Origin of the sequence: Leptospira kobayashii (assembly GCF_003114835.2) — a bacterium.
Taxonomy (GTDB): domain Bacteria; phylum Spirochaetota; class Leptospiria; order Leptospirales; family Leptospiraceae; genus Leptospira_A; species Leptospira_A kobayashii.
The window spans coordinates 1197501-1255171 of record NZ_AP025028.1 but is presented as its reverse complement, the minus strand read 5'-3'; the positions used below and the strand labels follow the sequence as shown (position 1 = coordinate 1255171).

Below are 57671 nucleotides of genomic sequence, written 5' to 3'. Positions count from 1 at the left end.
TTACAATATTATGTACGGTATCAACCACTGCATTTGCCGCGGAAGCCGCGGAAGAAGCACCCCGGGCTGCGATGATGGCCGCACCTCGTTTTTGTACTGTAGAAATAAAATCTCCCTTCAACCAATCATGATCCGAGATCGCATCGGTAGCAGGTTTTCCGTTGATTTTAGCGTTATAAAAATCAGGATACTGAGTAGCCGAGTGATTTCCCCAAATGGCAACATTTGACACTTGTTTTACGGCAACGCCAGCTTTCTGCGCTAACTGTGTTTTTGCGCGATTTTCATCCAAACCTGTCATCGCGAACCAACGATCGGAAGGAATTCCTTTCGCGTTATTCATCGCGATCAGAGCATTCGTATTACAAGGGTTACCTACTACCAAAACTCTTACATCGGAATTCGCATTCTTTTCAATCGCTTTACCTTGAGTTGTGAAGATTCCACCGTTGATTTTGAGTAGATCCCCTCTTTCCATTCCCGCTTTTCTGGGAACGGAACCGACGAGCAAAGCCCAGTTGATATCACGAAAAGCTTCGTCTATATTTGAACTTACGGATACTTTCTGAAGTAAAGGGAAAGCGCAATCATCCAATTCCATGATCACACCTTTTGCCGCAGGAACAGCTTGTTCCAATTCCAATAATTGCAATTCCACCGCAGTGTCGGGACCGAACATTTGTCCTGAAGCGATTCTGAATAGTAGTGCGTATCCGATTTGACCTGCAGCTCCAGTGACTGCTACTTTTACTGTATTCCCCATTGTATATATTTCTCCTGATTAGTTTTTTAATTCTTTTTCAATGATCTCTTCGAAGCTTTCATAAGGAAGAGCTCCGGAAACGAAAATGCCGTTGATGAAGAAAGCGGGAGTTCCGCTTACACCTACTTTTTGACCGTCCTGGATATCTTTGTTTATCTCGGCTTGAAGTTTGTCTTTATCATTCATACAAGCTTGGTATTTCGATTTGTCAACACCCGCTTTGGTTACCAAAAAATCCACGTTAGACGCAGAAAGATTTCCCGAGTTTTCAAAAAGGATAGGGAATACTTCCCAATATTTTCCTTGAGAGAGGGAACAGTTTGCCGCCATATGAGCATACATCGCATCTTGGTGAAAAGGAAGAGGAAAGTCGCGGAATACCCAACGAATCTGATCTTTGTATTTTTCACGAAGCCTTCTGTTTACATCTTGGCTGCGTTTGCAATAAGGACATTCAAAATCGGAAAATTCAACAATAGTGATTTTTGCTTTTTCAGCACCGATCGAAGGATTGTTTTCCGTATCAACCGTCACACGAACTACGTCCGGTTCTTTGATCAAAAAATCCACCGGATATTTTTGAACGATTTCTTTGTATACATTACGACTATGTTCTTGCTCTTGTTGGTTTTTTAAGAGACCTACGATTTGATCTTTTGCCTGAGCAAGAGATTTTCCGCCCAACTGCGCCTTATACGTGTTATATATATCGGCTATTTCCTGGTCGGTAGGTTCTTTCGGGACAAACCCTTGTTTCAAAACATCTGCCGCCGGAATGTTTTTTTCCGCCCCAACGATTTCAAAAAGTTTGTCTTGAGCAAACTCAGCAAGAGTGTTTTTGATTAGATTTGCGTAATCGGTTTGGTATTTTGAATATGCAATCGGAGACGTTTTTTTAACATCTGTTATATCATATTTTTTGCCACCAATCGAGACGGCATCTTGGTTGAATTTTGCCTGGATGAACGAAGGGATTGAAACCCCTGCGAGCACGGCCAATACTACGATCGCACCCACTGCCAATTTGGAGAAGGGTTGTTCGATCCATTTTTGAATACTATTTTCCATCAAAACCAGCTTCTTAGCGCCAAATTCCGAGAGCAAACCGAAAAATTTTTAAATCACGCACCCGGGAATCCGTAAAAAAATGCGATTTTTCTCAATTCATTTTGGGGTTTACCGATGATCTAATTGGGAGAAAAGGAATTCTCTCCTGCGAAGACTATCAAACGGAGGTTTGGGCATATGAATATTACACCCGTTCCAGCGGCTGTCCCCCAAATTCTACCCTCCCATCTGGGAAAACAGAGTGGAGAGGAAGGTCCCCCGGTTCCCCAAGAACAAAGTTTACCTTTGGTCGCGGAAACCAAAAAAGACAAAAAAGAGGAAAAGGTTCCCGAAGTCAAATTGGATGATTTGCTTATGAAACCGACCCCCCTTCCTTTGGAAGAGAGATTGAGTCAAATCATCTCTGCGGAAGAAGTAAAGGATTTGCTTTCTCTTGTTACGAGAAGCCCTGCACTGAACAAAGACGATGAACACAAAGTTGATGTAAAAAGGTAATCCGACCTGGTTCCTCTTCTCATTGCGATCCAGGATAGTTTTTTAGTTATCCTAGGTTGTGTTTTGATTCTTTCTATTTTAGGCTTCCTGGCCGTACTATATACTCAATTTATTTTACCCATTATTTCCAGACAGGATTCGGATCGTTTTAATCCCGCTCACACAGGAGACCATTACGATTTGGTTGTGGATGAGTCCACAAGATTCGCTCAATTTACAATCGGCTGTAAGTCGGGAAATATCGCAACCAGGTGTAATGCGATTTCCGAAGATCAGCTGATCTTTCAATTTAAAAAAGCAAAAGATAGCGAAGATTATTCGATTACCGTTCTCAGAAACGGCCCTACTTTCTACAAACCTCCCCGCATGGAGATTTATCATAAGATGGAATCGAAGGAAACATTCGATTCTTATGAGATCATCGGACATCCCGTAGAATTCAGAATTTCGGACAAGATTGTAAAGGAAAGGATGGCGAATTTTATTGAGATAGCGCTGACTTCTTCGTTTTACTTCAATAAACTGGGAAAAGAAAGGATGAGATTCACTTTTACCATAGGCAAAATACAGCCGGGTATCAACCGTAAGGTGAGACTCAGAGGGGATATTTATGCGTTCGGGAAAGAGGAAGACGAGGATTCGGAATAAACGGGTTTCTAAAAGCTGGAGATCTTCGTTCCTAAATGATCCGCTTGGATTTTTTGAAACGAATAGGAAATCGATAATTCCTTCATCTTTGTTTCTATTTGTTTTTGCAACTTGGGAAAAATATTCGAAGTATGTTTTCTTTCCGTAAATAAAAGCAAACTAGGTCCTGAGCCGGACAGACAATACCCGATTCTTTCCTGTTCCAATACTTCCGTGATGGGCTTCAGGGGAGAATTTTCATAGATCCTGTAAGGAGTATGCATCTTATCTTCCAAAGCAACCAAAAGATCACTAAACTTTCGTTTGTCGAGAAAATGCATCCAAGCTCCGATTCTGGATAGATTGAAAATCACATCAGCAGTCGGATACTGCGCCGGTAAAGTTTTGCGGGACTCTTCCGTAGAAATATGCAAATGGGGAGTCAGTATGAATAAGGAAACCGAGGACGGGAATTTTTTTCTGAAGTAACGAAGTGGTTCTTTGTTTATGGAATAGGCAAATACAAGCCCTCCCAAATAAGCAGGCAATGTATTGTCCGGGTGTCCTTCCCATTCCGCTAAAAACTGCAAAAATTCTTTTTCCGTAGGAATCGAGATTTTGGTTTCTTTTCTTTTATGGACTTCCCGCGCCACACACAAACCGGCAACAATGGCGGAAGCGCTGGAACCCAAGCCCCCTTTCAAGGGAAGAGAGAGTGCCATCTTACAATGATATGTTGGAATCTCTACGTTCGGGAGAAAATGTTGGAAGTAATCTTCGTAGGCTTCCCGAACCAGGTCTTCTTTGGAGGAAAAAGGAAGCGGTTCTCCGTTTTTTTGAACGATTGAGTATCCTTTTTCCTTCGGAAAGGTGAATTCAAAATCATTATAGATCTTCAAAGCCATTCCCATCAAATCGAAACCCGGTCCAAGATTGGCGCTAGTTCCGGGAACCCGAATTTTAATTTTTGGGATGTGAGTCATTGCTTCCGCCCAGGGTTTTATTTCTAAGAGTAAAATCAACCTCTCTTTGCTTAAAGAAAAAGAAGACCCTTAAATAGAGGAGAATTTGCAGAAAGGAAAATAAGGGCAAAGTGGTTTGCAATTTATATTCCCCGCCCGAATCAGGGTGGGGAACTAGACCCGCCACCCAATGCGTTCTCCTTACCATACCCCCTTTTGGTTGTAAACTGAAGCTGTGGATTTGATAAATTTTATTCGAAAAAGTTCGCCTTTTTGACCTCTCTCCTCCCGCACTGAACCGATTGTAGTTATGTTCCATAACTTTTGCCTTTCCCGGCACGGCTGGCACGAGTTATGCAAAATGTATGGGAAAAGGACAGAAATGGAAAATGTCCCGAAAAACATAGAGGCGATGCTCATAAAAAAAGCAAATTGCCATTTAGGAACACAGATATGGTTTCAGAATCTCTCAAACAAATAGATCCGGCCACTTTATTATGGAAAGCAATCTCGAGACAAAATGAATTTCAGGCGGGCAATCTCAGGCTAAATCCGGAAATTACCATCAGAACTTTCAAAAACCAGGCAAAACGATACCTTCAGTCCGAAAGATATGAATTCACAGTTGCAATGAAGGAATTACTCAAACCGATCGCAACTCTAGACAACGAAAAAGTGGAATATTTGATTTTTAGAATTTATGAATCTTTTTACAGAGAACTGCATTACTGGGAAGATCCCAGATCCAGATTTTCCATCGATATCGTATTTCAATTTATCGAGTTTCTATGTACGGAAGGACCGAAAGAAGACCTGGCAACCGTTTTACAAAGAGAAACCAGTTTGAATAAAAAGGAAGTTGAGTCCATCATCACTCACATAAAAGTCTTTAATAAGTTAGGTGCTTATTTTACAAAGTCCCCTTCTCTGAAAAAAACAATTGAAAACGGAGAACCCATCCTCACAACCATTGCCGCCGCACATACGGAAGTGACCTGGCTTGCTTTGGAATCCATGTTTTATCTTTTGGTTGCACAACATGCTTTGGCGAGCAAATATTCCTGCGAATCCTTGTTACGCGGTTGGATGACGGAATACGGATTTGATGAAAACCAATACGCGGTCGTTGCGAACTACTTTCCACCGGGAACATCCCTTCATGACTTCAGAGGAAATTACACGAGTGCTCTCAGGACTCTACACGGCCTCGCGAATAAGGAAAAACCGGATTACGATTTGTTATTATTGAGATCAATCGGAAACTATTTCAGTTCTTGGATTGTAAGGGTAGCCCACCAGATGGAGGCAGGCTACCAGGCGGCTTAAAAAATCAGCCGCCCCACATTTTTTTCAAATCGGAAGCTATGTTTTTTTGCATGGCTTCGTTGGTTCCACCGCCGATAGAAAGTAAAATCGCATCCCTGTGAAGTCTTTCCACGGGATACTCGCGGCAATAACCATATCCACCTAATACTTGTATTGCGTTTCTGGAGACCCGTTCCGCCATTTGGGTTGCTACTAGTTTTGCAGATGCTGCTCCGAGTGAATTTCTCACTTCGGGAGAAAGTCCCGATGCCACTTGATAGACAAGTGCCCGCGCCGCAGAATAATCCGCATACGACTCGGAAATCAATCTTTGAATCTGTCCGAATTCGATCAATTTTTTGCCAAATGCTTCTCTGTGGCGAACCGAATAATCACACATGATATCGATGCATCTGCGTGCGATCCCGATGGATTGGGCGGCAAGAGTCACTCTTTCGATTTCCAAGTTACGCATCATATGAGTAATGGCGGAATTTTCATCTCCTAGAAGATTTTCCACAGGAACTTCCATGTCTTCAAACACAAGCTGGGTCGTCGGAGAAGAACGCATCCCCATCTTCTCTTCTTTTTTTCCTACCGAAAAACCTTTGTAAGACGACTCGATAACAAAGCTGGTCATCTTCTTCGCATTTTTATCAAGTTTGGTATAAAGTAAAAAAACCTGTCCGATGGAACCGTTCGTAATGTACTGTTTCACACCATTGATCACATAACGATCCCCTTTTTTAACGGCGTGAGTGGTCATGCCCAGAACATCCGTCCCTGCACCTGGCTCCGTCATACCCATACCACCGATCCACTCCGCAGAAATCACCTTATCCAAATATCTCTTTCTTTGATCCGCATTGGAGCTGTGGTAAAAATTATTAACGAATAATACTTCGTGAGCTAAATAGGAAAGAGTAAAACCCGGATCAAAACGGGACATCTCTTCGTGAATGATAACGGCAGCAACGGCATCCAGTCCGTGTCCTCCGTCCTTTTCCGGGACAGTGATTCCGAAAATTCCAAGCTCGGCACCCAGTTTTTTAAACAAACCGGTGTTAAATGTTTCGTGCTCATCGTGTTCTTTTGCCTGTTCGTCCATTTCTTTTTCCGCGAAACCGGAAACAGATTCGCGTAAAGATAAATGGGCATCTGTGGGATTGAAAAGGTCAATCTGGTGGGAAGTAGAATTCGAAGCGATCATATTCAGAAAGTCTTAAACCAATTCCTTACTCTGTAAAGGAAAAAAGTGACAAAAGGTCCTTTATTTAATTCTTTAAACCGACAAAATAATGATAAAACTCATTATCTTTTTCGAACCCGTTTCTTTCATAAACACTTTGTGCTTGTTTGTTATCTGCGGCGGTAGACAACCCCAACCCTTTTGCTTTGATCTGTTTTCCGTATCTTTTTGCAGCATTGATGAGAAGCTGGGCGATCCCTTTTTTTCTATATGCTTCCAGAACATAAAGATCGTTGAGAATCAAAGAACGTTCTATGGAGAGAGAAGAGAAAACAGGATAAAGCTGCGTAAAACCCACGATTTTATCTTTTTCTGAATCTATTACAATGAGTATCACGGATTCTCTATGTTCGAATCGTTCGAATAAAAAAGCTTTAGCGGCGGGTAAATCCGACTTTTGTTTGTAAAAAATCCTGTAGAGATCGAATATCTCCGTCAACTGGTCCAAGTCTTCTATGGTTGCGTGTCTTGTATCGTATGTCATATGTTAAATCATTTTCTCTTTTCGTTCGCTATATCTGTCTACCAAATAACCGGAAATATCGCGAGTCATATAAGTGAACTTAATTAATTCCTCCATCACGTCGACGAGGCGGTCTCTATAACTTGACTCTTTCATCGTTCCGTTTTCATGAAACTCATTGAAGGCCTTTGCCACCGAAGATTGATTCGGTATGGTAATCATCCGCATCCATCTTCCTAAAATTCTCATATTATTCACAGCATTGAAACTTTGTGAACCGCCTGATACCTGCAATACTGCCAACGTCTTACCTTGCGTCGGACGAACTGCTCCCATGCTAAGAGGAATCCAATCGATCATCGTCTTCATAAGTCCCGTCATATTTCCATGCATCTCCGGAGAAGACCAAACCTGGCCTTCCGACCATTGGCTTAAATTTCTAAGTTCGATCACTTTCGGATGTTTCGCAGATCTATCACCATCATAAACCGGAATTCCATCCGGATCGAATATTTGAATTTCCGCACCGAAGTATTCCAAAATCCGTTTCGATTCCTCGGCTAACAGACGTGAATAGGATCTGGAACGAAGAGATCCGTAAAGAATTAAAATCCTCGGCTTATGTAAAGAATGATTGATTTGTTTTGGAAATTCTCCGAATGTATGATTTTCCAAATACTGTGTTAATGATTGATTCAATTTAAAATTTCCAACCTATTCCATTTTTATATTTTCTTTTACAAACTTTTCGCAATATTTTCGGATTTCTTCGCGAACAGCACGAAATTCATTTAGTATTTCTTTATCGTTCCCTGTTGCTTTCGCAGGATCGGAAAAGTTTTGATGGAATCGGATTGCATTGGAAGGGAAATAAGGACAATTTTCCTTTGCATGATCACAAACAGTGATGACGTAATCAAACTCGATTTCCTTGTATTCATTGATATGATTCGAAGTATGATGCGAGATATCTATACCTGCTTCTTTCATAATCAAAACCGCCTTCGGATTCACACCGTGGGTTTCAATCCCCGCGCTATAAATATTCGCATTCTCACCGGAATAATACTTAAGCCAACCTTCGGCTATCTGACTTCTGCAACTATTTCCGGTACAAAGTACAAGTATATTTTTGATTTTCATCAACAACAGTTCCTCTTCGTTCTTGGTTTGTGTTTCTTTAAGCCCGCAAAAAAATCTTTCGCATTCTCTTGAAATTCTTCCAAAACGGGCCAATTGATACAATAACAGGATTTTTTACCTTCGACTTCACCGGTAATCAATCCGATCTCTTTTAATTCCTTCAGATGTTGGGAGACGGTAGCTTGTGCAAGCGGCAGAACGTCTACAATTTCACCGCAGATACATGCTTCCCTTTGGGCGATCGTTTGCAAAATCGCAATCCTTGCTGGATGTGAAATCGCTTTGGCAAAAAGAGAAAGCGTTTGGAAGGTTTCATCGAACTCTTCCTTTTTGTTAACAGACATATTGTATATCGTAATTATACGATAATAAAAAGCAAATAAAAAATCCTCAAAGTAATTTCTTGACAAAGAAAAGAATAGAAATATCTAATTTCCACCCACAGGAAACGAGTATGAAATTCAAATTACCTCCCCGTTCTTATCTCAAAATAATATTCATTTTTATACTAATGATCACTGTACCGAATTCGGCGCGTGATTCTTTAAAATCCGCACTTTTACTGAACGAAGGCATCGAATTATCCAAAGGCGGAAACCTAAAAGAAGGGATTTCGAAAATGACGGAATCATTGAAAGAAGACGATACCAATGCGGCCGCTTATTCCTGGAGAGGAGTCACCTACTATCAAAATAAAGAATACGAGAAAGCTTTAAAAGATTATTTAAAAGCTAACGAGCTGGATCCCGGAAAAGAATCCCATCTAGGCTGGATAGCGAGCATTTACGATGCATTAGGTGACAAAGACAATGCAAAAAAATACAGAGAACAAAGTGCCAATCCGCCTAAGACTCCTCCTGTAAAATTACTTCCTTTGGAAAAAATAGAAGGAGACTATCTAAAATCAGGACTCGCCTATTTCAACGAATTTCAAAAATCCATCGGAGGTAAACCTACAAAGCTTGATACTGCATTGAATAATGCAGCAAAAAAACATGCCGAATACCTTTATCAAAATCATTTCGGGGAAATGATCACCACACAATGGCATAACGAAGAAAAAGGAAAGCCGGGCTACATAGGAAAAGCACCGGAAGATCAGGCAAAAGTTTTCGGGTTCAAATCTTCACCAGGTTATTTTACGGGGAACACAATGGGAGGTTTTAATAATTACGATCTGTTTTCCACACCGGAATATTTGTTTCGCCACCTTGCCAATACATTGTATCACAGGGGTCTTGTGGTGGCGCCTAACTTCGAATCCATAGGACTTTATAGATGGAAAAAGGGAGAGACTAGCATGCTCGTATACTTTATGTCATACGAGTTCTCTCCGGAAAAAGACAAATTGATGCACTATCCGGGAAGCGGACAAACGGACATTCCTCCTATGATGTTTCCTGAAATCCCTCACCCGGTTCCGGGAGACGATTCTTTGGGTTTTCCCGTAACAGTACAACTTTTTTCAAAAGATTACGAAAATCATCTGAGCATTACCGAAGCAAATATCAAAGATGAAAATGGAGAGGACATTCCCAGTTATCTGTTGGATCCATCCAGCCCGGACCAAGTAGGTTCCATGATGAAGACATTCAAAATGGCGGGACTCATCCCCAAAGATCCGTTAGATACAAATAAAAAATATACGGTTTATATGAAACTTGCGGATCGCAAAAAACAGATTGTTTTTGAAAAGGAATGGAGTTTCACAACTGCCAAAGATACGAACTTCTTTTGAAATAAATTTACCAAACTGTTTTTCAACACTAGTTAAAGCCACTAGTATATATACTAGCTTTCGTAGATTGAATGTACAATCGAGGAGCTTGATTTCTTCGATTGACAACAAATACTTTTCAAAATTGTAAATTTATTTTACACGGCTATCGTTATAATTTCCATAGCAAGGGAAGCAATTCCATTCGCTTTATGTTTACGATCTTACAAGAAAACATATTTAGGGATTTGCCTTAAGGGCAATATTGCCAACAAACGGAGATTATATCTTGAACGGCCCAAACCAAGTCTCTAAAGACAAGCTCGCCAAATTCGAGTTAACCGAAGAATCTTTAAACAGTTTCCGTAAAAACAACAGCATACCTCTCGATCTATACAATAAAGACGGCCAGATACTTATTCATAAAAAAAGAAATCCAACCGTGGACGATTTCGGCAAATTACTTAAGTTCGAATTGCAGGGAGTTTACTTTTTAGTTTCAGAATTAAACAAAGGAAGATCTGCAAGTAAACTTGCGGAATTAAGCAAGTCACAAACGGTCAAATTATTCGATCAGGAAAAAACAGCGAAGTTTGCAAAACAATCCGCGGCACTGATCGAAGACCTTCGAAAAACATCCTTCTCATCCGATCAGGCCATTATGGTTGATCGTTCCATTAACGAAATACTTACCGACTTCACAAGCAATCCCGATTTCGAATCGGGCATATTCAACATTCTGGAAATTTTAAGCGTTGCTGGTGTTCCTTTGGAATCGGAACTGATGACAAAAAGAACGATCGTTGCAATGGGTATGAAGGTAAGAACGAAAAAAATAGTTGAAGATAGCAATAAAAAACCGGACAAGAAAGATCACCTAACATTAATGATGGCAAGTTATTTGGCCGATGTGGGTTATACTAAACTGGACGTGAAGGAACATCCCAAATTGTCCAAGGAAGATTACGCAATCGTCCAACAACATCCTATCATCAGTTATCTGATGACATTGAGTGCTCCCGAAATTTCCACAGACGTAAGAACCCTTATTTTGAACCATCACAGACCTTATCGTAGCAACGGAGTGAACAATAATTTTCCCGATACAAGAACCATTTTCACCAAACTGATGTCAGTTCGTGACAAGTACAATAAGGAAATTGGAAAGGAAAGAATTGTAAACGATATCGAAAGACAACTCCATCTGCAGGAAAATAACGTATCCTCAAGCAGCAGGGAAGAGGATATCGCGATTCTTTCTTTGGCAAGCGAATATGCCTCTTTGACTTCCGACCAAGCTTGGAGACCCGCATTCAAATCCTCCACAGCATTAAAAATGATTTTGAACGACTCGTTTTTTTCCTACAGCAATAAAAATATCCGTCATTTACTCGATTATGTGGGTTCCAGTCTGACCAATAACCAAAATATCATCAATGTGGGCGACTTTATCATCACTGCAGCGATGGATTCGGAAAAACATGTCCATTTTGATATTTGCGAAGTATTGGAAGTGGATCGGTTTCAAACCAGACCGAAATTGCAGAGAATTTGTACGATCAAACCCATATTCAAAAAATCAAATAAGTATAAGATTGCAGACTTTGATTTGAATCAGATCAGAATCGATAAGAGGAAAGCGATCATTGATCTTTCCCACACAGCAGGTTCCACAAGAGTGATTTATATCATAGACAAGGAACTCAACGAACCGCTGTTTAATGCGGTCTATAAGATGAACAAAGCGAGCTAAACCTCTTCCGACCACTTATAAAGATTTACCTGTTTTTCTTTTCCGGCAAGTAAGATCGATTCCGTTTGTCGGAAATCATCCGGTCTCCCTATTTCCTCCCAAACCTCTTCCGAAATCAGCAAATGAGCGGAAACTCTTTTGCATGCGGACTCGATTCGCGAAGCGGTATTGACAGTATCACCGATCACAGTATACTCCATTCTTTCTTCGGTTCCTATATTTCCTGCAAACACTTCTCCTGTATGAATTCCGATTCCTATCTCAATTCCCGGTTTTCCTTCCGACTCCCTTTCTAAATTGAATTTTTTTAGCTCAGCTAACATTCCCTTGGCGGCAAGCACTGCGTTTTTGGAATCCAATCCGGGAACTCCCGCAGGCAAAGGAGTTCCGAACGTAGCCATCACAGCATCTCCTATGAATTTATCCAGAGTTCCTCCGAAATGAAACACAGCCTTTGTCATTCCCGACCTGTATCCCGTTAGGAACGTGGATAAATCCTGCGGGTCCATAGATTCGGACATCTTTGTAAAATTTCTGATATCTGAAAAAAGTACGGTCACCTTTTGTCTTCTTCCGCTTTGAATCACATCCGGCTGTGAAGTGATTTCTTCCACAAGGTCGGGAGAAAAATAACGGGCAAGGGATGTTTTTTGCGCTTCTGCATTTGCCAAACGTTTGAGCATCAAAATCGTTCTGTAAATTCCGTAGGAAAGACAAATTGCCAAAGAAAAGTATATGATCGGACGAGTCACAATCGCATCGGTAACAATCAACTCATCTCCTAAAACGTATTTGTACCAATCGTTTCCGATAGGAGATCCGATATGAAAGGTGTAAGCCAGAAAAATACAATGTGCGAAGAAAAAACAAAGAAAGGAAAACAATACCAATCGAATCCTAAATTGAAACATGGACAAAGCAAGAGGCAAAAGATAAAAAGAATAAACGGGATTTTTTAAAATAAAATTAGGGTTCCCTTCTCCTTTTAAAAGATGCCAATTCAAGATTGTGATGGACACCAGAAAATTATCAAAGAATATACTAATATACTCATACTTTTTCACCCAATACTCGTATTGACATCTCAAAATATAAGCATGAATGTAAGTGTTTACAAAATAGAAAAACAAAGCTCCGAAATTGACCGCATAACCCCAAACCGTATCTATGTTCGGAAGATTTGCGATAATACTCACTGTCATGGCCGCACCGATCAAATAACGGAACTGGTTTGCAACCTTGGCACCGTTTCTTTCTTCTTCCTCCAAAAGCACAATCATGGTAGGACTGAGTTTATTTTTAAAACTAAGCTTAAGGTCGATTTTTTTCCAAAACGATGTCATATTCCCCATTCATAAGATGAACTTTTCAAAAAGGAAAGATTTTTTTTAGTGATTTATAAGACAAAGAGGGGTGAATGAGATAGGCGAACCAAAAATGGAGTCACGGGTCCTTGGTTAAAAAATTATTATTTCCTTTTTTCTATCTAAGCGCGGACGTTCTATTATCCGTATTCGGCAATGTCGCCTTACTTAGCTTTTCCCTCTCCGTAAAACCGAAGGTTCCGATCCTAGTCTGTTTGGGACTCGCCGTTTTTTCCATTTATATTTTGGACCGGTCCTTCGATTCCATCAGGGAAAAAGGAGGAGTCAAAACGGAAAGAGGGATCTTTTACCAAAACAAAATCGGTTTGACAGTTTTTTTCGGCTTACTCTCGTTAGTGATCTGCCTTACATTGAGTTTCTTATTTTTGCCTTTCTCGTTTTTTCTGGCAGGAATCATTCTCGGTTTTTTGGTATTTTTGTATTTTATATCCACTCAGTTCTTTCGTATTTCGTTTTTACCCAAAGAAGTGGTTCTTTCCCTACTCTATACTTTGGGAATTTCCTTCCCCGTACTACTCGAAAGATTTCCTGTCTATGAAGAATATCCTATTTTTTTCACGTTATTTCTTTCCGTCCTTTGCAATGTACTTCTCACTTATCGAAATGATTCGGACTGGGACAAACAGTTTCATTTCAAAACGATCACTCTCTATTTGGGGAAAGAATATACCACAATGTTATTCTATACTCTCTCAGGAATCGGAATCGGACTTTGTATTTATTTCGGATTGCAAGAACCGAATCATCATTTGCCTGCGCTCGGTTTGTCGTTTACTTTCTGTTACTTGATCTTTCTCGAACCTTGGGGAAGAAAAAATTCCCCCGTTTGGTTTAAAACATTTTGCGAACTTGCCTATACTCCGTTTTTGTTTCTTTGGATGATTTAATTTTTTCTATTCTTCAAAGTCCGAATGGGATTTCTTTGCCATATGATCTTAGTGTTGATTCATATTTTTCTGTTGATCGGCCTTTCTTTTTATATTTTTTTCGTGGCGAAAAAAAAAGAACCTTTGGTATCCCAAGGTTTTTTCCCCACACTTTCCGAAAGTCCGAAACATCTCAAGGCGCCCGTCCATTTTATCGTATTTTTCTCCTTCTTACTCTTTTTACTCCTCCCCTTAACGCTCGGACTGAGTCTCTATCTCAAAACGGACGGAAATGTGCTTGTGGTCATTTTCTTTATCATTTGGGCGTACAACTGGTCCAAATACGTTTTTCTACGAGAATAAAAGACTTCCCTTCTCCCTTCGCTCTCATTTTCTGGTTGTAAGGTAATCCAGGAAAACGGGGTTAAGGAATGAAAATTGTTGTTCTTGTAAAGCAGGTTCCAGATACGGAAACCTCCATTAAGGTGGGAGATAAGGCTATTAACGAAGCCGGTGTCAAATGGATCATCTCCCCATATGATGAATTCGCTATTGAAGAAGGGATTCGTATTCGTGAAAAAACGGGCGGCGAGGTAATCGCGGTTTCCCTTGGGCCAGACAGAGTTGTAGAAGCGCTTAGAACCGCTTATGCAATGGGTGTTGATCGTGCAGTTCACGTAAAAGTGGACGATTATGTTACTTTCGACTCTACTTATACTTCTGAACTGCTCGCAAATTTAATCAAGGCTGAAAATGCGGATCTAGTGATTGGTGGTCGCCAATCCATCGATACTGACAGCTCTCAAGTAGTTATTCAAATCGCAGAAAGATTGAACATCCCTCACATTGCAATGGCTCTCAAACTTGAATTTGACGGCAAAAAAGTAACTGCAACACGTGAAGTGGAAGGTGGAACTGAAACCGTAGAAACACAAGCACCAGTGGCTGTGACTGCTCAAAAAGGTCTCAACGAGCCAAGATACCCTAGCTTAAAGGGAATCATGTCTGCTAAGAAAAAACCAGTGGACGTTAAAAAACCTGACGAGTTAGGAGCTACTGCTTCTAAAATCGAAGTGGTTGGTTTGGAACCACCTCCTCCACGTATTTCCGGCAGAAAATTAGAAGCAGCCGATGCACAAGGTTTTGCTTCCCAACTCGTAAAAGCTCTTCGCGAAGAAGCGAAAGTTATCTAAGGAGAAGATCATGGCAGACGTATTAATAGTAGGCGAACTCAAAGACGGCGAACTTAAAAAAATTTCCAAAGAACTTACTTCCGCAGGTAGAAAGATTGCTGATGCAATCGGCGGAAAAGTTCATGCAGTCATCATCACTGACAACGTAGACAAATTTGCAGGAGACTTGAAAGCAGCCGGTGCTGATACCATCGTAGGTGCAAACCTTGGTGACTTCAATCCCGAAGCTTATGCAAACGGAATCTACTCAATCATCCAAGAGAAAAAGCCTTCGGTAGTTCTTATACCTCACTCTTCTCAAGGAAAAGAATATTCCGCTCGCGTTGCGATCAAAGCCAATGCGGGAATCGTAGCGGATGCAGTTGGTCTTTCCGTTGACGGCGGCAAAGTCGTTGCGAAAAAACCAATCTACTCCGGAAAAGCTTACGCAAATTTCAAAGTAACTTCTGACATTCAAATTTTCACAGTTCGTGCCAACTCCCAAGAAGTAACTCCGAAAGACGGAGCAGGTGCTGTAGAAAAATCCGGTGCTACGGCTGGCGAAGTGAGAACAAAATCTCTTTCCAAAGACCTAAGCGGCGGAAACAAAGTGCAGCTCGCAGATGCATCCATCATCGTATCGGGTGGTCGTGGAATCAAAGGACCGGAAAACTGGCCTCTTCTCCAAGACTTAGCGGATACTTTAGGGGCAGCCCTAGGAGCATCTCGTGCGACAGTTGATGCGGGTTGGATTTCCCACTCTCACCAAGTAGGTCAAACCGGTAAGACGGTTTCCCCTAACTGTTATATCGCATGCGGAATTTCCGGAGCCATCCAACATTTAGCTGGTATGGGATCTTCCAAATACATCGTTGCTATCAATAAAGACGGAGATGCTCCGATCTTTAAAGTTGCAACTTACGGTGTAGTTGCGGATTTATTTGAAGTAGTTCCGGCTCTCACTTCAGAATTCAAAAAAGTGCTGGGGTAATCCCATGCGTTCTTTTAGATGGAAGCCGTGCTTCTTTCTCTAAGATTAATTTTCTCGTTTTCCCTCTTGTGCCTTTTTTCCTCCGGGATTTTGGCACAGGATGGAAGAGACAAACTCAATTCAGTCATCGGTCGTTTGAATTCCCTGGAAAGTTTCCGCGCCACAGTCACTGTGAACGGAGGACTCACCGGAATCATCTCCTACAAAAACCCCTACCAACTCCATGTTCGCCTGAATGACGGAAGAATTATTTCGTCCAATGGTAAGACATTATGGTTTTATAATCCGGATTCTTCCATTTCGGGGAAACAGGATCTGAAAGGTGTGTCTGGCGGACTCGGTGGATTTTTATCCGGTTATGAAAATGTAACCGTAAGCGGCAAAACATTTCGCCTGACTTCGCCAAACAAAAGATATACAGAAGTCATTTTAGTTGTGTCGGATAACGATATGCCAAGGGTTTTAAAAATGAAAAGGGACGATGAAGAAGTTACGGAAATCGCTTTTTCCGGAATTGCTACCAATATAGGTCTTGGAACTTCTCTTTTCAATTTCCAACCCCCGACCAGTTCTCAAATCGTTGAGAACCCATTAAACCAGAAGGAATAACGAGTGACACCCGTTTCACGCACAGAAGCTCACCGAGTCTTTGCCGATTTGTATCGCAAGACAAGAACACCGGAACACCAACAACTGATTGATGAAGCTATATTAAAATCCAACGATGTATTCATTCGAATCGATTTGATCCGAAAAGTGGATGAAGACATACTGAATAAAAAAAGAGGGATAGAAGAGAAAAAAAAGCCGGCCTCCGAAGAAAGACAAAGTTCCAATTCTTCCTATTCCCGGGACAACGGATCTTCTTCCCAAGACAATAAACAAAGATCCGAAAAAAGATTAAGATCTCCCAGCGAACTGGTAACAGTCGATAGCATCAAACAAAAACAAGGCGCAATAAAGAAAAAACCTAACGAAACGAAATCGGGGGGACTACTTGCAGGACTTTTCGGAGGCGGTGGCGGTGGCGCTTCTTCGATAGGAAAATTTGCGAAAGATACCGGTGCCATCGATATAGGACTTTTCGGAAGAAATCCAACTATCTCCAGCGGAGTGGAAAAATTATTCCGCACCTTGAAAGAAGACACAATCATCCCGACAATTCAAGCGCTTCGTATGGCGGAACAACAAGGATGGAGATTATGGACCCCTCTTGTTTACAACGTAATCAATAATTATAATAAATTTTTTAACGCATTCGTATCGCTTGATTCCTTATTTTTGGATAAAATTTCTCCCGAGATATTTTTAGATCGTTCCATCAAAATGCAAATGTTCTATGTGCGATTTTTGCAGAGAGAAGATGCGCGCCAAATCATTCTGGATCATTTGCCGGAAGTGGTAAAACAAGATGACAAACTCGTTTCCAGACTTTCCACAGTGATGGACGGAATCAGTTTCGGGCTTTCTCTGGAATCCACCAGACCCAAACTCTCGGATGCCATCACTGCATTTTATATTGTTTCCAAAAAGAAAATGTTTTCCTGGCAAGAGATTGTCGCGGACTTAAAAGTACCTGCGATCCAGGAGCATAAATTCCAAGCGGCACGCGAGATTCAAAAAGAAGTGGAGATCACTGTTGCAAAAATTTCAGACGATATCAACACGAGGGTTTTCAAAAAAGAAGAATTGCAAAACCTTCGTTCCCGATATTTTACCATTGATGATAAAGGCAAAATCAGTTTCGATTTTTTGAATGGAGTTGTGGACGATTACATGTCGCACCATATGCCTGATAGCGCCCGCAGTCAAACCATCAAAAACTCATACAAATCCCAACCGCATCGTTTGGTATATCTGCTCCTAAGAGACATCCAAACTGTTTATATCAACCTGCTGGAAGGTTATGTAAGACTAGGTGATAAAAATCAAAACCAGGATTTGTTACTGGTTCAACCCGGTCTTTTCAAGGAAGAAATCGAAATCATGAACAACCTGGTGAGAACGATTGACAATTTCAATCGCAAGTTTCCCAGCTTTCAATACACTTTCCAACAATATAACGGGGATTATAACAAAGGCACTGTCGACCAGATTGCCAATACGATTTTAACCGCGCTTACGGAAGCCTCCGAGTTTTTCGGAAATTTTGCAAACAAACTCAATATCATCATAGAAAATCATCTGATGGCAAAAGAAACGGAGACCAGAGGAAAAATATCCGACAAAATTTCCACAACGAAGGAAAAGGTAATCGAAGAAATCAAAATCATGCAAAGATTTATTCCTCATTACGAAAAAGCGGTCGTAGCCAAAGAAAGAATCAACGGAATGTATGTGGAAGATGTTTTAACTCAGTTCACAAAGTATTTGTACAATTATGCGGTGATCTTCAAGGACCAACAGACAACAGCCAAATTGACTGCACATAGAAAAATAGAACAGGAACTCATCAAATTGCACAAGGAATACGAAAGACTTACCTATTCGTCTTTTAATTCGGAATCTTATAAAAAATCTTCCGATGACTCCGAATCCGGTTTTATAGAAGATTCGGAAGAAGTGTCTTCGGAATCGACGTAAATACAAACTTAACTATTTCATGAAAATTTTAACAGGCGTACAACCCTCAGGCAAACTTCATTTAGGAAACTATTTTTCTGCCATTCGGAAAATTCTACATTACCAAAACAAAGCTGAGTTGATGCTGTTTATTGCCAACTTACATGCATTAACGACTTTCACATCGAAAGAAAATCTGAAGGAAAATACGATCTCTGCCGCACTCGACTTATTAGCGCTGGGAGTCGACCCGGACAAAACCGTCTTTTGGATTCAAAGTGATGTTCCGGAAGTTACAGAACTCACTTGGTATCTATCCCAGTCCATTACCGTTTCCCAATTGCAGTTGGCCCATTCCTTTAAGGACAAAGTAGCGAAAGGATTTGTTCCGGGTGCGGGACTATTCACCTACCCTATCCTTATGGCTTCCGATATTTTACTCTATTCTGCGGATAAAGTTCCGGTAGGAAAAGACCAAAAACAACATCTTGAATTTGCGAGAGACATCGCAGAAAGATTCAATTCAAGTTATGGAAACACACTCACTGTTCCCGAACCGGATATTGACGAAAACACCGCCACCATACCCGGCGTAGACGGTGCCAAGATGTCAAAATCCTATAAAAACACGATCGATTTGTTCGGAACCGAAAAAGAAATCAAAAAAGCGGTCATGTCGATCGTGAGCGATTCCAAAGAAGTTTCCGAACCGAAAGATCCCGATACTTCCATCATCTTCCAGATTCATTCTTTATTCTTAAATGATGAAGAAAAACAAACTCTTAAAACCAGATACGTATCCGGTGGCGTAGGATACGGTGATTTGAAAAAATCCCTTTTGGATCAAGTGATGAATCATTTCGAACCGTTCCGAAAAAAAAGAGAAGAACTTTCGAATGATCTAAGTTATGTGAATGAAACTCTGGCAAAAGGAAAAACCAAAGCAAGTTCGATTGCACGTAAAAAAATCGAAGATGTCAGAAAAGCTTTGGGGATTTATCCTTTTTAGTCAAAACCACGAACCTTTCTTTTTTATTTTTGAAAGAACCTCTCCAAACTATTTAGTTTTTTACCTATTGAGGCATGAAGTCCTCACCACTTCCTCGCATTCTTCCCGCTTCCGAAGGGGGAATGATTTCCTTGGGGATTTGTTCGATAGCGTCATTGTACCGGATTTTTCCGAATGTCCCCGGCTTTTCCATTCTTATTTGTACCGGCTCCATTCTACTTTTGTTACTTCCTCCTTTCTTTTTCCGATTTATAAAATTACATCTTAGAAAAAAATTCCTCTATCTGGTAATAGGATTTTTGGTTTTCGGATGTTTTCAAATTTACTTTCCCAAAGGTATCTCAAAGGAAAAAATTCCAAACCGAAACTCAAATTCTTATAAATTTCAAGAAGAAGTAAGAGGTTTGCTTAAAGAAAGCAAACTCCCCAAAGAACTGACATTAGTCGCTGAAGGATTGGTTCTCGGTTCGGGCAAATCTTTACCGAAATCGGTCAAACAGGATGCAAAACAAGGAGGTGTATTGCATTTGTTTGCCGCCTCAGGACTACATCTGGGAATCTATCTGGGCTTTTGTCTGTTATTTTTAAAGAGAGTCTTCTGGTTTTCCAGAATCCTTCCCGTTCTTATTTCCCTCTTATTCGGATATTTTTATCTCTATCTTTTGAATTTTCCTGTCTCCTTCGTGAGAGCTTATTCATTCGCGCTCTACAGTATGTTAGGTGTTATTTTTTACAAAAAGGCGCAAGCCTCTGACACGTTATTTTATTCTGCAGCCACCGTGGCGCTCTTCTTTCCTTCCGATTATCTAAGCGTAGGATTTTTATTGTCTTTCGGAGCGGTCTTCGGAATTTTTTTTCTAAAACCCGCCATAGACAAAGTTCTATTCCCGAATCTCTCCCACTTCTTAAAAGACAATTTAACCTTGTCTCTTTCCTGTTCTTTCGGGACTTTCCCTTGTCTCGCTTATGTATTTCACTCTTTTTCTTTCGGGAGCATTCTGATCAATTTGATCGTGATCCCTCTTGCAGGAATCATCCTACCCTTACTTTATCTTTCTATTATCATTCAGAAATTTTTATCTCAAAATACGGCAGACCTTTTTTGGGTCATCATCGATTTATTACTTAGGATTTTACTGAAACTAGTAACTGCATTGCCCGGAAAAATAGGATTCTATTACGAATGGAATGACAGACAAATAGTAATTTGGTTGTATTTCATTTTCACGATCTTCCTTTTTCTCATTATCTATAAAATCTTCAAATCGGAAAGTATCGTTCAAGATCGGAAAATCAATTATTCGTTTCTTCATTTTCTAATCCTATCGGGTATTATTCTATTTTTTCCTTTCGGAGGATTGGTTCTTTCTGCGAAAAACGGCTCGGACGGTCTGCCTGCCCATAAAATCCAAAAGGGAAATGCATTCTTTTTCGGAGAGGGAAAGATTTCAATCCTGGGAAATTGTTATTCCCAAAACCAATTTGAAACATTTGCAAAATCATTAAAATTAAAGGATGCGAACTCTATCTTTTTTGAAAAAGAGTCTTGTCTTCGTTATGTGCTGGATTTAAAAAAGGAAATCTTAAAAACAAATGTCTCGGCCAGGATCTCCATTATTACCAGTGAAGAGAAACTGAAATCCTGGATGGAACAGATAAATGTCTGGAATGAAAACTTCCAAATCGACAGAACGGCAATTCTTCCTATCGTTTTTTCGGGGAAGGAAAATACGATTCCCATACTTCGTTACACAGGAGACAAAAAGAAATTTTCCAAACTGCTGGAGATAACGTCTCTCTATGAAAAAAATTGGGAAAAGTCGGGTTTGGATGCAAAGACCCAACAGGCGGGAGTATTGTTACTTGATTTTCCCAAATGGGTGAAAGAAAACCCGGAAGATTGGAAAAAATACCAAAAACTTCTTGGGATTTCTTCTTACTGGAAAATTATAAGCGTAGAGGAACTACTTGTACGCTCCCATAACCAAACTCTCCGAGATCAAAAATTTTCTTTCCTCTAACTCTTTGGTTGCGCAAAAGAAATTCGGACAAAACTTTCTCATCGATCAGAATATAGTTCGTTATATTGCGGAATGCAGCAGGGATTTTTTCGAAAAGGAAAATGTGGAACTGGCTGAGATAGGAATCGGACTAGGAACACTTACCTATCCCATTTTGGAATTCGAAAGACCTACTTATCTTTTTGAAATTGATCGTGCTTATATCGAACTCGCAAAAACAACCTATCTCAATCTTTTTCCGAAAGCAGTTCTCTATGAAGGCGACGCTTTGGAAAATCTGCATCATATCTTTTCCAAAGAAGTATTCATTTTCGGAAACCTCCCCTATCATTTAACAAGTGAAATACTGACAATCATCGCTACCGAGTTTGAAAATTGGAAAGGAGGGGTTTTTATGGTGCAAAAGGAATTCGCCGAACGAGTCACAGGTGAAGTATCCTCCCTATCCATATTTTTAGAAGGTATGGGTAAAATAGAATTTCTGAAAAAAGTAAATAAAAAATGTTTTTACCCAGTTCCCAAAATCGACTCCGCGTTGATTCGGATTCTTCCCCGGCCGAAGGAAGAACGCCTATTCCATTCCAAAGAAGACATAGCAGTTTGGTCCAGACTACTTCGCACTTTTTTTTGGGGAAAAAGAAAACAAATCCAAGTTAGTTTAAGAGATTCTCCTTTTTCACAAGATCCGAAATTTCAGGAAGCAGTGAGAAAGGCCTGGGAAAAAACAAATATTTCCCCCACTTCACGCCCGGAAGAGTTGAACAGAAAACAATTTCTGACTCTTGGTCAAGAATTACTTGACCTTTTGTCATAAAACGGGCAAAACTATTTCGTTATGTTCGAAAATTTCACACCTCCGCCATTTGTAACATTCGCTATCCCGGTTTTCTTTTTACTGATCGGGATTGAGGTACTCATCGGTATCAAAAGACAAAGAGAACTTTACCGATTGAACGATTCCATAGCCGATCTGAGCACGGGGATTATTTCCCAGCTCTGGGGGTTATTTCAAAAAGGGGTCGGGCTGTTTGCCTACTTTTACGTTTATGAACATTTTAGAATTTTCGAATTCGCACTCACAAACCCTCTCGCCTGGGTCATCTGCCTTGTTTTACAGGATTTCTGTTACTATTGGTTCCATAGAGTTTCTCATGAAGTGAATTTTTTCTGGGCAGGACACGTCATTCACCACCACAGTGAAGAATACAATTTGGTAGTGGCACTCCGCCAAACCGGACTCGGTGGACTTTCTTCCTGGGTTTTTTACGTTCCAATCGCACTACTAGGATTTCACCCTTGGATGTTCTTAGGAGTAGGCCAAATCAATCTCATCTACCAATTCTGGGTACATACAAAGGCTGTGGATAAGATCGGAAAAGTAGGAGAATATCTTTTGTCCACTCCTTCCCATCACAGAGTTCACCACGCGATCAATCCGAAATACATCGATCGCAATCATGGAGGAATTTTCATCATCTGGGATCGCATGTTTGGAACCTTCCAAGTGGAAGAAGAAGAATGCGTTTACGGCACGGTGAAACCTCTCAAAAGTTTCAATCCGGTATACGCCAATTACCATTATTACGCGGAACTTTGCAAACAAGCATTTCATGCCAAAGGAATCCTAAACAAAATCAAAGTTTTTCTAATGCCTCCCGGTTGGTTTCCCCCGGAAGGAAATAAAGCAGGCGGCTTTCTTCCTATTCCGGAAGTGAGCGCGAGAAGCTTTGTAAAATACGATCCGAAACCGAATGCGGAAGTCCGCTCTTATACGACTGCATGGTTTGTGGGAATTCTTTTGGGATCTTTTGCGTTCCTACTTTTCGTAACCAAATTTACAATGCTTTCCCAAGCGCTTTTTGCCATCTGGGTGACCCTTTCTCTCGTTTCCATCAACGCAATGATCGAAGGAAAATCCTGGGGAGGCACCTTGGAGATCATTCGTTTGATTTTAGGATTCGGACTTTTGGGCTATTTCGGTCTTGGTTGGGTGTCTTATGCCATAGGAACGGTGTTCCTAGTAATGGCTGGGTTCTATCTCTACCGAAACCAAGCCCATTCTCACCGTTCTTTACAGTTGCAGAGCCAATAAATAATTTATTTACGAAAGAATACCTTCCTTACAATAAAATCCTGTAGGAAGGTTTTTCATTTCTCACTCAAACAAGTGAGTCCCTCTTCCTTTCCCTTCCCAAACCGCAAATTTTGAGATTGTCTTTCTACTGAACATGGTTAATTATGTGACATAATTCTACATTTGAGTGCCAAAAGAGAGAGTCCTTTTCCTTGACCAGAAAGCTTTCTATGAGAATTTGGCAGTGCACAATAAAATGTGAGGCTGAAAACGATGAAACGAAAAAGATATTTGTTCACTATTCTGGCGGCGATGGTATTTGTAGTTACCTTCTCTGCATTTGCTTCTTACCAGAAGCGAAAAAACGAACCTGCCTTTTTAGATAACCATGATTTCCAAAGATACCAAGAAAGATGGGGCCTTTGGGTCGATTTTCGAGCAGAAAAAAAGTCCTTATTGGAAAAGACAGTCGAATTCGGAGCGGATTACGATGATGTGATCAGCCTCAATGCAATTACAGAGAAAGAAAAAAAGAAATTGAACCGACTTGTTTTCATTCCCTACAGTCGCGAATATTCTAATTCCCTACAGGAAGCAGGTAGTTACAGAGAAGCGATCGACACTCAAATCGATCAGTTCATCTGGCCCGTATTACCAAATAGCAAAACCAGAATCTCTTCCCGAATCGGAAGAAGATGGAACACACTTCATACCGGAGTGGACATAGCAATTCCCAAAAACTCAATCGTTCTGGCTGCCGCAGACGGCCTTGTCGAAGTTTCCGGAAGAAGCGGTGACTACGGAAACGCAGTTAAGATCTATCATAATGATCTCAATCACTTCCATACAGTTTACGGTCATAATAATGTGGTGCTTGTAAAATCGGGTGATTTTGTGAAAAAAGGACAGATCATTGCACTTTCCGGAAACACTGGAAAGTCAACAGGTCCTCATGTTCACTTCGAAGTGAGATACCATAATGTTTATTTGAATCCTGAGAACTTCCTAACTCCTTTCGAAGAAGGTGTTGCCACAAGTATGGTGAGTTTCGCAAATTGATTTAGTGACTTCTTTTCCCCTTAAAAGTTGGGCTCCATCCGTGCATGCGAGCCTAACTCAAATCATTTCCTCTTCCCCCGGTATTGCCTGTTTTGATTTTGATAACACTCTGATCCGAAATGATTTCGGTGAAAAGATCATGGATTCGATTATCTCCGAAGGAATGTTATTTCTTCCTGATGACCTTTCCTTTTTTTTTAGGGACAAGGAATATTGGAAAAACCATAGAACCAAACCGATTTCGGAAAAAGAACATTTGGTTTGGGAAGAATATACTTACCAACTGAAAGAATTCGGAATTGAAAACGGATATCGATGGACCTCGTTTATCTTCCAAGGTTATACCAAAGAAAGTTTTTACGATCTTTCCCGAAGGACTTGGGAAAAAGTGGCCCGATTGGAAGAAGGATCCGCAGTACTCCCTCAAAAAGAGATGCTTGATCTCATTGCATTTTTAAATTCCAATCATTGGAAAGTTTATATCATCACCGCTTCTCCGGAAGACGGGATCAGAGCTGTAGCCCATCACTTTCCCGTAAAAGAGGAAAATGTAATCGGGATGGTTCAGAAAAAAAATCCGAATGGAACTTATGCACATGAAATCATCGAACCGTATACTTACGGTGAAGGAAAAGTAAAAGCGATTGCATCCAGAATCGGAGAGGTTCCGGATCTTGTGTTCGGAGACTCTTTCAACGACTATCCCATGTTATGTTATGCAAAGAAACTGGGTGTGGCAATTGATAAGGGAAATCCTGAATTTGTAAAAGCCTGTTCCGAAAAAGGGATCTCCATCCAGCCTTATTTTGCTTTGGAAACTCATACGAGCTAAATAGGTCATGGATCAAAACAAACCTACACTCTATCTGGTTTCCAATTCTCTCGGGGATGATCGTGATCTACCTCCCAGAACAAAGGAATTACTCGAAAAAGCGGATTGGATTTTGGGAGAAGAGCCCAGAACCACTTCCACTCTATTGAAAAAATTAGGAATCAGCAAATCCTTCGATCTATTGAATGAACATACCACAGAAGAAGAATTGCAGGAGATGGCATTTCGTCTCTCCACAACTCAATTAACGTGTGTTATTTCCGATTCAGGAAGTCCGGGGTTGGAAGATCCGGGCAGAAGACTGGTTCCCCGCGCCTGGGAGATGGGGGTCACAGTCAAGTCGGCACCGGGACCTACCGCTGCCATTGCAGGACTCACCTCTTCCGGATTTTCCACTTCTCCTTTTACATTCCTCGGATTTTTCCCGCGCGACCAAAAAGAAAGAGAGAGAGAAATCAAAACCTATCTAAACCTCGGACATACATTGGTTTTTTATGAAACACCTTATCGCACAAAACACCTTTTGGAATCTCTTTCAAAACTAGTTCCTGGTGACAGAAGGGTATTTTTAGCACTGGGAATTTCTACGGAAACAGAACTTAGCTTCCGTGGAACGGCAAAAGAAGTGTTTCAAAAGGCTTCCAAAATCCCCAAATCCCCTCCCGTCTTTGTAATTGAAGAGAAAAAATCAAAACTCTTCCGATAGTGGATTGACTTTTCCTCTGTTATATTGGATTCTTGAGCAATGGCTACCAAACTCGAACCTCCCACTGATGAACAAGAACAAGCTTTCGCAGAATCGGGAGATTACATTACGGATGTGGTCAAAGAAAATCTAAAGCTCATCCGCCATACAAAAGGGTTCTCCCTGGACAAATTAGCAAATCGTTGCGGCGTAAGTCGTGCCATGCTTTCTCAAATCGAACAGGGCAAATCGGTTCCTACGATTTCCGTTTTGTGGAAAATCGCAAACGGATTGAATGTTCCTTTTGCGGAACTACTCAAAGAGAAAAACCAAGAAGGCATTCATGTATTGAAAGCGGAAAACTCAAAAGTGCTTTTTTCAAACTCGAAAGTTTTCGCAAGCAGAGCTTTGTTTCCTTTCCTTGGAAATAGAAAAACAGAATTTTATGAATTACTATTGAAACCGGGCGGACATGAAGTCGCCGAAGCTCATAAAACGGGAACAACCGAAAATATCGTCGTTGTTTCCGGCAAACTACGGTTACGCGTTGGTGAAAAAGTAGTCGAGCTAGAACCGAAAGATTCGGTATTTTTCAAGGCGGATGTTTCTCACGAATATTCAAATCCAACCGACCAGGAAACGTTAATGTATCTGGTTATGGATTATACGGATGAAGTAGGATAGTTCCTACCGAACCTCTCACCTAACTTGGAATATAGAGAACTTAAAGTCAATTTGCCCAAAGAGGGTTCGGATAGTTTGTACGAACTATTGGACACCCTCTCTGTCGCAGGGTATTATGAAATTCTATTTGACGGAGATGCTCCCAAAGAGCCGAACCAAGAAGGAATTTTACGGGAAAATACAAATATCCGAATCTACTTGGACAAAGATGATATTGAGAAAGAACTCAAAATCATCATCTTTCTCAAAATCAATTTTTTAGAATCCGCAAGTTACGAATCCAGGGAAATTGAAACCAGAGATTACGAAGAGGCGTATAAGGAATTTTACAAACCTTTTGCCGTGGGCAAAAAACTTTGGGTCATTCCTACTTGGGAAAAAGATTCTGAAAACACAAAAGCACTTTGGGAACCTATCGGAGGAATTCCTCTATTCATCAATCCGGGTGTGGCATTCGGAACAGGTCATCACGAGACCACCAAACTTATATTAGAAAGACTGGATACAATCAAAGAAACGGAAAAAACATTTTTCAAAACGGCTTGCGATTTGGGAACAGGTTCGGGGATTTTATCGATTGGCCTCGGTAGATTGGGAACGGATAGAATATTTGCACTCGATATCGATCCGAATGCAGTGAAAGCCGCTTGGTCCAATTGGCAGGAAAACGATTTTGGTAGAAAGATTCATTTTACGGTAGAAGAGTCCGGGTTATCCAATCCGAATTTAAACAATTACGAGTATGAACTCGCCATTGCAAATATCACATTCGCGGTTTTATCACAAAATATCCGTTCACTGGCAGAAATCAAAGCGCCTAGATTTATTTTTTCCGGTATCATTACGGAAAAAAAAGACGCATTCGTCGACCTATTACAATCCCATCTTCCCGGCAAAATGTTGTTTGAACAGGAATGGAATGAATGGTGGGTATTGGATTGGGTTCGAAACTAGCTAGGTTTCTTTAAATATTTGATCAAACTCACCTGGTTTCCGGCATCATTGTATTCCACCCTGTCAAATACCGAACGAGTCATCAGGATTCCCCGGCCATGTTGTTCCAACGCGTCGTTCAATTCTTCCATTGTTTTGGAGAAAACTTTCTGATGATCGAATCCTTTTCCTTCATCTAATATCCGATATGCGACGTATTCCTCGTTCAGAACATAGCTGATAAATACTTTTTTGCGGTTGTATCTTGCGTCTTCCTGACGTTTCTGCAAAAACTCCAGATAATTTCCTTCTATAAGTGCATTTGATTTTTCTTCGAACCCGATGTTTAAATTTCCATGTTCTATCGCATTGATAAGTATTTCCCGAACCGCCGTTCTTACCTCCGTTTGTTCCACAGAATCCATATGTTGTGCGAGTTGGGATGTAATCTTTTGAGAAATCAATTCCGCATTTCTCAGATAATTGTTCATGGAAAATTCGATCCTTTCGGAAACAACCAGTTTGGAAAGAGTGTCTTCATACTGAGGAGAAAGTTTAACCAGTATTTCCCTTGTATCCTCCAATTCTACAAACTGAATGCTGCACTTCATATCTTTCGGTTCTTTCACGTATTTTTGAGCAAACTCCGTTTGGAAATGGACGACTTTCTTGGTTTTGTTCAACTCATCGAATTTATCGTTCACGTACAATTCGTTAAAGCCCGCTTTCTTTTTTGTAGAATAAAGTAAGTGGGTTATTTTTTTACCTTTAACGTCATCCAAACGAAATCCCAAATGTCTGGAGAGAGATCTATTGGCATTCAAAATTTCGAAAGACTCGTTTAACATAAAAATCACTTCTTCCGAACCTTGAAAAATTTCCTTAAATCTTTTTTCCGATTCTTCGATTCTAATTTTGTTACCGGATAGTTCCCTGATATTTTCCCTTAAAGTACGGGAAAGATAATTGATACGATCCGCAAGTCCCAAAGAGAGAAGGACCAATTCCAATGCCGTCCCGATTTGAATCATCCAACGGGTGACATGATTGTCAGGAAGAATTCCCAGGCTTTTCAAAGAAAACAAAAGACATCCTAATAAAAAGAAAGTCCAGGCGATCAGATAAAACCTAGCCGTTCTGGATCTTTTTAGAAGCGCAATGATACCGCTTATGATCATAATGATGGCAGCGGGAACGGCGAAACCGATCGAAGTCAAAACCGCAATCCGATAAGGGAGAAAGAAAATAACGATACTCACTGCGACTAAAATTCCGAACCAGTATGTCAGTAATTTCGCAAATAAAGGAGCATGCTTTTTCAAATTCAGAAAATAGGTGGCGAAAGAAATTCCTGTAAAACAGGAACTACAGATAAAGAAAGGAAGACAATAGTTTGCCCACCAAAGAGAATTCGGCCATAAATACTGGAACGCAAAACCGTTGTTAGAAAGATGAAATAAGGAAATGGACGTTATAAATATCACGTAAAAAAGATAACTATAATCTCTGGTAAAAACAAAAATGGAGAAATTATAAATCGCCATGACAGACAGGATTCCGTAGAACAATCCGAAGAGAATCTGTTCCTTTGTCATTTTACTGATCAATTCTTTAGTAGACCAAGCCTCCAAACTGATGGGAATCGTGGACTCCGATTTGATCCGTATGTAATAAACGGATTGAGTCTTCGGTTTTTCCACAAGAGGAAACACCACATTCCGGTAATCCGCATTTCTTTCGGAAAAAGGAAAACTATCACCGGTTATACTACGAATTCCGGAAGGAAGATGATTTCCGTAAATTTCTATCTCATCAATCAATGGAAAATTGTACTCCAACATCCATTCCAATGTATCGGGAGAAGGATTTTGGACAGGCAGCCGGATCCAAAACTGTGAAGAAGAAAACCCTAGATTCGGAGATAAGAGCTTTGAAAATTCGGAATCTCTTTTGCCTGAAACAATTTCATCTTTGGAAAAACTTGCGGAAGTATCTTCCAAAATCAAAGTATTTTGCCAGGCGGTTTTTCCTTCCATATGATGGTCCAAAACCAAAGGAGCTTGGGAAAAAATAGGTACCGTCGGCAGAAAGAGAACTAAAACAAGAGAATAAAATACATTTTTCAAATTAATTTTCAAAGAGTCCTCGGATTTGATGCAAAAAAGCAATGGCTAGTAGAAACGAATTTGGTAATTTTTCTAGCCTTTTTTGTGAATTGCTAGAATTTAGGGGCAAGATTTATGAATCGCAGAGACTTCCTTAAAAAACTAGCAATCACTACTTCCGTTTCCGGTGTTGTATTTTCCCGCAACTCTTGGGCAATTACCCCCGTAGCCGCAGAGACAAAGCCGGCGGGCAAACCCTCTTCCTCTAAAAAAGCAATCGTTATGGGAGCGGGACTTTCCGGTCTCTACTCCGCGTATCTACTTCGCCAAACAGGATATGATGTGACCATCGTAGACCGATCGGAAAGATTGGGCGGACGAATCTTCACCCATAGGGATAAAATAAATAATATCGTTCAAGACTTAGGTGCCGAATGGATCGGGGACGGACAATCCGATATCAAAAGTCTTGTAAAACAACTCGGACTGGAGTTGAAAACTTCCCCTCTAGCAGAAAAATTCCAAATCAAAAAAACGGGAGAGTATTCTTCTTTGATTCAGCTTTCCCAAAGTTCGGTAGAAACCTTGGAAAAGGTGATCGATCTGCATAAATCTCGGAATGAAAGCCAAAAGCAAGGGTTGGATAAGATAAATTTTTCATCTTATGCCCGCTATCAAGGATTAGCCGAAGAAGAAGTTCGAGCATTAAGCGAATGTTATAGGATCTTTTTCGGGGAAGATCTGAATCAAATTTCAAGTGAAGCCGTTTTGAACGATCTCGCTTCTTCCGAGTCCGCACTTCGTCCCGGTTTTTATGTTTCGGGAGGAGCGGACAAAATCATTTCTGCGCTTGCAGCTCAACTAGGAGATACTGAAATTTCACTCGGAGATCCGATCACAAAAGTAAGCCAAATGAAATCCCAAGCACAAGTGGAACTTGCATCTGGAAAAATCATTCGGGGGAACCTGATCATTTGCACACTTCCTCCTGCAGCGGTTCTGGACATCAAATGGTCGCCGGGACTTCCTAAGGAGTTGGTTTATTCCGCACTCAGAATGCAATCGGGTAAAATTTCCAAAAACATCATTCAGTGCGTAAAAAAAGAAAATCTATTCCCCAAATTCTTGTTAACCGATACACCTGCCCAAGCACTCTATGTTGCGAGCGAAGAAGCGATCGGAGAAAAATCATATCTACTCACTTCCCTTGCCACAGGTGACAGGGCATCCCTTTTTGAAAAAGGATCTGATGCGCAAAAAAGGGCGATGCTCAAATTGTCTCTATCGGAAACAAAAACGGATGAGATCTTGGAACTGACCGATCATTCTCAGTTTGTATTCCATTCTTTTCAGAAAGCGACAGGAAGCCAAGGATTTGTATCCTTATTTCCTCCCGGCTCTTTGGGAATCAAGGATGCCTGGGCCGAACCTTACGAAAGAGTGTTTTTTGCGGGAGAACATTTGGCAAAACACAACGGAACCATGGATGCCGCAGTCGCCTCCGCCATACAGGCTGTTAGTCGCACCTGATCAAAAAAATTCGAAAGTAAAAGCAGGCTTTTCGGTGGAAGGAATTCACTTAACACCGAAAAGTTTTTTCAAACCGATTGAATTTCTCACAATCAGGTCGTAAAATAAAAAACTAAGGCTAAGAACAATCAAGAGATGGAATGCAAATTTGCCCGCCACGGGGAAATCCCAATTTCTAAAATAAAAAGCAACCGAAAGTGAAATGGGATGGTGAACCAAATAAACAGGCAAGCTGGAATCGATCAGATACTTGCTGATTTCCCCGGTTTCATTTCCCCATTTTTGGAATGCCAATACGAAAACCTGAAACCAAACGAGAGGAGAAAGGCACCATAATAAAATATGGATCATCCGATTGTAAATCCCTCCGCGAAAATAAGGCATCCACAAAGGATCCTTTGTTTCCCATTCGTAAAACAAAACGTATACGACGATCCCGAATAAAATCCAATTGATCAATCGAAAGGAATCGGGCGCAGGTTCCACTGCAGAGATCAATATTTTCCCCGAATGATAAACGAATACTCCTCCGAGAAAAAAGGTAACTTGATAACAAAACAGAAGTTTATCGATACCGAATTCGTTATCTCCTCTGGGAAAAAAAGAATGAGCCAGAAGAGTCAAAGAAAACGAAAAAAGAAGTAAAACAAAAAATAAAACCGATTCATGTTTCGTTCGAAAACGGGAGAACGTTTTCTTTAACAAATCCTTGGGCAAAAGGACAAATAACAATCCGTATAAAAACAAATTTACCAAAAACCAAATATGAGACTGGCCAAATCCTGTTTTTGAGAAAAAAGACAAATAGTAAGTGAAATAAGAAAGATGAGGATGAGAGATCTTTTGAATTAGAAAATATTGTATCGGTGCCAAAAAGAGAATACCAACTAACATCGGTATAAAGATACGTTCCCATCTGCCTTTCAAAAAATAAAGGCATCCTTTCTTTTCCCAAACAAGTCCGGAGAAAAAGCCGGAGATAATAAAAAACAGAGGCATCCTGAAACTATGAATCCAAAAGCAAAAGTATCCGAACGGTTCGATACGTTCGGGGTTTTGTATCGCATACCCGATTTTAGGCGCATAAACAATTGCAGAATGAAAGACTATCCCGAGCAATAAGGCAAATGAACGTAAATTATCGATATAATACAATCGACCCATTACTTGTAGGAATTTCCCTCTCGGGAATTCGTCGACCCTTTTTCTTTTCTTGACATTTCACTTGAAATTAAGTCAGTTTTAAGTATGGATGAGACTTTGTCAGAAGATAGATTTTTTTCCACCGTATCGGACGAAGAAATCGCCCGGGAAAGAAGAAAGGCAAAAGAACTCAAAAACACTGCCTGGTGGAAAAACAAACGTTCCTCGGGCATTTGTCATTATTGCTCCGGTAAGTTCAAAGTGGACGAATTGACAATGGACCATCTAATTCCTCTTATACGAGGAGGGAAATCGGTCAAAGCGAATCTTGTTCCTTCCTGCAAGGAATGCAATTTCAAAAAGAAACACAGCTTACCCTTCGAGAAGGATTTTTACAAATAATGGAAATGCAAGGAATGGGGCTTGGAGACGATTTTTTTCCTTCCAGAGCTTCGGAAGAAATCGATCTAGTGGATGAAAAGGGAAACCAGTTCTTATGGGAAGTGTTCTACTCTTTTTCTTTGAACGGATTCGAGTATTTGGTTTTTTTACCCAATACCGAATCGGAGTATCATCTCGTCAACGTGGAGTTAGATGATCCTGATTCGGATGTTCCCGGTTATATCGTGCTACGGCTTGGAAACGATGAAAACGGAGAAGAAATCCTGGAAGAGATCATTGATACGGACGAACTTGAAGAAGTAAGGGAATTTGTAGAAGATGAAATAGGACTTCTGGGACAATACCTTAGCCAGGAGGAATGACAAGAGCATCCCCTTTGCTGACCACTTCTCCTTTTTGATTGGTCCAAACTACTTTCAAACGGACCGCTTTCAATTTTTCCAGTTTTTCCGTAACTTCCACCTTACAGGTGATCGTATCTCCAAAATAAACAGGTTTTCTGAACTTGGTAGTCGTTTCCAGGGCCAGAGTTCCAAGTCCCGGTAATTTCATTCCAAGCACAGGAGCAAGTAACGAAGCAGCAAGTCCTCCGTGAGCGATCCTTGTGCCGAACGAAGTGGTTTTGGCGTACTCTTCGTCCACATGTAGAGGATTGAAGTCCCCGCTGATTCCCGCAAACAAATACACATCCGTCTCCGTAATGGTTTTAGTAAACTGAGCAGTATCTTTGATTTGTATTTCGTTATAAGATTTGCCTTTTTCGTGCATCTAGGAAATTCCTTTTTTATCTTTATAGTTCGGAAATTCGAAATGAAATAAAACGCCTTCACCCGGTTTGGAGAGTACTTCGATTTCTCTTCCCATCATCTGACTGGAAAGAGAAAAGATTACAGACAAACCGACAGTATCTATCCTCTTTCGATCAAACGAAGACGGTAGTCCCACCCCATTGTCTTTATAGATCAATTCTATCTTATCATTTTCATTGATTCGAAAATCAACCGATATGACCGCTTCCTGAGGATTGGGAAATGCATGTCGGAACGAATTTGTCAAAAGTTCCGTAAGCATAAGTCCCAAAGGAATGGCGGAAGTCAGATCCAGTTCTCTCGGTTCGATATTCAAATGAATTCGAATATCCATTCTCATATACATAAGCTTGATATTTTCCACCAAACTTTCTATATACATCTTCGAATTGAGGCCGGAAAGATTTTTGGAACTGTATAATTTTTCGTGTACGAGCGCAATCGCTCTGATTCGCGCAATACTTTGGTCCAAAATGGCAGCTGCGTCAGGAGGAGCGGAATAGGATTGAAGCTGCAAAAAAGAAATAATCACTGCTAGGTTGTTCTTTACACGATGATGAACTTCCGTCAGCAAAACCTCGTTTTCTTTTAACGATTTTTCCAGTTTTTCCTGGTTCTGCATATAGTCAGTAATGTCAGTAGTAAGCGCAATCGCCCTGTTTTGCATTTCCGATCCGCTATCGTAAAACAGCCTATTTTCAAGAGCCCATTTCACTCTTCCATCAGGGAATAACAGTCGATAAAGTATGGAGGAGTGATTTTCCCGAAGCCGATTGGTCCACATATCCACCATTCTCTCTTTATCTTCGGGATGAAGTCTTTCGATCAGTAAGTACGGATTGTCTACAATGGCAGCTACTGATGTTTCATAAAAATTGGCAGTCTGCTTGGAGATCAGTTCTATCTTCCAGGTATTTAAGTTGAAAACGATGACGGAATCCTGAATTTGTTCCAGGATGTTTCTGTAAAGATGATCTGAGTCTTCTTTTTCCTTTTGAAATTTGAATTGAACTTTGAATTCACTGAGTAAAAGAAAAAATATAAGTAAAGAAGAAAGAGTTACGAAAAGCCAACCTTTATAACTTTGAGCGATCCGCAAATCCTCAGATTCATTTAAAAAACTGGCGAGTGCATAGTCCGAAAGATAAATCCAGACAAATCCGAGCACGAAATAAATCAAAGATACTCGGATTGCCGGTTTCATTTTATGAAATTTCCTGAAGAGTCAAAAAACGTTCATTTACAAGTGATTCGATTTTTTCACCTAACTTCTGATAATTATTCCAAATCGAGTTTAGTTCTTCTTTTACGAAACCGGACAATCTGGAAAGTGAGGATAAATATTTTCCTACAAGAAAGAAAGTAATCAGACTTCGGTCGATCAGTTTTTCTTCCTTGGAATAATGCTGTAACGGAACCGAAAGATCGGAATGAGATTGGGAAAGGATGACAAAAAGAGAAAGCGCATCTGCAAATGCAAATTCGATCGGCTGTTGTTTTTTGCGTGCGGATTGTCCGTCCATTTGAATCAATATATCGAATAAATGATTTTGAATCTGGTCCGATTCGGAAGAAGCAGTTTCCAGTTTTGTGAAATCAGCCATAAACTTTTGTTTGCCCGGATACAACGAAGAAATGATGGATCTTTGAATTTCACTGGTTCCGCCGCCAATCGTTCCCAGTTTTACGTCTCTGTAAAATCTTTCCACAGAATACTCCTTCATATAACCATATCCGCCAAACAGCTGTACGGAGTCCTTTGCCACATCCTCCGAAATTTCAGAGGAAATCAGTTTTCCAAGCGAGCTTTCCAAAGGAGAAGGAATCCCTTTGTCCTTTCTCTCCGCCACCCAATATATGAGTCTTCTTGCCGCTTGTACATAAACCCAGTTTTTTACCAAAATTTCCTTCATACCGAAAAAGGATGCAATCGGTTTTCCAAATTGTATTCTTTCCCGAGCATATCTCATTCCGGAACGAAAACAAAACTCCATGGCTCCGGCAAGGCCTGCCACGAACACGGTTCTTTCCCATTCCAAATTTTCCTTTCCGATTCTGACAAAACCTGAATTCAAAGGCCCTAATAGATTCTCTTTGGGCAAAATCATGTCCTCAAATACGAGTTCTGCGGTCATGGAAGTATGATGGCCGAGTTTTTTGAGAATCTTACTCACCTTAAACCCCTTTCGGGAATCCTCTACAATAAAAGCGGAAATCCCAAAAGGCCCTCTTCCTTTTTCGGAAGTTCTCGCCATCACAATAAATACCTGACCAACGGGACCGTTCGTAATGAACATTTTGGATCCGTTCATTTTCCAACCGTCCACCGTCTCTTCCGCATGAGTGAGAAGAGAAGCTGCATCCGATCCTGAAGAAGGTTCGGACAATGCAAAGCCTGCAATCCATTCTCCGCTCGCGAGTTTTGGTAAAAACCTGTTCTTCTGTTCTTCCGTTCCCTGGAATACTATGGGCATTGCTCCGATAATCATATGGGCGGCCCAGGACAATCCCATTCCACCATCTAACGAACCAGCGGCGAAGGCATCCGTCGCATGAGAACATTGCAAACAATTCGCACCTTGTCCTCCGTATTCGACAGGCATGGAAAGTCCTGCAAGTCCTGCCTTTCCGAATTCTTTCCAAAGATCATCGGACCATGTTTCCGTTTCGTCCCTTTCCAATGCGGTAGGTAAAACCTTTTCTTCCGCAAATTGAAATACGGTATTATAAAAATTTCTATCTTCTTCGCTGAGATAGGGATTTAATTTCGGATGTATCATTGGTAAATCCTGTTAATTTCTTTTGCAAATACTTCTGCGATTACGTTTCTTTTCATCTTTAAAGTCCGAGTCATTTCACGATCCGGATCAAACGGCCGCGGAACAATATAAAAGTTGTTAGCCGGTATTACCTCGAACGCTTTGAAACCGTTATGTTTTGAAATGATACCGGTGATTTCACTTCGAAACAACTCTCTTATTTTCGGATTGGAATCCCAAGTATCGTAGGAACCGGCAAGTGCTTCCAGCTTTTTTTCCACAGCTTCAAAATTGGGAACGATGAGTGCCCCTAAGGTTTTGCGGTCATGTCCGACTACCATTACCTGATCGATATAAGGGGAAGTGAGCAATTTGTCTTCGATCGGGATAGGCTCGATATTTTCACCGCCGATGAGTGCGATCGTGTCCTTGGATCTTCCCGAAAACACCAATTCATTTCTGTAGGAAATCTGCATCAGGTCTCCAGTATCAAAAAAACCTTCCTTATCAAAAACGACTTCATTCAATTCCGGCCTTTTATAATATCCTTTCAAAACCTGATCCGATTTGATCCAAAGAGTTCCTTTTGCAGCAATTTCCTTTACCTCTCTCCCTTGATCGTCTTTCAATTTGATTTGGTACCCGTCAATGGGAATCCCCACTGTACCTTTGGTCGGTTTGGTATTGGAACGAATGGAAACAACTGCGGATGTTTCGGTCATTCCGTAACCTTCCAATACTTTCAATCCGATAGCGGATAAAAATCCGTCTACTACACTCGGAAGCGCAGAACCCGCCGAAATACAAATCCGAATTCTACCACCCAGTGCTTTGTGAATGGCCGCAAATATCTTCACAGACAATAACTTCAAAGGAGATAAAAGAAGTAGGACGAGAAGTGAATACGTTCTTTGTAAAATATCCGACAAAAAGTTTTTTCGCACGAGTGCGAAATCGTATCCGAAAGCAACTGACTTGTGTTTTGCGAAACTTGCCCCTACTTTCAGAAAGAAATGAAATAATTTTTCTTTGAACCCACCTTCTTTTGCTACTTTCACCATGATTCCGTTATAGACGGATTCCCAAATTCTAGGCACAGAAGGAAAAATAGTAGGACGAAAGTCGCGAAGATCGTCTTTAAGGCTCGCCATATTGGAAACCAAAAAATCAATCCCGTGAGAAATCACTGCATATTCAATCGCCCTTTCGAATGCATGCCAGGGAGGAAGCAAACTCACTGCGTTGTCATTTGCATTCATATCCAAACGAAGGCTTGTGTTGTGAATCGCTGTGATCCAACCCTTTTGAGACAACATAACCCCTTTGGGATTTCCGGTTGTTCCTGAAGTATAAATCAATGTAGCAAGTGCGTCCGGATCAAGAACGGAAACTCTTTCTTTTACTAAAGCAGGTTTAGATTCCAAAGCGGCTTTTCCTTTCGAGGCCAAACTGGAAACACTTCCTTCACCTATCGCCAGTTCACCGGTATCAGTTTCCAAAACGTAAATTTTTTCCAGTTTGGGAAGCTGAGATTGAATCCTCCCGACACGGGCTCTGTCTTTTTCTCTTTGAACCACAAGAAATCTGGCTTCCGAATGGTTCAAAATGTACAGAATCTCGTCTTCTACGATATCAGTCCCTCTCGGAACAACCACTCCCCCCGCAGTCAAAATGGAAAGATCGGTTTTAAGCCAATTGGGAGTGGAGTCGCAAAAATATCCTACCCGATCCCCCAAACTCAAACCTTCCTCAATCCAACCAGCTGTTAGTTGATCTACAAATTTGCGCAAATCGGCAAAAGAAATTCCGGGAAATTCACCTGTGGCTGTTCTCTTTCGAAAGGAAATTTTATCAGGGTAGGTCTCTGATACGAATTCAAGTAAATCATAAAGTACGGAAACTTTCTTTTTCATGGTGAATTTGCCTTCTTTAGGGGAATAAATATTCCTGAGATAAAAAACCACTGTTCGTTTTTTGCAAGTTTTTTCTTATTCTTGCCAAACATTTAGTCTTAATTATGATAATACTATGTTCTTTTGGATTCAGGAAGGGATTTCCACTCCCAGACTACCTTCAATCGCTTCTCAAGCACTTCCCAAGATCGGAGGAGTTGTTTCTTCCAAACCGGTCAAAGCTTTCGATGAATCCGATCCGGACAACTCCCCCCTCCCGAATCTGCAAATGGAAAAAGCGAAAAAAGCTTATGATGAAGCGAACGAAGAACCGCCTCCTTCCCCGATTTTATTTGCTCACCAAGTGATGACTAGTCCCGTAGAAAGTTTGTTTACGGATTCAAATCTATACGAAGCTCGAAAGTATATTTTGGAAAAACGGTTCAGACATATTCCCATCCTCAGCCCGGAAGGAAAATTGGTAGGAATTTTATCCGACAGAGATGTGTGGAAATTCATCAGTGAAGATGAAAATGCACTTACCAAACCTTTGAGTTCTTTTATGATTCGAAAACTTCTGACAGGAACCATTCAAACGGAAATCAGGGAAGCCGCCAAAGTCATGTTAGAAGAAAAAATCGGTTCCCTGCCTATCATAGATGAAGATCAGACTCTGATAGGAATTCTAACAAGAACCGATTTAATTCGGGCCATAGTAAGATTTCCTGGTTTTACACTTCTCGCATAGTTTCAAAATAGTGCAAAACCTATGAATTTCCTCCTAGACTTTTCCGTAATCGTAGTATATTTCATCGCGGTATTTTATTTCGGATTTCATTTTTCGAAAAAACGTTCGAGTGAAGAAGACTTTTATCTGGCCAAAAGAGAGATCCACTGGGTCTGGTTGATGTTCTCTCTTGTCGCAACGGAAACCTCCAGCCTCACCTTTCTATCCATTCCGTCATTATCCATGAAAGGAGATTTTTCCTTTTTACAAATCGCAATCGGATACATTCTGGGAAGAACTGCAGTAGCCTATTTGCTTCTTCCGAAATACTATGCGGGCGAAACGATCTCCATTTACGCTTACTTAGGCGAAAAATTCGGGAAATCCTCTCAAAAATCCATGTCGGGACTTTTTACAATTTCACGAGTATTAGGTGACGGAATCAGACTTTATGTTACTTCCCTACCAATAGCTTTTTTACTTACTAAAATGGGATTCTCCGAATACGGAGAATCCACCCTGGGAATCGCGGCACTCTTTTTACTTACATTCGCAACGATTTTGTATTCGGTCTACGGAGGATTCAGGGCGATCGTATTTACGGACTCGCTCCAACTCATCATATATCTATTGGGTGGGTTTTACGCATTCTATCTGCTTTGGAATCTTTTGAGCGCGGGAGGAAATCCTTTTCCCGATGTGATCGCAACATCTTTTGCCAACGGCAAATTAAACATCTTTCATACCAACTGGCTTAGCACGGGAGATAACGCATATTATTTTATATTCGCCATTTTAGGAGGAGCCTTCATTTCTATCGGCTCACACGGAACGGACCTAATGCTTGTTCAACGGGTTATCGCGAGCAAAAACCTGAAACAAGGTCGAAAAATACTTATAGGAAGCGGAGTATTCGTATTCTTCCAATTTTTATTGTTTTTAGGAATAGGAACTCTGCTCTCCGGATTTTATCAAGGCAAAACGATAACACCGGACAAAGCGTTCAGCCTGTTTATCGTAGAAGAAATCCCTTCTCCTTTTTTAGGTTTACTTCTTTCCGCCATCCTTGCCAGTGCGATGTCTTCTCTTTCTTCCACAATCAATTCACTATCTCTCACTTGGGCCCGCGATTGGGAAATGGATCGTTATCTGACACCCAAAATACTTTCTCTTATCTTCGGAGTGATTTTGTTTTTCTCCTCGCTCTTACCTTTCTTTATGGGGGCTCAATTGGAAAAAGGAATCTTGGAAGTAGGGCTTACGATTTTTTCCTATACTCTGGGACCGACGATCGCTCTCTTCCTATTTGCTGCCCGCGGAATCCAACCCAAATTTCCCAACTGGGTCGTATCGGTTCTATTATTCGGCTCGATCCTGGTTTTGATTTTCTTAACGAGAGAAATCGCACTTCCATTCACACTTCTCATTCCAACCGGGATACTAATTTTCAGCCTAGGTTGGGGAACCTTTCATCTGTTTGCCGGCAGGAAATAAGGGCAAAAAGGCGAACTTTTTCGAAATTTTTTACGAGGAAAACCGATATCACTTTACAAACCGAAGGTGATATGGTAAAGGAAAAGCATTGGGTGGCGGGTGTAGTTCCCCACCCAAATCGGGCGGGGAAAATAGAATGCCGCGACCTCTCCGCAACACAAAAAATTCATTCATTGTTTCAAAGCGAAATGTTAGGGCGCCTCGGATCTCTTAGATAAACAAAACCCTCCGACTTACCCGACCAGGCTCTCCGCTCCAATCTTCGCTTACGCGAAGGATTTCCGCTGCGATCCTTTGCGCGAGGGAGGTCCGATTCTAGCCATCAAAATCATTTCTTTTTGATCGCAATCATTGCAATATCGTCTGACAAAGCGGACATTCCCGGTTTACTCAAGTTTTGTGATGTATGCAATTCCGCCTCAGTAACCATTTGTCCGATCACTTCCGAAACATCTTTACCTCCATGAGTTAACAACAACTTTGCGACCCGCTCTCTTCCGAAGAAACTTCCGTCAGGGCTACGGGCTTCATCGAATCCATCGGTATATTCGAAAAATATATCGCCGGCATCCATAACAAGGGATCTTCTTTCGATCGTTGTTTCGAAAAATGAATTTTCATCCATTCCTAGAGGAAGCCCTCCTGCAGGCAACTCGTGGATTCTATTTTTAGAAGCATCGTAAAACAAGGGTTTAATGTGCCCCGCAGAAACGTATTCCACTTGCGAGCTGGAAGGATCGAATACTCCGAGAAAAAAAGTAACGAATATATGATCGGGAGTGTCTTCATACAGACTGGCATTGACTTCCAAAAGAATTCTTTTTAAATTCCGTTCTCCCCTTCTGAAGATAGATCGAATTTGTGCCCGAAAAAGTGCCATCACAATGGCCGGACCGACTCCGTGATTGGAAACATCTCCAATACAAAAAGCAAGCTTACCATCCGCCAATTCGATAAAGTCGTAGTAATCCCCACCCACGCCGGCCATTGCTTTATAAAATGCGGCCAGCTCGATCTTATCTTCCAATCCGGTGGGCAATCTTTCGGGTAACAGTCGTTTCTGGATCTCTTCTGCGGCGGCAAGTTCTCCCCGCATTTCTTCCCTCTCTTTTAAACCATGAACCATATCATTGAGAGATTCGCTCAAAATTCCGATTTCATCGTAACCGGCAGGAGGAAATTCCACATCCAGATTTCCTCTTTCAATCTCTTCCGTTTTTTTACTGATCGTTTTGATTTTACGGACAAAAAGCCAGGCAAGTAGATAAGCGAGAAGAATTGCCACAACACCTATGATCGCCGCATAACGAACAGACTCCTCCCTGTTGTTTCTAATCTGACGATAACCTTCCGTTCGATCCAAAACTATGATATTAAACCCGAGTAAATCCTTTCGCAAAAGATCATAGACCAATCCCGAACCATCCTGACTTGCAATAAGAAGCGGAGTAGAATCCAGTTCCCACATCATTTCTTCCGCTTCCGTTCTACTTCGAACCAAAATTCCCGAATCTGCGAAAGAAATCTTTCCTCTTGGTTTCGGTAAATCAGTCTCCGAGTTTCCCGACAAAATCCATTCTCTAAATAACTTCGCTTTGGCGGAGTTTATTTTTCTTTCTTCACTGTCTTTATAATAACGAACTAGTCCGGAAGGACCCGTTTTAAACGGAACAAATGCAAAATCTTCCAATGCGGCGTTTCTAATTTCCAAAAAAGAATCGTTTAATATTCGTTCTTTGAACCCGGTCCAATCGTCCTTACCTACTTCCATACGAACGATCGAATCTTTCACTTCCTCCGCAAGTGCTTCCAGGTTTCGAATCTTATCCTGGATTTCCTCCTGGCTGAATTTTTTTTCTCCTTCTTTCGGAGGAGTTTTCAATTTCTGTTCCCAATCCAAAATTTCTTTTGAAGTATTTTTACCCTTCTCCTGCAAAGAAAGATATTCCTCTTTCCACTTTTTTTCCGTTTTTTCGAAGATGGAATTATTAGGTTGTAACTCTTCGAACTTGAATTCTCTTTTTTTAATCAGTTTACGATAACTTTCCGCAAGGTTACGAAATTCCGAGTCCGAGCCGGGCTTAATCTTCCCTGATTTCTTAAGATCCGTTATACGGCTCTTAAGTTTAACAGCGATTTCACGAATATCAGCGGAGATTTTTTTATCTTCCTCCAAATAATTTTTAAAACCATTTTCTTCCGATATAAAAATTTCATAAATTCTTCTAGCCCTTTCTGCAGTATTCGGATTACGAAATACAGGTCGAAACACCACCTCATACTGACGACCGCCCACTTCGTAGTTTTCCGGCTTCGATTTTTCCTGAACGAGTCCGATCGTATCTTTATCATCAAACAAAGATTTTTTGCTTTTTAAGAAATTTTCCTGAGTGAGTAATTTTTTACCCGTACCGGAAGACTGAGGAAAAAGCAATCCGGTATCCAAAGTCTCTTTACCTACTCTGTCATAAGCAAAAATCCGAATCTTATCCGGCATAAGTCCCAAAGAGGAGATTCTGTCTTTATAAGAACCCCGAAAGAAATTCTGCAAAGCCTTTGTCAAAAGGGTTTCAAAATATAACGCTTTCTTTTCTCCTTCAGGAACCGCTTTTTCATTTAACCTTTGTTCTTTGACAAGTTTCTCTTTTTCCGAAACCAACAATTTTCTTTTTTTAGGATCCAAATCATCACGAATCAGTTCAGGTTCGATCGATTGTAATTCTTCTTCTATTTCCTGAATGCGGGAACGGGATTTTTCCGCACTGATCCTACCTGCGGCTGTCTTTTCGGCTAGGATGCGTATTCTTTCATATGTGACCGGATCAATCGGCGCACCGGTTTCTTTTCTAAGTTCGTTTCTTACTTTGGATTCAAAATCTTCGATTTCCTTTTCGGATAAGTATCTGGTGAAATAAGTATCGACCGTACGATATACGTTCCCTCGTTTTACATTCAATCCAATGGATTGACCGAGTGCCTTCAGAGAGCCTAAAAATCCCGTTTCCTTGCTAACAACTGTTAGCTTAAACTTACTTAACTCTTTTTTCTTTTCCCGAACCCGAACCTTAAATTCTTCAATCATTACCAGACTTCGATTCAAATTTTCCAAATCCAAAACCGCTGAATTGATATATTCCAATGGAGTTTTGAGTTCAGCATCCAACTTGTCTTCCAGCGCGTTTTTCTGCTGATTGTAATGGATTGCAGTGGTAACCGCCAAAATCGAAATCACTAGAATTGCCGTGAAAAAACTGAGTTTGGTTCGTATTCCCGGCAAAATGGTACGTAGGATTTTTTTCTTATTCATCGGCTTCCTTAGAATATATAAGTGTTAGTTTATTTCCGGGAGGAGATTTCAACCGTTTGTATTTGATTGTCATGATTTTTTTAACGGAACGAAGCCCAAATCCACCGTCGGCGCCGGATTCGTACAATTCTTTCCAGGTTTCGCTTTTTAATTTCGTGGGGTCAAAAGAAATCCCTTTATCATTAATGATGAACTTCCATTCTTTGGAACGGTTTTGCATCGTAAGAAGGATTTCGGATTCCTTCGGTTCGGGAAATCCATGCTCTATAACATTTGTTATAACTTCATCCAGGCAAAATACAATCCTGCCTTTGGTCAGATCGGGACATTTTTCTCCCAAAAACGATCGAACCTCTTTCCTGACTTCGGATAAAGAATCCAGATCATTCGGAAAGATATAAGTTTTCTCATTATCAGGTTTCACAGGCAAAACCTACAAACTCGCCAAAGCTCCTTCCAGGTTTGCAAATACTTTTACTTTCTTCGTAAAGTACATCAAATCCATCGTGTCCTTTACTTCTTTACTCAAACCGCAAAGAATGATTTCTCCCGATTTGTCTTTTAAAAACTTTTGAATCGAATTCAATACCCCGATCCCTGCGGAAGAAATATAAGTAAGGGAAGAAAAATCCAGCACTATCTTGACCGCTCCGTTCCCGATCGCAAGTTCCAATTTGACCTTTAATTCGGGGGCTGTTTTCGCATCAATCTCACCCGCCACTTGCATAACAGTACGATCACCGTCAGGTTTTTCCGAAATTTTTATATTAGCCATTACGTTCCCTTCCTCAGATCCTTCATCAAATCTTTAGCCTGTATAATACCGTATAACTTTCGTTCCAGTGCATCTATTTCATAATAGAATTTTGCGTTGGGATCACCTTCGAATATATATGCATATTTCCGAATTCCAAGGATCGCCTTTTTGGCATTTCCTTCCATAATCCCACGGGTAACGGAATAATAAATTTCAATCGCAAGGGAATCCCATAGATTTTGACGGAATCCGTTCTCTCTTTTATCCAATGCGATGAGCAAAGTCTCCACTTCCGATTTGTTATAATTTTCAGATTCGTTATAAGTAATGATATAACGGGATAATAATTTTTTACATTTTGCCAAATTGTTCGACTTGGTTGCTACAAGAACTTGCTGATACAAAGTATGTAGTTCCGTTTCCAGATAAACTTTCTTACGCGTTCCGTCCAATCGAACCGGATCGAATGCGGATTTCATCTCATCAACAGAAAGATTCTGAACGGACTCTTCGAATTTTTTCTCGTTTGTGTCGCTAGTGATTTTTGCAAATTCCTTCAAAGGTTTCTCTACGGCTAACACAAACTCGGTGGCTTCGTTCGACGCGGCCAAATTCGGTTCTTCCTGCATTTTATCCAAAAAGAAAATACAAGAATCTCCCAATGCGGAAAATCCTTCCGTCAATCCTTGAGAGATCAGTCTTTTGCAATGAAGTGCGATCGCATGTTGGTAAGCCGGATCTGCGGAATCTTCCTGGATCTTGTCCATCAACTTTCCCGTGGATGCGGCGAGATGTGCTTTATCTCTTTCCCAACCGGCATAAACTAACGGGTCATAAAGATATTGTCGAAAATTCTTTTTGCCGGATAAGGCAAGGAGTCGGATGTTTTTTACAAGTTCGTGAGCTAGCTCGGGAGGAATAAAGGCTCTTTTGTTTGTCATCTTCTACTAAAACAAATAACAATTCCCTAAATGCCGGGAAGGAGCGGAAAGAGTAAAGCTAAAACTCTCGTTTTTAACGTATAAAATCGGAAATGATTTTGCCAAGCCTCTCGATTCCCGTTTCAATCGTTTCTTCATCCACGCATGAAAAATTAAGTCGCATGGTATTCGCATTGGTTCTGTTAATGTAAAAAGGATCTCCCGGAACAAATGCTACCTTTTCCTTGATTGCCAAATCAAATACCGCCCGTGAGGATATTTGTTCGGGCAAAATCGCCCATAAAAACATTCCTCCGTCTGGATTCGAATATTTAATTTCTTTCGGGAAATACTTTTCTATCGCGGAGACCATGGCGTCTTTCTGCTTCAAATATTTTTCTCTAATTTTTGTTATATGAAGATCCAAGTCGTTATCCAATAAATACTGAAACAAAATCCTTTGCCCGAAATAATTCGTGTGCAAGTCAGATGCTTGTTTTGCGATGATCAGTTTTTCCATCAAACGATCCGGTGCCACCATCCATCCGATCCTGAGAGAAGGAGCGAATATTTTGGAAAATGATCCCAGAAGTATCGTTTGGTCGGGGATTCTGGAAAAATAACTACGTCGTTTTTCTCCCTGAAATTGCAATTCTCCGTAAGGATCGTCTTCTACCAGAATGGTTTTTGAATTTGAGACGATCTTTGCCACTTCGTCGCGGTTTTCATCGGAATGAGAAAGTCCGGAAGGGTTTTGAAAATTAGGAACTCCATAGATCAATTTGACCGTATAACTTTGAAATGTCGACCTGAGAGTTTCCAGATCCAATCCGTCAAAATGCAAAGGAATCGCTAAAAACCGGGGACGATAGAGGGAAAAAGCCTGAATGGCGCCCAAATAACCGGGCTCTTCGATGGCAACATGCTCGGATTCGTTGATCAACGTTTTGCCGATCAGATCCAAACCTTGTTGGGAGCCTGTTGTGATGAGAATATTGTCCGGATTTACGGAAAGTCCCATTTTTGATGCATAACGGTTGCTAATCCATTTACGAAGTTCCAGATAACCTTCCGAGGTGCTGTATTGCAAAGCATCTCCGCCAAACTCATCCAAAACTTTGACGGAAGCTTTTTTAATTTCTTCGATCGGAAACAGATCCCTGTTGGGCAATCCTCCCGCAAAGGAAATCACATCTTCATTGACGGTTGTCTTTAAAATTTCCCGAAGAAATGATTTCGGGACATCAGAGATTCTATCGGAAAAGATATGATTCATATTTTACAAATTCCTACTATCGGCTTCTGCCTTGTTTTTTGGAAGGAGGACGTTTTTTATAACTCGCGGAGGAACCGCCTCGGGAAGGAGGAGCGCCACCACCGCCTCTACGTTGTTTGAACTGGCCGGATCCGTGTTCCTTAGGAGCTTTTCCCGTATGGTCTTCCACTTTCTGAGAATGAAAACCATGATCCTTATCTACCGGAATTTTCACTCCGATTACTTTCTCTATATCTTTAATTAACGAGCGTTCATCGGCTTCGCAAATGGAAATCGCAATTCCTTGCGCACCTGCACGAGCGGTTCTACCGATTCGATGTACATAAGTTTCGGGAACATAAGGAATTTCATAATTGATCACATGAGTGATGTCATCAATATCAATTCCTCTGGCGGCAAGATCAGTCGCTACCAAAGCACGGTTTTTCCCAGTACGGAAATCTTCCAATGCGCGTTGGCGCGCTGTTTGGGATTTATTTCCGTGAATCACATCGACGGCGACTCCGCTTTTGCTTAACAATTCGGCAACTTTATTCGCGCCATGTTTTGTTTTCGTAAAAACAATAACACGCTTCAACGCTTTGTCTTTAAAAAGTTTAAGTAATAAATCCTTTTTAGCATCCCGATCCACATACATCACGGATTGTTTGATAAGCTCTACAGTTGATGAAGCGGGAGTTACTTCCACGCGAACCGGATTTACAAGCATGGATGCCGCTAATTTTTCAATATCCGAAGGCATGGTTGCGGAAAAAAACAAATTGTGACGTTTTTTCGGAAGAAGAGTCAAAATTTTGCGGATGGCATGAATAAATCCCATATCCAACATTCTATCAGCTTCATCTAACACGAATACTTCGATTCCCGCGAGGGAAATATATCTTTGATCGATCAAATCAACCAAACGTCCCGGAGTTGCGACAAGTACGTCGACTCCCGCCGCAATGGATTTTACCTGGGGGCTTTGGCCTACTCCTCCGAATATAACAGCTGTTTTGATAGGAAGATATTTTCCGTAAGTTTTGAAACTATCATGAACCTGAACCGCAAGCTCGCGCGTAGGAACTAACACCAAAGTTCTAGGTTGTTTCGGGACTGTTTTTCTATTTTCCGATGTCAATCGATGTAAAATGGGCAAAGCAAACGCGGCGGTTTTTCCCGTTCCGGTTTGTGCACAACCTAAGAGGTCGTGTCCATCTAAAAGTAGGGGTATGGTTTGAATTTGGATCGGAGTTGGTTGGGTATAACCTGATTCTTTCACAGCCTTTTGGATAGGAGGGCTTAAGGAAAGATCCGAGAATGTTTCTATTTTTTTTTGCAAGGGTAACCTTCGTCTTAGGTTCCAGATTGGAGAAAGGCATGGTGAAGAATAGGAAAATAATTTCCCTTTTTCAAGGGCTTTCCTTACAATTCGAGGTTGGATAAGAATTGACGATCGTTAGAAAAACGATGACTTTGAGACATGATCGCAATTTTAGTGTTGGTAAATTCACTTATCTTTTTCGCAATTTCAGGAATTCATATTTACTGGGCATTAGGCGGGAAATGGGGAAGCCATTCCGCTATTCCTGCAAATTTTAAAGGCGAAAAACTTTTTTTGCCGGGCGTTTTTGCCACCGTCATCGTAGCAGCCGGACTATTTTTATTTGCACTAGTAACTTTAGGGAACTTGGGAATTTTTGATGAATACATTTCCCGAGATTATATCCATTATGCGGATCTGGGAATCACAGCTATATTTTATCTACGTGCCATCGGGGAATTCCGTTATGTGGGTCTTTTCAGAAAAGTCAAAGATACTGATTTTGCAAAACAGGACAAAAAGTTTTTCACTCCGCTTTGTATTTTCATCGGAACGGTAAGCTTACTGATTGCGTTATTGAATCGATAGAAAAAGTAGATACAATCGGGCGAAACAATATCGATGAAAAAACTAGTCATTTTCGATATGGATGGAGTTCTATTGGATAGTGAGAAACTTTACCTGGACATGAACCGGAAGTTTTTCAAGGAGTTAGGAGCCGAGATAAGCAGGGAAGAGCACCTAACATTCGTTGGAATCTCGGCAACGACAATGTGGAAATACATCAGGGAAAAATTCGATTTACCGCAGACGGTAGATGAATTGAAAGAGATGGAAAAAGAATTAAAGTATGAAATGCTGAAAAAAGAAAATCTAATTCCGTCAAAACATATCATTACCTATCTTCAATTTCTAAAAGAAAACGGAAACACCCTCGCTATCGCCTCTTCCGGCTTACGAAAAAATATAGATCTGATTCTTTCCAAACTTGGTATGGAAGTTTATTTTGATTTGATTGTCAGCGGGGAACAAGTAACCAAAGGCAAACCTGAGCCTGATATCTTTCAAATGGTTTCCCGTCACTTTGGTAGAGCCCCCGGCGAATGTATTGTCATTGAAGATAGTAAAAACGGAGTCTTGGCTGCAAAAGCGGCGCAGATGTTTTGTATAGGCTACAGAAATCCCACTTCAGGAAATCAGGATCTATCTCCCGCCGATATCATTATAGATCATTTTCAGGATAGTCGATTGTTCCAACTTGTAACATAGATTCATATCAACGGATCCATTCTGACTACAAACCGATTGGTGGCCTATAAACACTCAGAAAGAATTCGATTGAACTCGGCCGGATTTTCCCAATTGGGAACATGATAACATCCGGGAATGATTATTTGTTTTGCATTGAATTTTTGCTGTAAAAACCAAGAGTGTTCGAATACCCGACGATCTTCTTTTTCTCCAAGTAGAATTGTGATATTTTTAATGTTGGATAAATCCGCTCCGGCAAAATCGAATAGGATTTCTATTTCTTCCAAAAAAGTCTTCAACCCGTTCCTGATAGTAAGATCAATTGCATAGCTTTTTCTCTCAAAATCCAGGTTGCGGAAAAACAAATCCATGATGATCCGAACGGATCCCGGCCAAAACCACCTTACGATTGTTACCGAAACTATTTTTTTTAAATTTGCAATCAGCTTGATTTTACCTCCGATCGAATATGCAGGAGATCCTACCAAAATAAGACGGGAAACAGGATTTGTTTCAGCGTATTTTTGAGCGATCACTCCTCCCAAAGATAGTCCGCAAAGGATCGGGGTATTAAGATTCAAACCGATGATTAGGTTTTTCAAATCTTCGGAATGAGTATTTAAATCGGCGACTGTTGAACTTTTCGAATTTCCATGACCGCGTAGATCATAAGTGATCACATAAAACCGGTTGGATAAACTCTCCGTTTGATAATCCCAAATCGACGAATCCGTACCCGCCGCATGAACGAGCACCAAAGATTGGTTTTTCGGATTTCCGAAAGTCAGGTAAGCGATCCCATTTTGATTCGTAAACATATTTTTCAATTCTGCAAATAGTGATTAATAAAAACTGCAATTCCCTAAAGACCGTCAAACTCCCGTTTGTTCCAGTAAGTCCACTTTCAAAACTCTGCTTCCGATGAGTTCCCCGTCCACATGCACGGAAAGATTATAACGCCCTGCTTCTGGAAAAGAAACTCCATTCAAATTAAGAGTCAGTTCCACAACTCCATCGATTCCCGCACTTTCAAACTCTCCTTCGATCGGTAAGACAACCTGATCCGTATCAATGACAGTGAGGGTCAAAACAAACTGATGTTTTCCAATCAAGTTGGTAATCGCAACGTAAATTCCCCAAGGAGGAAAAATCACAGGAAAACTGGGGGACATGAACCGGTCGAAAGTACCGATGATTCCTTTTTTATTATTATTTTCCGTAATGACCCGGTCTGCAAAAAGAATCGAAAGTAGTACTGGTTCTGCCATAACCTCACCAAATTCCGTTTGGTGCAGAAAGAAAAGAATTAAACAGGAAAGTTTTTATAAAAAAATCTTGACTGAATGCGGAGTTTGATCCGTCTATAGAAATAGATATGAAATCTTTTGCATACATGCAATTTTCTCTCCTCCTCCTCGAACTACTCTAGTTCGAGGGAGACAGAGGTTTGCATACAAGCCCACTCCCTTCGGGGTCGTGGGCTTTTTTATTAGCGCCAGCTGATAAAATCCTCCTCTCCGACGGGTCCGGGTCAAAGGAAGTGAGGAAAAAATGAACCATCAAAATAGAACCGTTTGGATCCAAGACGTTACATTAAGAGACGGAAACCAAGCTTTAAAAAAGCCCTGGACCATTGAAGAAAAACAAATCGTATTTGATTTGTTAGTTGATTTAAATGTCCCGGGAATCGAAGTAGGTTTTCCTTCTTCCAATTCTATGGAGTTCGAAGCGACCAAGATACTTTCCGCCAGAGCTCCCGAATCCGTGACGATTGCGGCACTAACACGTGCAAATGAAAAAGAAATCCAAATCACATGGGAAGCCATCCAAAATGCAAAAACTCCCAGATTGCATATAGTTTACCCGGTGAGCCCTTTTGCCATTGAACAGGTATTAAAGATCAGTTATGATCAGGTTTTGGAAAAAATATACAATTCCGTTTCGTTTGCCAGAAAAATTGCGGGTAAAGATGTCAGCATACAATTTTCCGGCGAACATTTCGGAGATGCGAGAGAAGGGATGGATTTTGCAAAAAAAGCGTTTCGAACCTCCATCGAAGCCGGTGCCAATATCATCAATCTTCCCAATACGGTAGAAAGATACAGGCCTTTTCTTTTTGTGGAGATGGTTAGAGAAATCAAGGCAGTGACTCCGGATCATATCAAAGTTTCCGTGCACACTCACAACGATATGGGAATGGCAACAGCGACTTCCGTGGAAAGTTTTTATGCGGGTGCCACTCAAATAGAAGTCGCCTTAAATGGATTAGGTGAGAGAGCTGGAAATACGAATTTTTATGAAACGGCAGTTGCACTTTACCAAAACGGAGAAGAATCTGGAATCCATTTTGATCGAATCTATCCTACTGCCAAAAAAATTTCCGAAATGACCGGGATCCCTATCGGAGAAAAAACCCCTATCATAGGAGAAGATATTTTTTCCCATAGAAGCGGAATCCACCAGGACGGAGTTACCAAAACCTTAGGGCAAAAAAAAGGTGCCTATCGTAGTTTTTCACCGGAATTTGTGGGACGAACCGACGGAGAAAAAATTTCTTTCACGAATCAGTCAGGAACCAAAGCGATCCGTCATATCTTGGAGAGTGAAGGGAGATCGTATTCGGATGCAGAAATTCAAATCCTTTTCCATAAAGCCAAGGAAGTTTCCAGCAGAGAGGGAAACCGGGAAATCGGCGGGAAAGAACTTATTTCCATGGCAGAAGAAAGAAACTAGAGAATCCGAGCTTCCTTCTTTGTTAAAAAGATTGTGAAGCGCTTTTTGTACTTAATACTCCTAGGTTTTGTTTCCTTTTGTAATGTGAAACCGACTCCAGGAGTACTAGCACTTCTTTCCACTGTCAATTCTTCGTCCTCCGCAACGGCGGTGAGTCTGGTAGTAAGTGCTATCGGTGGCAATACAAATGAATTCGGGGTTAGAGCAAGTTTTACCGTTGCACTTTCCAAAAATCCGGAAAAAACCGTTTACCTCTGTCTGGAAAGCAGTGATACCGCAGGGGGAGGAACGATCATAGAATCCGCTCCGGTGTTCTCCGCAAATACGCCATGTAACAAACCTTATTTGGAATTTTCTTCTACGACAGGAACCGTCCCACAATCGGTAACGATAGAAGGAGCGCGCGGAACGGTAGGCGTTCAGACTGATACCAGTTATACGATTTCCGTTTCCGCATCGACGGAAGATCCATCCTTCAAAACATTAAGCACCGTAACCGTTGGAGTCACAAATAAAAATATCGATATACCCGGATCTTATTTCGTAAGAGTGTTCATTAAAAACTTAAACGGAAACCTGATTTTAAAAAACAACGGTTCCGAAACCTTAAACTTGAGCAGTTCCGGATATAATAATTTTGCAACCGCCCTTACGGATTTATCCGCTTATTCCGTTTCCGTGCTCACACAACCAAGTGCCCAAGTTTGTTCCGTAGAAGGTTCCCCATTCGGAAATTTGGCAAGTGCTCATGTGGTAGTAACTTTCGATTGCGTAGGAGGATTCGTATTCAACGGAACTTTGTTTTCCACACCCAACCCTCCCACACTCAATCAAAGTTTCGCATCTCTGGTGACTTTAAGTGGAGACGGAACTTCCGGATCCAATAATGGAATCGGAGCGACAGCCCACTTCAATAATCCGATAGCAATCGCAACGGACGGTCAAAATTTATTTTTAGCGGACCTCATGAACAACCTGGTCCGCAAACATAATTTAGGCGATAATTCGGTGACTACGCTTGCGGCAAGCCCCGGCCCGCATGGAATAGCAACCGACGGAGTAAACGTATATGTTACCAGTTATAATAATCATATTGTAAATAAGATAAATATTAGCACGGGAACTATTACACTGATGGCAGGATCTGCCGGAGTTTCAGGCGATGTGGACGGGGGAATAGGAACCTCTCGACTTAACACTCCCACCTATCTGACAACAGACGGTATCAATTTATTCGTAACGGATCGTGCCAACAATAAGATTAAGAAAATCATAATTGCGACCGGAGTTACTTCTTCTCTTTCCGTAACAGGAATGAACAATGCCAACGGAATCACTACCGACGGAAACGATCTCTATATTGCCAACTCAGGAAATCATACCATTCTAAAATACAATCTGACTTCTTCCTTACAGTCTGTTGTGGCAGGAACAGGCGTTAGCGGGAACTCGGATCATTCCACGGGCACTTTCGCCAGTTTGAATTCTCCCTATGGACTAACGATGGATGGAAGTTTTCTTTACCTTTTGGAAGGGGCTGGAAAAAGCTTTCGTAAGATGTCTCTCTCTGCGCCCTATGGTATCACTACGATCGCGACTCCTCAAAGCGCCGGACTTCTCGATGGAACGATAGGAACTCCCGGGACCAGCGGGTTTTGTAACGCTTCCAACTGCGACACGTCCATTACAACGGATGGAAACTTTCTTTTTTTCTCTGATCGCCACAACCATTCCGTTCGGAAAATTCTATATTAAAAACGAACAAAATTCTTGATTGCAGATTGACAAAAGTATGACATTCTGCCATACTTTTAAGGTTCTTTGGAGGCCCAGTATGTCATCGATCCTAATCCGCAATGCCCGTATTTTTGATGGAAGCAAAAACCCTTCCTTTGTGGGAGACCTACGGATTCGAGATGGCAAGGTCGAAGATCTTTCTTCCGGCTCTCTCTCTCCTCTTCCCGGCGAAAAAACAATCGATGCCACAGGTCTTTGGCTCACTCCGGGCTTTATCGATTTTCATACTCACTATGATGCGGAGATAGAAGTTTCTCCCGATCTTTCCGAATCACTCCGTCATGGAGTCACGACTATTTCTTTAGGAAGTTGTTCTTTAAGTTTAGCCCTAGGAGACCCTGTGGACCTTGCGGATATGTTTAGCCGGGTGGAAGCTATCCCTCGCAAGAATGTATTGGAAATTTTGGAAAAAGGAAAAAATTGGAATTCCGCGAAAGAATACAAACAACACTTAAACGATCTTCCCTTAGGCCCGAATGTGACTTCCTTTGCAGGACATTCTGCGATCCGTGCCCATGTGATGGGATTGGAACGTTCTCTTACCAAAGGAGAAAGAGCGACCAAAGAAGAACTAAATCGAATGAATGATCATCTCGAAGAAGCGTTGAACGAAGGTTTTATGGGGATGTCCATCAACACTCTTGTCTGGGACAAGATGGACGGAAGCAGATTCCGTTCCCGCCCCTTACCTTCCACTTTCGCACCATGGAGTGAATATAAATTTTTAAATCGAACTCTCCGCAAACGCGGGAAAATTTTTCAAGGAGTTCCAAATGTTTCCACCAAGATCAATTTGCTTTTGTTTTTATGGGAAGCCTTCGGAGTTTTTGCGAAACCTCTCAAAACAACCATCATCTCCATGATGGATGTAAAATACGATCCGGGTCTTTACAAATTATTGGGACTCATCGGAAGAATAACGAATAAATTTTTCAATGCGGATTTTCGTTACCAGTCTCTGCCGGAACCGTTCGATTTGTACGCGGATGGAATGGATGTAGTCGTATTTGAAGAGTTTGGCGCAGGTGCAGCCGCAAATCACATAGAAGACGAACTCGAACGTAAAAAATTGATGAAAGATCCAAAATACAGATCTTGGTTCAAAAGACAGTGGACCAATTGGTTTTTGCCCAGAGTATTTCACAGAGATTTCAGAGAAACAAAAATCGTAGAGTCACCTAACCCTGATTTACTTGGAAAGTCGATAGAACAAGTTGCCAAAGAAAAAGGAGTTCATTCCGTAAACGCATTCCTTGATTTGGTCGCTGAGTATGGAAATTCCATCCGCTGGTATACGGTGATGGCGAACCATAGAACGGAGCCTCTTCGCAAAATCGTTTCTCACCCGGATATTCTCATAGGCTTTTCCGATGCAGGAGCCCATTTGCGGGGAATGGCTCATTACAATTTCCCGTTGCGAATGATGAAATTGGTAAAGGATGCCGAAAAAGAAAAAGATCCCTTTATGAATATGGAAACCGCAGTACATCGTCTAACGGGAGAAATTGCAGATTGGTTCGGAATTGATGCGGGCTATATTCGAAAAGGGAAACGTGCCGACCTGGTTTTGATCGATCCGAACAAGCTAGACGACTCACTCGCATTGGACGTGGAAGCTCCCATGCCTTTTATGGGGGATTTCAAACGTTGGGTGAGGAGAAACGATGCCACCGTAAAACAAGTGTTTGTGAATGGAAAACTCGCCTTTGAAGAAGGAAAACCAAGCGCGGGCCTCGGCAAAGAAAAAGGATACGGCAGGTTTTTAGAATCCCGAATCGGAAGCTAAGTCGTTTGCAAAAACAGGAAGTGGAATTGTTTCTATTTCCTGTTTGTAGCATTCCCCTTATAACGATAGATATAAATATCCTCTACTTTTGCTATCTTTTCATAATTTGCATTCAGATATTTATGATAGTATTCATAATAGCTAGGCTCCCAGATAAAAAGATGAAAAGATGTTTTCCCGTTTTGGGAAAGTAACTTCGTCATTCTCTTCAATTGAAACTGGCCTTCTCCCTGATAAACATTTCGAATCTCTGCGTTTTGAACCAAATGTCCTATAAATTCATTGGAAACCGCATTCGTTTCACCAATGTAAGGTGAAATTTCCCTGTAAACACGATCCATTCTTTTGCTCGTAAAAATAAGAACGATCATTGTGATCGCAAGATAAATTCCCGATTGCAGGAATACGAACGAGTGAATCAGTTTTTTACGATCGGGAATGTATCTGTCGATTGTATAAAAAACAAAGAATGCCAAAAGAGGTACGATGGGGAAATAAAATCGCGGCATAATATCGCTACCTTGTTGTTGTGGGGAAACAAGAGGAATCACTACCATAAATACCAAACAAGCCAGATAAACACGAAAGAATATTTCCTTTCTCAAATTCTTTACATCTTTGAATAGAAAAAAGGTAAGAAAAAAAGTAGGAAGATAAAACAACATACAGTACTTTTCAAAAAAGAAATATTCGAAAACACGACCCAACCTTTCGTAAAAAGTAAAGGAATGAGTAGCGAGAAATCGCAAACCTTGCGGATTGTTCCAAATCAAATGATTCGAATATAAAAATACAAAACCCGGAACCATAACATAAAAGACAAGGTAACCCAACTTCTTTTTCAAATTCGAAAAAGAATCAAAGATCGCGGCAAAGTAAATAAGAACCGCAAGAAAAAACACTTCCGTCCTGAGTAAAACCAAAATCGAAAGAAGAATCAAACTTACCGAAGATTTTAAAGCAGAATGAACGTAAGAATCTTCCGTCTTTCTTTTCAATTCGGAATCCAAAAACCAAAACAGACAAAGGCTACAGAGTGTTCCTTCGTAAAACCAAACCGAATAGATAACCAACGAAGAACAAAATATATAAAAATACAATGTATTTCGAATCAAACTTAGGTTCTCGGTAAAATGAGAAAGAAGTGACTTCAAAGAAAAAATCGATAATAGGCCTGCCATTCCGGCAATGAAATAGATCCCGAAAAACCCGAATAATTTTAAAACGGGAGCATTCAAATAAACCCACAGCCAGGGAAAAGTCATATAGATTTTATTTTGAATCAAATAGGCAAACGGAACACTGAAGATACCGAATTGATTTTTCGGATCCAATTTATAATCATGATTGTGAATGGAAAAGTCCTCACCCCCTGATTGTACATAGTCCATAGTTTGAAAATATTTATGAACATTGTCCTGCACAAGACCGGCAGGTGTATGTTTCAATTGACTGAAGACCAAAAAGCAGAGGATAAGATAGGAAAAAATAATTTTTGTCATCACTTCAAGGATATGTTTCTTATCACAATTTCTTTTGATTCTTTGGTATCCAGTATTTGGATTTGATTTAAGACATTTTCGGTAAAGAATGTTTTTTCATCGAAAAAATAGGAAGAAGGATAAACTAACGAAATATTGGTGGTGATTCCTTTCTTTTTCAATAAGCCGGATAATTCCGAAAAAGAATCATATGTTGTAGCATGAAACACTTTCTTCTCATTATGAACCGCAAATGTGGAGGAATCGAATCCTTCGCTTACGATGACGATCGTATCGGAAGCGTTAGCTTTCAAAAAGCGACCTCCTTTCGCGAATTTTTCCTTTGCATAACCCAATACAACCAAGTAGAAACATACTCCC

At 40.9% G+C, this 57671-nt stretch carries 55 protein-coding genes (2 of these 55 cut by a window edge); 30 read left to right on the top strand and 25 right to left on the bottom strand.

Annotated features, from left to right (window positions below; genetic code table 11):
* Together DI077_RS05530 and DI077_RS05525 are read right to left on the bottom strand one after the other, a co-directional pair.
* Nucleotides 1–763 carry the 5' portion of a malate dehydrogenase gene (locus DI077_RS05530; protein WP_109018419.1) on the bottom strand. 218 nt of this gene lie to the left of the window's left edge, so only the first 763 of its 981 coding nucleotides appear in the window; its start codon is at nucleotides 761–763; its stop codon lies off the left edge, out of view.
* A gap of 18 nt (nucleotides 764–781) precedes the next feature.
* Nucleotides 782–1831: a DsbA family protein gene (locus DI077_RS05525; RefSeq protein ID WP_109018418.1), complete on the bottom strand. Its 1050-nt coding sequence runs from the start codon at nucleotides 1829–1831 to the stop codon at nucleotides 782–784.
* A 177-nt stretch (nucleotides 1832–2008) separates the two neighbouring features.
* Between DI077_RS05525 and DI077_RS05520 the strand changes: the two genes are divergently transcribed.
* Nucleotides 2009–2326, top strand: a complete 318-nt coding sequence (locus DI077_RS05520) for a hypothetical protein (protein ID WP_109018417.1) — start codon at nucleotides 2009–2011, stop codon at nucleotides 2324–2326.
* A 6-nt stretch (nucleotides 2327–2332) separates the two neighbouring features.
* Nucleotides 2333–2974 (top strand): hypothetical protein, encoded by a 642-nt coding sequence (locus DI077_RS05515; protein WP_109018416.1) that lies wholly within the window; start codon nucleotides 2333–2335, stop codon nucleotides 2972–2974.
* A gap of 8 nt (nucleotides 2975–2982) precedes the next feature.
* On the opposite strand, the gene thrB is transcribed toward DI077_RS05515, so the two are convergent.
* Nucleotides 2983–3936, bottom strand: a complete 954-nt coding sequence (gene thrB, locus DI077_RS05510) for a homoserine kinase (RefSeq protein WP_109018415.1) — start codon at nucleotides 3934–3936, stop codon at nucleotides 2983–2985.
* A gap of 432 nt (nucleotides 3937–4368) precedes the next feature.
* Here thrB and DI077_RS05505 point away from each other — a divergent pair, with 432 nt between their 5' ends.
* Nucleotides 4369–5241 carry an LIC_13029 family protein gene (locus DI077_RS05505; protein WP_135354815.1) on the top strand — a complete coding sequence of 291 codons (873 nt, stop codon included), beginning with the start codon at nucleotides 4369–4371 and terminating at the stop codon, nucleotides 5239–5241.
* Between the two features lie 4 nt (nucleotides 5242–5245).
* On the opposite strand, the gene DI077_RS05500 is transcribed toward DI077_RS05505, so the two are convergent.
* The 5 genes from DI077_RS05500 to DI077_RS05480 form a co-directional block, all read right to left on the bottom strand.
* Nucleotides 5246–6430 carry an acyl-CoA dehydrogenase family protein gene (locus tag DI077_RS05500; protein WP_109018412.1) on the bottom strand — a complete coding sequence of 395 codons (1185 nt, stop codon included), beginning with the start codon at nucleotides 6428–6430 and terminating at the stop codon, nucleotides 5246–5248.
* Between the two features lie 64 nt (nucleotides 6431–6494).
* Entirely contained in the window at nucleotides 6495–6953 is a 459-nt protein-coding gene (locus DI077_RS05495; protein WP_109018411.1) for a GNAT family N-acetyltransferase, read from the bottom strand.
* 3 nt (nucleotides 6954–6956) lie between these two features.
* A complete protein-coding gene (gene arsH, locus DI077_RS05490) occupies nucleotides 6957–7631 on the bottom strand; it encodes an arsenical resistance protein ArsH (RefSeq protein ID WP_109018410.1) in 675 nt (224 codons plus the stop codon).
* Between the two features lie 15 nt (nucleotides 7632–7646).
* Nucleotides 7647–8075 carry an arsenate reductase ArsC gene (locus DI077_RS05485; protein WP_109018409.1) on the bottom strand — a complete coding sequence of 143 codons (429 nt, stop codon included), beginning with the start codon at nucleotides 8073–8075 and terminating at the stop codon, nucleotides 7647–7649.
* A complete protein-coding gene (locus DI077_RS05480; protein ID WP_109018480.1) occupies nucleotides 8075–8419 on the bottom strand; it encodes an ArsR/SmtB family transcription factor in 345 nt (114 codons plus the stop codon). Before DI077_RS05480 ends, DI077_RS05485 begins: the two co-directional genes overlap by 1 nt.
* Before the next feature lie 110 nt (nucleotides 8420–8529).
* Between DI077_RS05480 and DI077_RS05475 the strand changes: the two genes are divergently transcribed.
* Both DI077_RS05475 and DI077_RS05470 read left to right on the top strand, forming a co-directional pair.
* Nucleotides 8530–9813, top strand: a complete 1284-nt coding sequence (locus DI077_RS05475) for a tetratricopeptide repeat protein (RefSeq protein ID WP_109018408.1) — start codon at nucleotides 8530–8532, stop codon at nucleotides 9811–9813.
* 268 nt (nucleotides 9814–10081) lie between these two features.
* On the top strand, nucleotides 10082–11545 hold the full coding sequence (locus DI077_RS05470; protein ID WP_167837059.1) for an HD-GYP domain-containing protein: 1464 nt from the start codon (nucleotides 10082–10084) through the stop codon (nucleotides 11543–11545).
* Here the strand turns inward: DI077_RS05470 and DI077_RS05465 are convergent.
* Nucleotides 11542–12888: an adenylate/guanylate cyclase domain-containing protein gene (locus tag DI077_RS05465; protein ID WP_167837058.1), complete on the bottom strand. Its 1347-nt coding sequence runs from the start codon at nucleotides 12886–12888 to the stop codon at nucleotides 11542–11544. The two genes, DI077_RS05470 and DI077_RS05465, sit on opposite strands and share 4 nt — an antisense overlap.
* A 110-nt stretch (nucleotides 12889–12998) precedes the next feature.
* Between DI077_RS05465 and DI077_RS05460 the strand changes: the two genes are divergently transcribed.
* From DI077_RS05460 to DI077_RS05390, 15 genes are all read left to right on the top strand, one after another.
* The gene (locus DI077_RS05460) at nucleotides 12999–13817 is read left to right on the top strand and encodes a hypothetical protein (RefSeq protein ID WP_109018406.1); all 819 of its coding nucleotides are present in this window, start codon (nucleotides 12999–13001) and stop codon (nucleotides 13815–13817) included.
* 24 nt (nucleotides 13818–13841) lie between these two features.
* Nucleotides 13842–14159, top strand: coding sequence for an LIC10362 family protein (locus DI077_RS05455; RefSeq protein ID WP_109018405.1), 318 nt, complete (start codon nucleotides 13842–13844; stop codon nucleotides 14157–14159).
* A gap of 68 nt (nucleotides 14160–14227) precedes the next feature.
* The gene (locus DI077_RS05450) at nucleotides 14228–14989 is read left to right on the top strand and encodes an electron transfer flavoprotein subunit beta/FixA family protein (RefSeq protein WP_109018404.1); all 762 of its coding nucleotides are present in this window, start codon (nucleotides 14228–14230) and stop codon (nucleotides 14987–14989) included.
* Nucleotides 14990–14999: 10 nt separating this feature from the next.
* Nucleotides 15000–15959 (top strand): electron transfer flavoprotein subunit alpha/FixB family protein, encoded by a 960-nt coding sequence (locus DI077_RS05445; RefSeq protein ID WP_109018403.1) that lies wholly within the window; start codon nucleotides 15000–15002, stop codon nucleotides 15957–15959.
* Between the two features lie 18 nt (nucleotides 15960–15977).
* Entirely contained in the window at nucleotides 15978–16568 is a 591-nt protein-coding gene (locus DI077_RS05440; RefSeq protein ID WP_109018402.1) for a LolA family protein, read from the top strand.
* 3 nt (nucleotides 16569–16571) lie between these two features.
* Entirely contained in the window at nucleotides 16572–18542 is a 1971-nt protein-coding gene (locus tag DI077_RS05435) for a hypothetical protein (protein ID WP_109018401.1), read from the top strand.
* Between the two features lie 19 nt (nucleotides 18543–18561).
* The gene (gene trpS, locus DI077_RS05430) at nucleotides 18562–19530 is read left to right on the top strand and encodes a tryptophan--tRNA ligase (protein ID WP_109018400.1); all 969 of its coding nucleotides are present in this window, start codon (nucleotides 18562–18564) and stop codon (nucleotides 19528–19530) included.
* A gap of 74 nt (nucleotides 19531–19604) precedes the next feature.
* Nucleotides 19605–21551: a ComEC/Rec2 family competence protein gene (locus DI077_RS05425; protein WP_109018399.1), complete on the top strand. Its 1947-nt coding sequence runs from the start codon at nucleotides 19605–19607 to the stop codon at nucleotides 21549–21551.
* Nucleotides 21499–22365, top strand: coding sequence for a 16S rRNA (adenine(1518)-N(6)/adenine(1519)-N(6))-dimethyltransferase RsmA (gene rsmA, locus DI077_RS05420; protein WP_109018398.1), 867 nt, complete (start codon nucleotides 21499–21501; stop codon nucleotides 22363–22365). Before DI077_RS05425 ends, rsmA begins: the two co-directional genes overlap by 53 nt.
* A 21-nt stretch (nucleotides 22366–22386) precedes the next feature.
* Nucleotides 22387–23643 (top strand): sterol desaturase family protein, encoded by a 1257-nt coding sequence (locus tag DI077_RS05415; protein WP_109018397.1) that lies wholly within the window; start codon nucleotides 22387–22389, stop codon nucleotides 23641–23643.
* Nucleotides 23644–23898: 255 nt separating this feature from the next.
* On the top strand, nucleotides 23899–24684 hold the full coding sequence (locus DI077_RS05410) for a M23 family metallopeptidase (RefSeq protein WP_109018396.1): 786 nt from the start codon (nucleotides 23899–23901) through the stop codon (nucleotides 24682–24684).
* Between the two features lie 4 nt (nucleotides 24685–24688).
* Nucleotides 24689–25516 (top strand): HAD family hydrolase, encoded by an 828-nt coding sequence (locus tag DI077_RS05405; protein WP_109018395.1) that lies wholly within the window; start codon nucleotides 24689–24691, stop codon nucleotides 25514–25516.
* A gap of 7 nt (nucleotides 25517–25523) precedes the next feature.
* Nucleotides 25524–26222, top strand: coding sequence for a 16S rRNA (cytidine(1402)-2'-O)-methyltransferase (rsmI, locus tag DI077_RS05400; RefSeq protein WP_109018394.1), 699 nt, complete (start codon nucleotides 25524–25526; stop codon nucleotides 26220–26222).
* A 39-nt stretch (nucleotides 26223–26261) separates the two neighbouring features.
* Nucleotides 26262–26885, top strand: a complete 624-nt coding sequence (locus DI077_RS05395; RefSeq protein WP_109018393.1) for a helix-turn-helix domain-containing protein — start codon at nucleotides 26262–26264, stop codon at nucleotides 26883–26885.
* 24 nt (nucleotides 26886–26909) lie between these two features.
* On the top strand, nucleotides 26910–27839 hold the full coding sequence (locus DI077_RS05390) for a 50S ribosomal protein L11 methyltransferase (RefSeq protein ID WP_109018392.1): 930 nt from the start codon (nucleotides 26910–26912) through the stop codon (nucleotides 27837–27839).
* Here DI077_RS05390 and DI077_RS05385 read toward each other — a convergent pair.
* Nucleotides 27836–29956, bottom strand: coding sequence for a 7TM diverse intracellular signaling domain-containing protein (locus tag DI077_RS05385; RefSeq protein WP_242935370.1), 2121 nt, complete (start codon nucleotides 29954–29956; stop codon nucleotides 27836–27838). The two genes, DI077_RS05390 and DI077_RS05385, sit on opposite strands and share 4 nt — an antisense overlap.
* A gap of 102 nt (nucleotides 29957–30058) precedes the next feature.
* Here DI077_RS05385 and DI077_RS05380 point away from each other — a divergent pair, with 102 nt between their 5' ends.
* The gene (locus DI077_RS05380; RefSeq protein WP_109018391.1) at nucleotides 30059–31453 is read left to right on the top strand and encodes a flavin monoamine oxidase family protein; all 1395 of its coding nucleotides are present in this window, start codon (nucleotides 30059–30061) and stop codon (nucleotides 31451–31453) included.
* 45 nt (nucleotides 31454–31498) lie between these two features.
* Here the strand turns inward: DI077_RS05380 and DI077_RS05375 are convergent, their stop codons facing one another.
* Nucleotides 31499–32617: an acyltransferase family protein gene (locus tag DI077_RS05375; RefSeq protein ID WP_109018390.1), complete on the bottom strand. Its 1119-nt coding sequence runs from the start codon at nucleotides 32615–32617 to the stop codon at nucleotides 31499–31501.
* 84 nt (nucleotides 32618–32701) lie between these two features.
* Here DI077_RS05375 and DI077_RS05370 point away from each other — a divergent pair, with 84 nt between their 5' ends.
* Both DI077_RS05370 and DI077_RS05365 read left to right on the top strand, forming a co-directional pair.
* Nucleotides 32702–32998: an HNH endonuclease gene (locus DI077_RS05370; protein ID WP_109018389.1), complete on the top strand. Its 297-nt coding sequence runs from the start codon at nucleotides 32702–32704 to the stop codon at nucleotides 32996–32998.
* Nucleotides 32998–33360 (top strand): DUF1292 domain-containing protein, encoded by a 363-nt coding sequence (locus DI077_RS05365; RefSeq protein WP_109018388.1) that lies wholly within the window; start codon nucleotides 32998–33000, stop codon nucleotides 33358–33360. The genes DI077_RS05370 and DI077_RS05365 overlap by 1 nt, the downstream gene beginning before the upstream one ends.
* Here DI077_RS05365 and DI077_RS05360 read toward each other — a convergent pair.
* The 4 genes from DI077_RS05360 to DI077_RS05345 are packed head-to-tail and all read right to left on the bottom strand — an operon-like array spanning nucleotide 33344 to nucleotide 38479.
* Nucleotides 33344–33766 (bottom strand): MaoC family dehydratase, encoded by a 423-nt coding sequence (locus DI077_RS05360; protein ID WP_109018387.1) that lies wholly within the window; start codon nucleotides 33764–33766, stop codon nucleotides 33344–33346. The two genes, DI077_RS05365 and DI077_RS05360, sit on opposite strands and share 17 nt — an antisense overlap.
* On the bottom strand, nucleotides 33767–35011 hold the full coding sequence (locus DI077_RS05355) for a sensor histidine kinase (RefSeq protein ID WP_109018386.1): 1245 nt from the start codon (nucleotides 35009–35011) through the stop codon (nucleotides 33767–33769).
* 1 nt (nucleotide 35012) lies between these two features.
* The gene (locus DI077_RS05350; protein ID WP_109018385.1) at nucleotides 35013–36587 is read right to left on the bottom strand and encodes an acyl-CoA dehydrogenase family protein; all 1575 of its coding nucleotides are present in this window, start codon (nucleotides 36585–36587) and stop codon (nucleotides 35013–35015) included.
* On the bottom strand, nucleotides 36584–38479 hold the full coding sequence (locus DI077_RS05345; protein WP_109018384.1) for an AMP-dependent synthetase/ligase: 1896 nt from the start codon (nucleotides 38477–38479) through the stop codon (nucleotides 36584–36586). The genes DI077_RS05350 and DI077_RS05345 overlap by 4 nt, the downstream gene beginning before the upstream one ends.
* Before the next feature lie 115 nt (nucleotides 38480–38594).
* On the opposite strand from DI077_RS05345, the gene DI077_RS05340 reads away from it, so the two are divergent.
* Both DI077_RS05340 and DI077_RS05335 read left to right on the top strand, forming a co-directional pair.
* Nucleotides 38595–39206: a CBS domain-containing protein gene (locus tag DI077_RS05340; RefSeq protein WP_167837057.1), complete on the top strand. Its 612-nt coding sequence runs from the start codon at nucleotides 38595–38597 to the stop codon at nucleotides 39204–39206.
* Nucleotides 39207–39227: 21 nt separating this feature from the next.
* Entirely contained in the window at nucleotides 39228–40679 is a 1452-nt protein-coding gene (locus DI077_RS05335; RefSeq protein ID WP_109018382.1) for a sodium:solute symporter family transporter, read from the top strand.
* A gap of 328 nt (nucleotides 40680–41007) precedes the next feature.
* Here the strand turns inward: DI077_RS05335 and DI077_RS05330 are convergent, their stop codons facing one another.
* From DI077_RS05330 to DI077_RS05305, 6 genes are all read right to left on the bottom strand, one after another.
* Entirely contained in the window at nucleotides 41008–43986 is a 2979-nt protein-coding gene (locus tag DI077_RS05330; RefSeq protein ID WP_109018381.1) for a SpoIIE family protein phosphatase, read from the bottom strand.
* Nucleotides 43979–44410, bottom strand: a complete 432-nt coding sequence (locus DI077_RS05325) for an ATP-binding protein (RefSeq protein WP_109018477.1) — start codon at nucleotides 44408–44410, stop codon at nucleotides 43979–43981. Before DI077_RS05325 ends, DI077_RS05330 begins: the two co-directional genes overlap by 8 nt.
* A gap of 9 nt (nucleotides 44411–44419) precedes the next feature.
* Nucleotides 44420–44761, bottom strand: coding sequence for an STAS domain-containing protein (locus tag DI077_RS05320; protein WP_109018380.1), 342 nt, complete (start codon nucleotides 44759–44761; stop codon nucleotides 44420–44422).
* Nucleotides 44761–45684 (bottom strand): hypothetical protein, encoded by a 924-nt coding sequence (locus DI077_RS05315; protein WP_109018379.1) that lies wholly within the window; start codon nucleotides 45682–45684, stop codon nucleotides 44761–44763. Before DI077_RS05315 ends, DI077_RS05320 begins: the two co-directional genes overlap by 1 nt.
* A 73-nt stretch (nucleotides 45685–45757) precedes the next feature.
* Nucleotides 45758–46939, bottom strand: coding sequence for an aminotransferase-like domain-containing protein (locus DI077_RS05310; protein WP_109018378.1), 1182 nt, complete (start codon nucleotides 46937–46939; stop codon nucleotides 45758–45760).
* A 16-nt stretch (nucleotides 46940–46955) separates the two neighbouring features.
* Nucleotides 46956–48260: a DEAD/DEAH box helicase gene (locus DI077_RS05305; RefSeq protein WP_109018377.1), complete on the bottom strand. Its 1305-nt coding sequence runs from the start codon at nucleotides 48258–48260 to the stop codon at nucleotides 46956–46958.
* Between the two features lie 141 nt (nucleotides 48261–48401).
* On the opposite strand from DI077_RS05305, the gene DI077_RS05300 reads away from it, so the two are divergent.
* The gene (locus DI077_RS05300) at nucleotides 48402–48830 is read left to right on the top strand and encodes a DUF3995 domain-containing protein (RefSeq protein WP_109018376.1); all 429 of its coding nucleotides are present in this window, start codon (nucleotides 48402–48404) and stop codon (nucleotides 48828–48830) included.
* 33 nt (nucleotides 48831–48863) lie between these two features.
* Complete coding sequence (locus DI077_RS05295) at nucleotides 48864–49511, top strand: HAD family hydrolase (RefSeq protein ID WP_109018375.1); 648 nt, start codon at nucleotides 48864–48866, stop codon at nucleotides 49509–49511.
* Nucleotides 49512–49555: 44 nt separating this feature from the next.
* Here the strand turns inward: DI077_RS05295 and DI077_RS05290 are convergent, their stop codons facing one another.
* Nucleotides 49556–50311 (bottom strand): alpha/beta fold hydrolase, encoded by a 756-nt coding sequence (locus tag DI077_RS05290; RefSeq protein ID WP_109018374.1) that lies wholly within the window; start codon nucleotides 50309–50311, stop codon nucleotides 49556–49558.
* A 54-nt stretch (nucleotides 50312–50365) separates the two neighbouring features.
* The gene (locus DI077_RS05285) at nucleotides 50366–50761 is read right to left on the bottom strand and encodes a DUF6941 family protein (RefSeq protein WP_109018373.1); all 396 of its coding nucleotides are present in this window, start codon (nucleotides 50759–50761) and stop codon (nucleotides 50366–50368) included.
* Nucleotides 50762–51044: 283 nt separating this feature from the next.
* Between DI077_RS05285 and leuA2 the strand changes: the two genes are divergently transcribed.
* The 3 genes from leuA2 (at nucleotide 51045) to DI077_RS05270 (ending at nucleotide 55809) form a co-directional block, all read left to right on the top strand.
* Entirely contained in the window at nucleotides 51045–52226 is a 1182-nt protein-coding gene (leuA2, locus tag DI077_RS05280; protein WP_109018372.1) for a 2-isopropylmalate synthase LeuA2, read from the top strand.
* A gap of 84 nt (nucleotides 52227–52310) precedes the next feature.
* Nucleotides 52311–53981, top strand: coding sequence for an NHL repeat-containing protein (locus tag DI077_RS05275; RefSeq protein WP_135354813.1), 1671 nt, complete (start codon nucleotides 52311–52313; stop codon nucleotides 53979–53981).
* Between the two features lie 79 nt (nucleotides 53982–54060).
* Nucleotides 54061–55809 carry an N-acyl-D-amino-acid deacylase family protein gene (locus DI077_RS05270; RefSeq protein ID WP_109018370.1) on the top strand — a complete coding sequence of 583 codons (1749 nt, stop codon included), beginning with the start codon at nucleotides 54061–54063 and terminating at the stop codon, nucleotides 55807–55809.
* Nucleotides 55810–55841: 32 nt separating this feature from the next.
* Here DI077_RS05270 and DI077_RS05265 read toward each other — a convergent pair whose 3' ends face one another.
* On the bottom strand, nucleotides 55842–57311 hold the full coding sequence (locus DI077_RS05265; protein ID WP_109018369.1) for an LA_3751/LA_3752 family putative glycosyltransferase: 1470 nt from the start codon (nucleotides 57309–57311) through the stop codon (nucleotides 55842–55844).
* Nucleotides 57311–57671, bottom strand: partial view of an LA_3751/LA_3752 family putative glycosyltransferase gene (locus tag DI077_RS05260; protein WP_242935369.1) — the end only. Its footprint extends 1202 nt past the window's final position; only the last 361 of its 1563 coding nucleotides appear in the window; the start codon falls outside the window, past its right edge; it ends in the stop codon at nucleotides 57311–57313. The genes DI077_RS05265 and DI077_RS05260 overlap by 1 nt, the downstream gene beginning before the upstream one ends.

What these genes read in the sequence shown, in the direction of transcription:
- DI077_RS05285 (WP_109018373.1), bottom strand. Translation starts at nt 50,761, where the DNA reads ATGGCAGAACCAGTACTACTTTCGATTCTTTTTGCAGACCGGGTCATT.
- DI077_RS05525 (WP_109018418.1), bottom strand. Translation starts at nt 1,831, where the DNA reads ATGGAAAATAGTATTCAAAAATGGATCGAACAACCCTTCTCCAAATTG.
- DI077_RS05340 (WP_167837057.1), top strand. Translation starts at nt 38,595, where the DNA reads ATGTTCTTTTGGATTCAGGAAGGGATTTCCACTCCCAGACTACCTTCA.
- DI077_RS05350 (WP_109018385.1), bottom strand. Translation starts at nt 36,587, where the DNA reads ATGATACATCCGAAATTAAATCCCTATCTCAGCGAAGAAGATAGAAAT.
- DI077_RS05320 (WP_109018380.1), bottom strand. Translation starts at nt 44,761, where the DNA reads ATGGCTAATATAAAAATTTCGGAAAAACCTGACGGTGATCGTACTGTT.
- DI077_RS05450 (WP_109018404.1), top strand. Translation starts at nt 14,228, where the DNA reads ATGAAAATTGTTGTTCTTGTAAAGCAGGTTCCAGATACGGAAACCTCC.
- DI077_RS05315 (WP_109018379.1), bottom strand. Translation starts at nt 45,684, where the DNA reads ATGACAAACAAAAGAGCCTTTATTCCTCCCGAGCTAGCTCACGAACTT.
- DI077_RS05345 (WP_109018384.1), bottom strand. Translation starts at nt 38,479, where the DNA reads ATGAAAAAGAAAGTTTCCGTACTTTATGATTTACTTGAATTCGTATCA.
- DI077_RS05520 (WP_109018417.1), top strand. Translation starts at nt 2,009, where the DNA reads ATGAATATTACACCCGTTCCAGCGGCTGTCCCCCAAATTCTACCCTCC.
- DI077_RS05370 (WP_109018389.1), top strand. Translation starts at nt 32,702, where the DNA reads ATGGATGAGACTTTGTCAGAAGATAGATTTTTTTCCACCGTATCGGAC.
- DI077_RS05380 (WP_109018391.1), top strand. Translation starts at nt 30,059, where the DNA reads ATGAATCGCAGAGACTTCCTTAAAAAACTAGCAATCACTACTTCCGTT.
- DI077_RS05365 (WP_109018388.1), top strand. Translation starts at nt 32,998, where the DNA reads ATGGAAATGCAAGGAATGGGGCTTGGAGACGATTTTTTTCCTTCCAGA.
- DI077_RS05425 (WP_109018399.1), top strand. Translation starts at nt 19,605, where the DNA reads ATGAAGTCCTCACCACTTCCTCGCATTCTTCCCGCTTCCGAAGGGGGA.
- DI077_RS05475 (WP_109018408.1), top strand. Translation starts at nt 8,530, where the DNA reads ATGAAATTCAAATTACCTCCCCGTTCTTATCTCAAAATAATATTCATT.
- leuA2 (WP_109018372.1), top strand. Translation starts at nt 51,045, where the DNA reads ATGAACCATCAAAATAGAACCGTTTGGATCCAAGACGTTACATTAAGA.
- thrB (WP_109018415.1), bottom strand. Translation starts at nt 3,936, where the DNA reads ATGACTCACATCCCAAAAATTAAAATTCGGGTTCCCGGAACTAGCGCC.
- DI077_RS05410 (WP_109018396.1), top strand. Translation starts at nt 23,899, where the DNA reads ATGAAACGAAAAAGATATTTGTTCACTATTCTGGCGGCGATGGTATTT.
- DI077_RS05360 (WP_109018387.1), bottom strand. Translation starts at nt 33,766, where the DNA reads ATGCACGAAAAAGGCAAATCTTATAACGAAATACAAATCAAAGATACT.
- DI077_RS05355 (WP_109018386.1), bottom strand. Translation starts at nt 35,011, where the DNA reads ATGAAACCGGCAATCCGAGTATCTTTGATTTATTTCGTGCTCGGATTT.
- DI077_RS05445 (WP_109018403.1), top strand. Translation starts at nt 15,000, where the DNA reads ATGGCAGACGTATTAATAGTAGGCGAACTCAAAGACGGCGAACTTAAA.
- DI077_RS05270 (WP_109018370.1), top strand. Translation starts at nt 54,061, where the DNA reads ATGTCATCGATCCTAATCCGCAATGCCCGTATTTTTGATGGAAGCAAA.
- rsmI (WP_109018394.1), top strand. Translation starts at nt 25,524, where the DNA reads ATGGATCAAAACAAACCTACACTCTATCTGGTTTCCAATTCTCTCGGG.
- DI077_RS05480 (WP_109018480.1), bottom strand. Translation starts at nt 8,419, where the DNA reads ATGTCTGTTAACAAAAAGGAAGAGTTCGATGAAACCTTCCAAACGCTT.
- DI077_RS05485 (WP_109018409.1), bottom strand. Translation starts at nt 8,075, where the DNA reads ATGAAAATCAAAAATATACTTGTACTTTGTACCGGAAATAGTTGCAGA.
- DI077_RS05335 (WP_109018382.1), top strand. Translation starts at nt 39,228, where the DNA reads ATGAATTTCCTCCTAGACTTTTCCGTAATCGTAGTATATTTCATCGCG.
- DI077_RS05375 (WP_109018390.1), bottom strand. Translation starts at nt 32,617, where the DNA reads ATGGGTCGATTGTATTATATCGATAATTTACGTTCATTTGCCTTATTG.
- DI077_RS05395 (WP_109018393.1), top strand. Translation starts at nt 26,262, where the DNA reads ATGGCTACCAAACTCGAACCTCCCACTGATGAACAAGAACAAGCTTTC.
- DI077_RS05500 (WP_109018412.1), bottom strand. Translation starts at nt 6,430, where the DNA reads ATGATCGCTTCGAATTCTACTTCCCACCAGATTGACCTTTTCAATCCC.
- DI077_RS05440 (WP_109018402.1), top strand. Translation starts at nt 15,978, where the DNA reads ATGGAAGCCGTGCTTCTTTCTCTAAGATTAATTTTCTCGTTTTCCCTC.
- DI077_RS05455 (WP_109018405.1), top strand. Translation starts at nt 13,842, where the DNA reads ATGGGATTTCTTTGCCATATGATCTTAGTGTTGATTCATATTTTTCTG.
- DI077_RS05310 (WP_109018378.1), bottom strand. Translation starts at nt 46,939, where the DNA reads ATGAATCATATCTTTTCCGATAGAATCTCTGATGTCCCGAAATCATTT.
- DI077_RS05330 (WP_109018381.1), bottom strand. Translation starts at nt 43,986, where the DNA reads ATGAATAAGAAAAAAATCCTACGTACCATTTTGCCGGGAATACGAACC.
- DI077_RS05465 (WP_167837058.1), bottom strand. Translation starts at nt 12,888, where the DNA reads ATGACATCGTTTTGGAAAAAAATCGACCTTAAGCTTAGTTTTAAAAAT.
- DI077_RS05265 (WP_109018369.1), bottom strand. Translation starts at nt 57,311, where the DNA reads ATGACAAAAATTATTTTTTCCTATCTTATCCTCTGCTTTTTGGTCTTC.
- DI077_RS05290 (WP_109018374.1), bottom strand. Translation starts at nt 50,311, where the DNA reads ATGTTTACGAATCAAAATGGGATCGCTTACCTGACTTTCGGAAATCCG.
- DI077_RS05495 (WP_109018411.1), bottom strand. Translation starts at nt 6,953, where the DNA reads ATGACATACGATACAAGACACGCAACCATAGAAGACTTGGACCAGTTG.
- DI077_RS05415 (WP_109018397.1), top strand. Translation starts at nt 22,387, where the DNA reads ATGTTCGAAAATTTCACACCTCCGCCATTTGTAACATTCGCTATCCCG.
- DI077_RS05300 (WP_109018376.1), top strand. Translation starts at nt 48,402, where the DNA reads ATGATCGCAATTTTAGTGTTGGTAAATTCACTTATCTTTTTCGCAATT.
- DI077_RS05505 (WP_135354815.1), top strand. Translation starts at nt 4,369, where the DNA reads ATGGTTTCAGAATCTCTCAAACAAATAGATCCGGCCACTTTATTATGG.
- DI077_RS05295 (WP_109018375.1), top strand. Translation starts at nt 48,864, where the DNA reads ATGAAAAAACTAGTCATTTTCGATATGGATGGAGTTCTATTGGATAGT.
- trpS (WP_109018400.1), top strand. Translation starts at nt 18,562, where the DNA reads ATGAAAATTTTAACAGGCGTACAACCCTCAGGCAAACTTCATTTAGGA.